This window comes from Aeromicrobium sp. 9AM (assembly GCF_902506105.1).
Classification (GTDB): domain Bacteria; phylum Actinomycetota; class Actinomycetes; order Propionibacteriales; family Nocardioidaceae; genus Aeromicrobium.
The window spans coordinates 167,036-224,526 of sequence record NZ_LR733303.1 but is presented as its reverse complement, the minus strand read 5'-3'; the positions used below and the strand labels follow the sequence as shown (position 1 = coordinate 224,526).

The 57,491-nt window shown below is 69.0% G+C and carries 49 protein-coding genes (2 of these 49 running past the window's edge); 22 read left to right on the top strand and 27 right to left on the bottom strand.

Annotated features, from left to right (window positions below; translation table 11 throughout):
• Window positions 1-212 carry the 3' end of a biotin carboxylase N-terminal domain-containing protein gene (locus BOSE46_RS01115; protein ID WP_236551574.1) on the top strand. 1,561 nt of this gene lie to the left of the window's left edge, so the window shows 212 of its 1,773 coding nt (coding positions 1,562-1,773); its start codon lies off the left edge, out of view; its stop codon occupies window positions 210-212.
• Window positions 213-215: 3 nt separating this feature from the next.
• On the opposite strand, the gene BOSE46_RS01110 is transcribed toward BOSE46_RS01115, so the two are convergent.
• From BOSE46_RS01110 to BOSE46_RS01095, 4 genes are all read right to left on the bottom strand, one after another.
• Window positions 216-587 (bottom strand): phage holin family protein, encoded by a 372-nt coding sequence (locus BOSE46_RS01110; protein WP_159537441.1) that lies wholly within the window; start codon window positions 585-587, stop codon window positions 216-218.
• 41 nt (window positions 588-628) lie between these two features.
• Window positions 629-2,275: an N-acetylmuramoyl-L-alanine amidase gene (locus BOSE46_RS01105; protein ID WP_159537439.1), complete on the bottom strand. Its 1,647-nt coding sequence runs from the start codon at window positions 2,273-2,275 to the stop codon at window positions 629-631.
• Window positions 2,276-2,500: 225 nt separating this feature from the next.
• On the bottom strand, window positions 2,501-5,596 hold the full coding sequence (locus tag BOSE46_RS01100; RefSeq protein ID WP_159537437.1) for a SpoIID/LytB domain-containing protein: 3,096 nt from the start codon (window positions 5,594-5,596) through the stop codon (window positions 2,501-2,503).
• Window positions 5,597-5,750: 154 nt separating this feature from the next.
• On the bottom strand, window positions 5,751-6,698 hold the full coding sequence (locus BOSE46_RS01095) for a YafY family protein (protein ID WP_159537435.1): 948 nt from the start codon (window positions 6,696-6,698) through the stop codon (window positions 5,751-5,753).
• An 82-nt stretch (window positions 6,699-6,780) separates the two neighbouring features.
• On the opposite strand from BOSE46_RS01095, the gene BOSE46_RS01090 reads away from it, so the two are divergent.
• A complete protein-coding gene (locus tag BOSE46_RS01090; RefSeq protein WP_159537433.1) occupies window positions 6,781-7,206 on the top strand; it encodes a VOC family protein in 426 nt (141 codons plus the stop codon).
• 7 nt (window positions 7,207-7,213) lie between these two features.
• On the opposite strand, the gene BOSE46_RS01085 is transcribed toward BOSE46_RS01090, so the two are convergent.
• A complete protein-coding gene (locus tag BOSE46_RS01085; RefSeq protein ID WP_159537431.1) occupies window positions 7,214-8,584 on the bottom strand; it encodes an NAD(P)H-quinone dehydrogenase in 1,371 nt (456 codons plus the stop codon).
• A gap of 74 nt (window positions 8,585-8,658) precedes the next feature.
• Here BOSE46_RS01085 and BOSE46_RS01080 point away from each other — a divergent pair, with 74 nt between their 5' ends.
• The 4 genes from BOSE46_RS01080 to BOSE46_RS01065 all read left to right on the top strand — a co-directional run bounded on the left by BOSE46_RS01080 (window position 8,659) and on the right by BOSE46_RS01065 (window position 12,580).
• Window positions 8,659-9,450, top strand: a complete 792-nt coding sequence (locus tag BOSE46_RS01080) for a purine-nucleoside phosphorylase (RefSeq protein WP_159537429.1) — start codon at window positions 8,659-8,661, stop codon at window positions 9,448-9,450.
• Window positions 9,450-10,229 carry an NAD(P)-dependent oxidoreductase gene (locus BOSE46_RS01075; RefSeq protein WP_159537427.1) on the top strand — a complete coding sequence of 260 codons (780 nt, stop codon included), beginning with the start codon at window positions 9,450-9,452 and terminating at the stop codon, window positions 10,227-10,229. Before BOSE46_RS01080 ends, BOSE46_RS01075 begins: the two co-directional genes overlap by 1 nt.
• Window positions 10,230-10,239: 10 nt before the next feature.
• Complete coding sequence (locus BOSE46_RS01070; RefSeq protein WP_159537425.1) at window positions 10,240-11,859, top strand: phospho-sugar mutase; 1,620 nt, start codon at window positions 10,240-10,242, stop codon at window positions 11,857-11,859.
• A 181-nt stretch (window positions 11,860-12,040) separates the two neighbouring features.
• On the top strand, window positions 12,041-12,580 hold the full coding sequence (locus tag BOSE46_RS01065) for a hypothetical protein (RefSeq protein ID WP_159537423.1): 540 nt from the start codon (window positions 12,041-12,043) through the stop codon (window positions 12,578-12,580).
• Window positions 12,581-12,598: 18 nt separating this feature from the next.
• Here BOSE46_RS01065 and BOSE46_RS01060 read toward each other — a convergent pair whose 3' ends face one another.
• Window positions 12,599-13,522 carry a LysR family transcriptional regulator gene (locus tag BOSE46_RS01060; protein WP_256366689.1) on the bottom strand — a complete coding sequence of 308 codons (924 nt, stop codon included), beginning with the start codon at window positions 13,520-13,522 and terminating at the stop codon, window positions 12,599-12,601.
• Between the two features lie 130 nt (window positions 13,523-13,652).
• Here BOSE46_RS01060 and BOSE46_RS01055 point away from each other — a divergent pair, with 130 nt between their 5' ends.
• Window positions 13,653-14,483 (top strand): NAD(P)H-binding protein, encoded by an 831-nt coding sequence (locus tag BOSE46_RS01055; RefSeq protein ID WP_159537419.1) that lies wholly within the window; start codon window positions 13,653-13,655, stop codon window positions 14,481-14,483.
• Window positions 14,484-14,502: 19 nt separating this feature from the next.
• Window positions 14,503-14,661 carry a hypothetical protein gene (locus BOSE46_RS01050; RefSeq protein ID WP_159537417.1) on the top strand — a complete coding sequence of 53 codons (159 nt, stop codon included), beginning with the start codon at window positions 14,503-14,505 and terminating at the stop codon, window positions 14,659-14,661.
• 17 nt (window positions 14,662-14,678) lie between these two features.
• On the opposite strand, the gene BOSE46_RS01045 is transcribed toward BOSE46_RS01050, so the two are convergent.
• Window positions 14,679-15,134: a DUF1772 domain-containing protein gene (locus tag BOSE46_RS01045; RefSeq protein WP_159537415.1), complete on the bottom strand. Its 456-nt coding sequence runs from the start codon at window positions 15,132-15,134 to the stop codon at window positions 14,679-14,681.
• Window positions 15,135-15,215: 81 nt separating this feature from the next.
• Here BOSE46_RS01045 and BOSE46_RS01040 point away from each other — a divergent pair, with 81 nt between their 5' ends.
• Entirely contained in the window at window positions 15,216-16,151 is a 936-nt protein-coding gene (locus BOSE46_RS01040; protein WP_159537413.1) for an AraC family transcriptional regulator, read from the top strand.
• A 12-nt stretch (window positions 16,152-16,163) separates the two neighbouring features.
• Here BOSE46_RS01040 and BOSE46_RS01035 read toward each other — a convergent pair whose 3' ends face one another.
• Entirely contained in the window at window positions 16,164-19,514 is a 3,351-nt protein-coding gene (locus tag BOSE46_RS01035) for an ExeM/NucH family extracellular endonuclease (RefSeq protein WP_159537411.1), read from the bottom strand.
• Between the two features lie 78 nt (window positions 19,515-19,592).
• Window positions 19,593-22,385 (bottom strand): 5'-nucleotidase C-terminal domain-containing protein, encoded by a 2,793-nt coding sequence (locus BOSE46_RS01030; RefSeq protein ID WP_159537409.1) that lies wholly within the window; start codon window positions 22,383-22,385, stop codon window positions 19,593-19,595.
• 271 nt (window positions 22,386-22,656) lie between these two features.
• Between BOSE46_RS01030 and deoC the strand changes: the two genes are divergently transcribed.
• Genes deoC through BOSE46_RS01005 form a run of 5 tightly spaced genes read left to right on the top strand, consistent with a single transcriptional unit; the run spans window position 22,657 to window position 27,319 of the window.
• A complete protein-coding gene (deoC, locus tag BOSE46_RS01025; protein WP_236551573.1) occupies window positions 22,657-23,589 on the top strand; it encodes a deoxyribose-phosphate aldolase in 933 nt (310 codons plus the stop codon).
• A 5-nt stretch (window positions 23,590-23,594) separates the two neighbouring features.
• Window positions 23,595-25,037, top strand: coding sequence for an aldehyde dehydrogenase family protein (locus BOSE46_RS01020; RefSeq protein ID WP_159537407.1), 1,443 nt, complete (start codon window positions 23,595-23,597; stop codon window positions 25,035-25,037).
• Complete coding sequence (locus tag BOSE46_RS01015) at window positions 25,034-25,897, top strand: aldehyde dehydrogenase family protein (RefSeq protein ID WP_159537405.1); 864 nt, start codon at window positions 25,034-25,036, stop codon at window positions 25,895-25,897. Before BOSE46_RS01020 ends, BOSE46_RS01015 begins: the two co-directional genes overlap by 4 nt.
• A 30-nt stretch (window positions 25,898-25,927) precedes the next feature.
• Window positions 25,928-26,500, top strand: a complete 573-nt coding sequence (locus BOSE46_RS01010) for a uridine kinase (protein WP_159537403.1) — start codon at window positions 25,928-25,930, stop codon at window positions 26,498-26,500.
• Window positions 26,501-26,545: 45 nt separating this feature from the next.
• Window positions 26,546-27,319 carry a class I SAM-dependent methyltransferase gene (locus tag BOSE46_RS01005; RefSeq protein ID WP_159537401.1) on the top strand — a complete coding sequence of 258 codons (774 nt, stop codon included), beginning with the start codon at window positions 26,546-26,548 and terminating at the stop codon, window positions 27,317-27,319.
• Here BOSE46_RS01005 and BOSE46_RS01000 read toward each other — a convergent pair.
• The gene (locus BOSE46_RS01000) at window positions 27,316-29,484 is read right to left on the bottom strand and encodes a thiamine pyrophosphate-dependent enzyme (protein WP_159537399.1); all 2,169 of its coding nucleotides are present in this window, start codon (window positions 29,482-29,484) and stop codon (window positions 27,316-27,318) included. The two genes, BOSE46_RS01005 and BOSE46_RS01000, sit on opposite strands and share 4 nt — an antisense overlap.
• 122 nt (window positions 29,485-29,606) lie before the next feature.
• Here BOSE46_RS01000 and lon point away from each other — a divergent pair, with 122 nt between their 5' ends.
• The 3 genes from lon to BOSE46_RS00985 all read left to right on the top strand — a co-directional run bounded on the left by lon (window position 29,607) and on the right by BOSE46_RS00985 (window position 34,960).
• Complete coding sequence (lon, locus tag BOSE46_RS00995) at window positions 29,607-31,937, top strand: endopeptidase La (protein WP_159537397.1); 2,331 nt, start codon at window positions 29,607-29,609, stop codon at window positions 31,935-31,937.
• Between the two features lie 114 nt (window positions 31,938-32,051).
• The gene (locus BOSE46_RS00990) at window positions 32,052-33,908 is read left to right on the top strand and encodes a 2-oxoacid:acceptor oxidoreductase subunit alpha (RefSeq protein ID WP_159537395.1); all 1,857 of its coding nucleotides are present in this window, start codon (window positions 32,052-32,054) and stop codon (window positions 33,906-33,908) included.
• Window positions 33,905-34,960: a 2-oxoacid:ferredoxin oxidoreductase subunit beta gene (locus BOSE46_RS00985; protein ID WP_159537393.1), complete on the top strand. Its 1,056-nt coding sequence runs from the start codon at window positions 33,905-33,907 to the stop codon at window positions 34,958-34,960. Before BOSE46_RS00990 ends, BOSE46_RS00985 begins: the two co-directional genes overlap by 4 nt.
• A gap of 163 nt (window positions 34,961-35,123) precedes the next feature.
• Here BOSE46_RS00985 and BOSE46_RS00980 read toward each other — a convergent pair whose 3' ends face one another.
• From BOSE46_RS00980 to BOSE46_RS00935, 10 genes are all read right to left on the bottom strand, one after another.
• Entirely contained in the window at window positions 35,124-36,206 is a 1,083-nt protein-coding gene (locus BOSE46_RS00980) for an adenosine deaminase (protein WP_159537391.1), read from the bottom strand.
• A 12-nt stretch (window positions 36,207-36,218) separates the two neighbouring features.
• Window positions 36,219-36,674 (bottom strand): MaoC family dehydratase, encoded by a 456-nt coding sequence (locus BOSE46_RS00975; RefSeq protein ID WP_159537389.1) that lies wholly within the window; start codon window positions 36,672-36,674, stop codon window positions 36,219-36,221.
• A gap of 8 nt (window positions 36,675-36,682) precedes the next feature.
• Window positions 36,683-37,966 (bottom strand): thymidine phosphorylase, encoded by a 1,284-nt coding sequence (locus tag BOSE46_RS00970; protein ID WP_159537387.1) that lies wholly within the window; start codon window positions 37,964-37,966, stop codon window positions 36,683-36,685.
• 90 nt (window positions 37,967-38,056) lie between these two features.
• Complete coding sequence (locus BOSE46_RS00965; RefSeq protein ID WP_159537385.1) at window positions 38,057-39,271, bottom strand: cytochrome P450; 1,215 nt, start codon at window positions 39,269-39,271, stop codon at window positions 38,057-38,059.
• Window positions 39,268-39,687 (bottom strand): cytidine deaminase, encoded by a 420-nt coding sequence (locus BOSE46_RS00960; protein ID WP_159537383.1) that lies wholly within the window; start codon window positions 39,685-39,687, stop codon window positions 39,268-39,270. Before BOSE46_RS00960 ends, BOSE46_RS00965 begins: the two co-directional genes overlap by 4 nt.
• A 2-nt stretch (window positions 39,688-39,689) precedes the next feature.
• Window positions 39,690-40,940, bottom strand: coding sequence for an ABC transporter permease (locus BOSE46_RS00955; protein WP_159537381.1), 1,251 nt, complete (start codon window positions 40,938-40,940; stop codon window positions 39,690-39,692).
• Entirely contained in the window at window positions 40,937-42,028 is a 1,092-nt protein-coding gene (locus BOSE46_RS00950) for an ABC transporter permease (RefSeq protein WP_159537379.1), read from the bottom strand. The genes BOSE46_RS00955 and BOSE46_RS00950 overlap by 4 nt, the downstream gene beginning before the upstream one ends.
• Window positions 42,025-43,536, bottom strand: coding sequence for an ABC transporter ATP-binding protein (locus BOSE46_RS00945; protein WP_201299465.1), 1,512 nt, complete (start codon window positions 43,534-43,536; stop codon window positions 42,025-42,027). Before BOSE46_RS00945 ends, BOSE46_RS00950 begins: the two co-directional genes overlap by 4 nt.
• 112 nt (window positions 43,537-43,648) lie before the next feature.
• A complete protein-coding gene (locus tag BOSE46_RS00940) occupies window positions 43,649-44,722 on the bottom strand; it encodes a BMP family protein (RefSeq protein WP_236551572.1) in 1,074 nt (357 codons plus the stop codon).
• A gap of 227 nt (window positions 44,723-44,949) precedes the next feature.
• Window positions 44,950-46,116 carry an amidohydrolase gene (locus BOSE46_RS00935; protein WP_159537373.1) on the bottom strand — a complete coding sequence of 389 codons (1,167 nt, stop codon included), beginning with the start codon at window positions 46,114-46,116 and terminating at the stop codon, window positions 44,950-44,952.
• Between the two features lie 49 nt (window positions 46,117-46,165).
• Between BOSE46_RS00935 and BOSE46_RS00930 the strand changes: the two genes are divergently transcribed.
• A complete protein-coding gene (locus tag BOSE46_RS00930) occupies window positions 46,166-46,537 on the top strand; it encodes a hypothetical protein (RefSeq protein ID WP_159537371.1) in 372 nt (123 codons plus the stop codon).
• A 6-nt stretch (window positions 46,538-46,543) separates the two neighbouring features.
• Here the strand turns inward: BOSE46_RS00930 and BOSE46_RS00925 are convergent, their stop codons facing one another.
• Together BOSE46_RS00925 and BOSE46_RS00920 are read right to left on the bottom strand one after the other, a co-directional pair.
• The gene (locus BOSE46_RS00925) at window positions 46,544-47,833 is read right to left on the bottom strand and encodes an MFS transporter (RefSeq protein ID WP_159537369.1); all 1,290 of its coding nucleotides are present in this window, start codon (window positions 47,831-47,833) and stop codon (window positions 46,544-46,546) included.
• 73 nt (window positions 47,834-47,906) lie between these two features.
• Window positions 47,907-48,317 carry a MarR family winged helix-turn-helix transcriptional regulator gene (locus BOSE46_RS00920; RefSeq protein ID WP_159537367.1) on the bottom strand — a complete coding sequence of 137 codons (411 nt, stop codon included), beginning with the start codon at window positions 48,315-48,317 and terminating at the stop codon, window positions 47,907-47,909.
• A gap of 102 nt (window positions 48,318-48,419) precedes the next feature.
• On the opposite strand from BOSE46_RS00920, the gene BOSE46_RS00915 reads away from it, so the two are divergent.
• The 4 genes from BOSE46_RS00915 (at window position 48,420) to BOSE46_RS00900 (ending at window position 51,845) form a co-directional block, all read left to right on the top strand.
• Window positions 48,420-49,643, top strand: a complete 1,224-nt coding sequence (locus BOSE46_RS00915) for a sensor histidine kinase (RefSeq protein ID WP_159537365.1) — start codon at window positions 48,420-48,422, stop codon at window positions 49,641-49,643.
• The gene (locus BOSE46_RS00910; RefSeq protein WP_159537363.1) at window positions 49,640-50,281 is read left to right on the top strand and encodes a response regulator transcription factor; all 642 of its coding nucleotides are present in this window, start codon (window positions 49,640-49,642) and stop codon (window positions 50,279-50,281) included. Before BOSE46_RS00915 ends, BOSE46_RS00910 begins: the two co-directional genes overlap by 4 nt.
• A gap of 74 nt (window positions 50,282-50,355) precedes the next feature.
• Window positions 50,356-51,354: a hypothetical protein gene (locus tag BOSE46_RS00905; RefSeq protein ID WP_159537361.1), complete on the top strand. Its 999-nt coding sequence runs from the start codon at window positions 50,356-50,358 to the stop codon at window positions 51,352-51,354.
• Window positions 51,351-51,845 (top strand): hypothetical protein, encoded by a 495-nt coding sequence (locus BOSE46_RS00900; protein ID WP_159537359.1) that lies wholly within the window; start codon window positions 51,351-51,353, stop codon window positions 51,843-51,845. Before BOSE46_RS00905 ends, BOSE46_RS00900 begins: the two co-directional genes overlap by 4 nt.
• A 63-nt stretch (window positions 51,846-51,908) precedes the next feature.
• Here BOSE46_RS00900 and BOSE46_RS00895 read toward each other — a convergent pair whose 3' ends face one another.
• The 5 genes from BOSE46_RS00895 to BOSE46_RS00875 form a co-directional block, all read right to left on the bottom strand.
• Complete coding sequence (locus BOSE46_RS00895; RefSeq protein WP_159537357.1) at window positions 51,909-52,655, bottom strand: succinate dehydrogenase/fumarate reductase iron-sulfur subunit; 747 nt, start codon at window positions 52,653-52,655, stop codon at window positions 51,909-51,911.
• Window positions 52,652-54,601: a fumarate reductase/succinate dehydrogenase flavoprotein subunit gene (locus tag BOSE46_RS00890; RefSeq protein ID WP_159537355.1), complete on the bottom strand. Its 1,950-nt coding sequence runs from the start codon at window positions 54,599-54,601 to the stop codon at window positions 52,652-52,654. The genes BOSE46_RS00895 and BOSE46_RS00890 overlap by 4 nt, the downstream gene beginning before the upstream one ends.
• A 1-nt stretch (window position 54,602) precedes the next feature.
• Window positions 54,603-55,325 carry a succinate dehydrogenase cytochrome b subunit gene (locus BOSE46_RS00885; RefSeq protein WP_159537353.1) on the bottom strand — a complete coding sequence of 241 codons (723 nt, stop codon included), beginning with the start codon at window positions 55,323-55,325 and terminating at the stop codon, window positions 54,603-54,605.
• A gap of 102 nt (window positions 55,326-55,427) precedes the next feature.
• Window positions 55,428-56,189: a succinate dehydrogenase/fumarate reductase iron-sulfur subunit gene (locus tag BOSE46_RS00880; protein ID WP_159537351.1), complete on the bottom strand. Its 762-nt coding sequence runs from the start codon at window positions 56,187-56,189 to the stop codon at window positions 55,428-55,430.
• A gap of 1 nt (window position 56,190) precedes the next feature.
• Window positions 56,191-57,491, bottom strand: partial view of a fumarate reductase/succinate dehydrogenase flavoprotein subunit gene (locus BOSE46_RS00875; RefSeq protein WP_159537349.1) — the 3' portion only. Its footprint extends 592 nt past the window's final position; only the last 1,301 of its 1,893 coding nucleotides appear in the window; its start codon lies beyond the right edge, outside the window — the gene reads right to left on this strand; the stop codon is at window positions 56,191-56,193.

The following is a 57,491-nucleotide window of genomic DNA, read 5'->3' as shown; positions in this document are numbered from 1 at the left end:
CCCCCATGCAGGGCACCGTCGTCAAGGTCACGGTCGAGGAGGGTCAGACCGTCGCAGCCGGCGACCAGATCGTCGTGGTCGAGGCCATGAAGATGGAGCAGCCGATCAACGCCCACAAGGACGGCGTCGTGACCGGCCTGTCGATCGAGGTCGGCGCCACCGTCACCTCTGGCGAGGTCATCGCGACGATCGAGGACGCCGCAGGCGAGTAGGTCTCAGCGGCGCGGCGGCGGGGCGGAGTCGACCTCGCCGAAGGCGATGCCGGCAGCCCAGACGATCAGGGTCACGCCGATCCACGTGCCGACGCCCTCGATCGCGAAGCCGCTCGCCGGCACCACCAGATCGGTCAGCAGCAGTCCCAACCACGTCAGCACGAGTCCGCCGGCGATCGTGTAGCCCCGGGCGAACCTGTTGACCGTGCTGACCACGACACCACGCAGCACCACGGTCAGGACCGTGAAGAGCACGACGGCGACGATGAACCACCCGAACCGGATGTTGAAGCGGTCGAAGATCCAGGCCGCCACTGCCAGCGCCGCGGCGTTGGCGGCAGCCGAGATTGCCACCGACTTGAGAAGAGCGGTCATGCGATGAGTATCCCAGACGACCTGTCGGCGATCCGCGCGCCTCAGTGCAGGTAGACACCCACCGTGCCGCTGGCGTTCATCGTCATGTGGCCGTGCTGGAAGTAGGCGCGGTAACGGCCGCCCGAGATCTTGACCATGCTGATGGTCGGAGCGCCGAGCGGGCTCGCCGCCTCGCCGATCTCGATGTACTTGTCCTCGATCTTGGAGTAGAGCAGCACCGGCTTGACCTTGCTCCCCAGCTGGACGCGGTAGACCGTGCCCTTGGAGAACCGCTGCAGCGAGACGGTGCTGACGGACGACTTCTGCGCGTCCGCGATCGGGACGCCCAGGACGCCGCCCTGCTCACCTCGTGACTTGTAGCCCTCGCGGTAGGTGCCACCGACCTTGAACGTGCCGACCGTCGTCGAGTACATGTCGACGCTCTGCAGCCGCGCCTTGCGGCCCCCGCCGGCCTGCGCGAACGGGTACTCGCCGATGTAGACCGGCCCGGTCACGTCGCGGCCCAGCTGCGCCACGCGGGTCTTGATCGCGGACGAGTAGTTGGCGATGTAGGCCGCGACCCGGTCACGCAGCCCACCACTCGCGCTGAGCCAGACGTACGCCGCTGCACCCGGGCACGCGGTGCTGACGACGTTGCGGTGCCCCGCGATGCGATTGAGCGAGTAGGGGCCGACCTTGTACTTCCCCGTGGCCGGGTGGAACGTCGTACCGAGGCGCCAGCCGATGAGCTTGACCATGGCGTCCTTGGTCGCGGCCGCGGGCTCCTTCGACGTGTAGGTGCCCATCATCGACACGCCCATCGTGTACGTGTTGACGGTCTTGTTGCCGGCGTGCGCCCCGCGGACGGCCCGGTCGACTCCGCCGACCCGGCCCTCGAAGATCTGGCCGTACTTGTCGACCAGGAAGTTGTAGCCGATGTCGCACCAGTCGCGACCCTTCATGTGGTACGCCTGCGTGGCACGGACGATGCCGGCGGACTGCGACTTGGAGTACGTGTTCGAGCCCGCCGTGTGATGGACGACGATGCCGCGCGTCTCGCTGCCGACGCGGGGCGAGTCGCAGTAGGTGTTCTTCTTCGCGCCCCACTTCGAACGCGAGATGATGGCCGGCTTCGGCGTGTAGTCCGGGGCTCCGTCGGCGACCTGAGTGACGGCGCTGTCGGCACTGCCCTCGTAGAGCGCCGGGCTCGCGGTGGTCGAGGTGGACGGCGTCGAGCCGGGATCGATCGTCGCGACCGACAGCCCACTGGGCCGCTCGCCGGTCGGGCTCGTGACGCGTACGGCCACGCCGTCGGCGGACCCGACCCAGAGGGGCTCGGTGCCGTCACGGCCACCCTCACCCTCGTCGCTCTCGACATCGAGCTGCTCCCAGGCGGCCCACGCTCCGTCCGTGCGCAGCCGCACCTGGACCGTCATGTCCTTGTCGTCGAAGCCGCGCGTCCACGTGACGCCGACCAGGCCGAAGTCGTCGGTGCGCCTGGCCGGGAGCTGCGCGACGAGGTCGGCCGCGTCGTCGTCGGCCTCCTCAGCGGCCTCGGCCACGGCATCGGTGACGGCCGGGACGCTCGTCGTGCTGACGTCGACGGGCTCCGCCTTGGGCTGGGTGGCAGTGTCTTCGGCCTGGGCCGGCAGGAACAACGAGGCCGTGGTCACCAGCGCTGCGATCGTTCCCGAGATGAAAGGACGCATGCGCTCGACCCTAACCCGAGGACGTGTCAGCGCCGAAACGTCAGAAAAGGCCCGTCCCCTAGCGACGAGCTCTGCGAGTCGCGGGAGGGAGCGAGGAACGAGCGACCGAAGGGGCGTACGACGAAAGGCTCGAGCGGGTCTGCAACCTCACGGCCCTTCGCTCGCAGAGCTCGCTCCCGGTCGGCCGCTAGCGGCCTCCCTAGGGAACGGGTTAGCGCCGAAACGTCAGAAGCGGAACCAGTTGGACTTGAGGCCAAAGGCCCAGCGCGCACTGTCGCCCGAGATCTCGACGGTCTTGGCCGAGCCCACCAGTCTGATCGTGCTGACCCGCCCACCCCAGTCACCGAAACCGTTGCGCTTGGTGACCTTGAGCTGCTTGAGCGTGCCGATCGCCGGGTAGGCCTTCTCGATCGTCGCCGCGGAGACCGTCGTGCTCCACGCGTGGTTGGCGTTGCCCGCCCAGTCGTCCCACGGGTCGCTCACGGCCTTGAGGTATGTCTGGCTGCCCGGTGCGCTGTAGCCGCCCGACGATGACGAGAACTGCGTGAACGCGGTCTTGCCGTCGTATCGGAGGATCTTGCTGTTGGTCGCGGCGACCGCGGCGTCGGTGCTCGCGGTCTCCCGGCTCGCCCCGCCGTAGACCTGGCACGCCGTCGTGCTGCAGATGTCGTAGTAGCGCGCGGTCGTGATGCTGCGCACCCCGTACGTGCGTGCCGCGACGGCCTGCGCCTTGAGCGCCTCCGGCATCCAGCTCGACGGCATCTCGGCAGCGATGACGCCACGGACGTAGTTCTCGATCGAGACGACGTTGACCGTGTTGCGGGTCGTGGAGCCCGAGGAGGGCACGGCCGAGCGGATCGCACCGCGATACTTCACGGCCGAGCTGTCGGGCATGATCAGCGAGATCGACGAAGGGCCCTCGAACTGCCCGTCGCCGGTCCACCTCGTCGACTTGTAGCTCGTGTAGTCGCCCGTCGTCTTGTACTGCAGCGTCGACCGCTTCCTGTCGCTCGTGACCTGGACGATGCGCCAGCGGGTCACGGTGTGGCCGCTGATCGTCGTAGGCAGGGTCAGCGTCTTGCCGGTTGCGACGTTGCGGAAGACCAGGCCCGACCGGCCGGCCACGAGGACGGAGTCGCTGGTGTCCTGGGAGATCAGCACCCTGATGTTGCCGGACCTGCCGCCCAACACGGTTCCGGGGTAGTAGCGCGACAGGATGCTGGCGTACTTCACGCCCTGCTTGGCCGCGCCCTGTGCACCGTACTGGCTCATCCCGATGCCGTGACCGTAGCCGTGTCCGGAGACCGTGATCTTGCGGGTGCTCGGCACGGTGACCGAGTCGCCGGTGGTCGCCGTGACGAGGTTGAACCCGCGCAGCGACGACCACGCGCCCTTGACGCCGTCGTCCAGCGCCCGCACCTTGACGTACCAGTCGGTGTCGGCGGTCGGCTTGAGGTCGGTCAGCTGCGACGTCAGGCCGGTCACTCCCGTGACGAGTCGTGTGCAGGAGGTCTGCGTCTTGTCGGCCATCAGGCACACGTCGTACGTCGAGGCGTTGGCGACGGCGGTCCAGTAGACGCGGGCCGAGTGCACGCCGGCCTTGACCGTCGGCAGCGCGACCGTCGCGGGTCGTGTGACGGTCGTGCCCGTCGAGAGGACCTTGCCGGTGCTCGAGTAGGCCACGGTCTTGCCGGTCGACTTGGTCAGCACGATGTAGCCGTGGGCGAAGTTCGATCGCAGGCCCGACGACACCGTCGTGGTCGATCCGGTCGGCAGGCCCAGCACCCCGGCGTACGCGCCGAGCTTCGTGTAGGTGGTCGCGAGGCTGCTGATGATGCTGTAGGCCTTGCTCTTGCCCTTGACGGCATAGATGAGCCCGTTGTCGAACGACTGGCGGGTCGTGCCCGAGCTGGTCGTGGGGTTGCCTCGCGGGTAGCCCAGCACACCACTGCGGCCGCTCTTGTGGTCGTACTCGCTGCGGACGAGGCCTGAGACGTACCGCGCCGTGGTGGCGCCCTTCTTGGCGTACAGGTCCATGAGCTTGGCGTCGAGCCGCCGGCCGGTCGAGGAGTCCGCCTCGCCGACGTAGATCGCACCGGTCTTCGTGCTGCCGAGCGACGTGTAGAGCTTCTTGATCGGCGACGAGTACTTCGAGATGTAGGCCTCGACGCGATCGCGCAGGCCGCCTTCGTCCGACAGCCACGCATACCCGTAGCGCCCCGGGCACTCGGTGCTGATGACGTTGCGGTGCCCCGCGATCATGTTGAGGGTCAGCCCGCCGAGCTTGTAGGTGCCCTTGGCCTTGAGGTAGTTGGTGCCGAGGCGCCAGCCGATGAGCTTGACCATCGCGGCCTTGAGCGCGGCCGACGGACGGGTCACGTCGTAGTTGCCCATCATGGAGACGCCCATGGTGTACGTGTTGACGGCCAGGTTGCCCGAGTGCGCCGCCCGGACCGCACGGTCGACCCCGCCGCGGCGGCCCTCGAAGATCTGGCCGTACTTGTCGACCAGGAAGTTGTAGCCGATGTCGCACCAGCCGCGGCCCTTGACGTGATAGGCCTGCGTCGCCCGGACGATCGCCTTGGAGTCCGCCTTGTCGTACGAGTTGGAGCCGGCCGTGTGGTGCACCACGACGCCGCGCGTACGGTCACCGGTCAGGGGCGAGTCGCACGAGGTGCCCGACGACGCACCCCACTGGCTGCGCGTGATGATCGTGGGCTTCGGGGTGTACGTCGGGTTGCCGTCGCCGAGGTCTGCCGCCGTCGTCGTGCGGGCGACGCCGTCGAGCGCCGTGTCGGAGGCCGTGGAGGCCGTGGCCTGCTCGCCATCGCTGCCGGGATCGATCGTGGTGATGCGTACGTCCTGCGGCGCGCCGACCTTGCTCGTGACGCGCGCGGCGACACCGTCGGCCTTGCCGACCCACAGCGGATCGGTGCCCGGGTTGCCGCCCTCGCCGTCGTCACCGTCGTAGTCGAGCGGGGTCCACGACGACCAGGTGCCGTTCGTCCGGGTGCGGACCTGGACCGTGATCCCGGAGGGCTTCCCCTGGTTCGACCAGGTGACGCCGATCATGCGGAACTTCGATGTCGACGTCTTCGGCAGCTGGGCGACCACGTCGTCGGTGCCGCCGCGAGCGACGGCGGGCACCTTGGTCCTGGCCACCTTGACCGGCGGTGGCTTGGGAGCCGCGACCTTGCCGGGCTCCCCACCCGTGACGTCGACGCCGGCCGCGTGCGCGGTCGACGGCATCAAGAGGCCGAGCATCAGCACGGCCGCGACGGAGAGGCCCGAGGTACGCCGAGCCGTACGCCAGGAAAGCATGGGGGAAGTCCGATCCTGTGTGACGGGTGTGACTCAAGTGACGGATGAGGTTTTCCGACCGATTATGCTCACAGTTTTGCCCGAAGTTCCACCGAAAATCGCCGATCGCGCGAACTACAACGGTGTCATTCCTGCCGTTGCAGGGGCTGCCTCGTCAGGGCGTTGCGTGCCGATCCACGAGCGCCCGGCCGATCCGCGCGAGCTCGGCACGCAGTGACGAGGGCGCGACGACCTCGACGTCGTCGCCCCACCCGGCAAGATGTCGCGCGATGATGCTCTCGGTCTGCGCGCTGAGCCGCAGCCGGGTGCGCTGGTCGTCGACCCGCTCCGCCTCCACGGCCTGCTCACCGAGCTGCGATCGCAGGTAGGGCACGATCGAGGCGTCGACGATGACGACGGCCGAGGCGCGGTGGCGTACGGCATCAATCTGCCGAACCGCTCGCTCCCATGCCTCCGCGACGTCGAAGTCGTCGGGCCGGTCGGCCGGCTCGTCGGTCACGACGACGTCGGCGATCCGCTGGACACGGAACGTACGCTCGGCGCCGCCGACCCCGGCGAGGAGATACCAGGTCCCGCTCTTGTCGACCAAGCCCCACGGGTCGACCGTCAGCTCCTCGGGGTCACGGTCCCAGCCGCGATAGGTGATGCGCACCTGCCGGCGCTGCGTGACGGCGTCCTGGAGCTGGCCGACCACCGGCGACTGCTCGCGTGGACGCCTCCCCCACGCCGATGGGTCGAGGACCACGGCGTCAGCCGCCGCCTCCGCCTCGGCGCGGAAGGTCGCGGGGAGGGCCTGCACGAGCTTGCGCAGGGCCGACTTCGCCTCAGGTGCGACCGCAGCCGCAGGCCCGACCAAGAGGAACAGCGCCCGGGCCTCGGACGACGTCAGCCCACTCAAGTCCGTACGCGCGCCGCCGACGAGCTGCCAGCCACCACCGCGGCCCGCCTGCGGATAGACCGGGATGCCCGCAGCGGACAGCGCCTCGAGGTCGCGGCGGGCCGTGGCGACCGAGGTCTCGAGCTCCTCGGCGAGCTCGGCGGCCGTCACCCGTCCGCGGGTCTGCATCAACAGGAGGGTGGCCACGAGGCGATCTGCACGCATACGGAGATGTTCTCAAACAAAGTGCTCAGAGGGTGAGCACTTTGTGCGGAAGACTGGGGAACACACCAACCAAGGAGCACTCATGTTGCGAGGATTCGCCACCGTCAACTACTTCGTCGCCGATCTCGATGCCGCCAAGGCCTGGTACACCGAGGTGCTGGGCACGCCGCCCTACTTCGACCAGGTTCCCGGCTACGTCGAGTTCCGCATCGGCGACTACCTCGACGAGCTGGGGCTGGTCGACGCGTCGTACGGTCCCGAGCCGACGGAGAAGCCGGCCGGCGCGACGATCTTCTGGCACGTGGAGGATCTCGACGCCTCGTTCGAGCGCCTGCTGTCCCTGGGCGCGACGGTCAACCAGCCGCGCATCGACTACGGCACGTTCAGCACGGCGTCGGTCGTCGACCCGTTCGGCAACGTCCTGGGCATCATGAACAACCCGCACTACGCCGCGATCCGCGACCGGGTCCGCCCTGACCTCGCGGAGCTCGACACCGTCGAGGTGTGACGTGCGGTCAGGCGAGGCGGTGCAGGCGACGCGCCGCCTCGGCGACCGAACCCGACAGCGACGGATAGACCGTGAACGCGTCGGCGACCTGGTCGACCGTGAGTGACGCCGAGACGGCGAGCGACAGCGCGTGGATCAGCTCGCTCGCCCGGGGCGCCACGACCACACCGCCGACCACGATGCCCATCCCCCGCCGCGCGAAGATCTTGACGAAGCCGTCGTGCACGCCCTGCATCTTCGCTCGGGGGTTGGAGGCCAGCGGAAGCATCGCGACGTCGATCTGGAGATCGGACTCGTCGACCTGCTTTTGCGACAGTCCCACCGTCGCGATCTCCGGCGAGGTGAACACGTTGCTCGCGACCTTGCCGAGGTCGAGCGGGTGCACGGCGTCGCCGAGCAGGTGAGACATGGCGATGCGGCCCTGCTGCGCCGCGACGGACGCCAGCATGAGGACACCCGTCACGTCGCCGGCGGCATAGATGCCGCGGACGTTGGTGCGCGAGACCCGGTCGACGCGGATGAAGCCGGCGTCGTTCAGCTCGACGCCGACCGCCTCGAGTCCCAGGCCCTCGGTGTTGGGGATCGAGCCGATCGCGAGCAGGCAGTGCGAGCCGGCGACCGTACGCCCGTCGGTCAGCGTCACCCGGACTCCGTCGCCCGTACGCTCGACGGACGCCATGCGCGAGTTGCCCATGACCGTCATGCCGCGACGCGTGAAGACGTTCTCGATGACGTTGGCGGCGTCGACGTCCTCGCCGGGAAGCACCCGGTCACGGCTCGACACGAGGGTCACGGCAGCGCCGAGTCCGTTGTAGGCGCTGGCGAACTCCGCGCCCGTGACACCGGAACCGACGACGATCATGTGCTCGGGCAGGTCCTGCAGGTCGTAGACCTGCTCCCACGTCAGGATGCGCTCGCCGTCGGGCTGGGCATCGGCACTCACGCGCGGGTGGGCGCCGGTCGCCAGCAGGATCGCATCGGTCTCGATGCGCACGTCTCCGTCGTCGGTGACCGCAGTGACGACGCCTGCGGACTCGATCGTGGCGGTGCCGTCGATCATCGTGATCTTGCTGGTCGTGAGCCGCTTGGCGATGTCGTCGGACTGCGCCTTGGCGAGGGAGAGGACGCGCGCGTTGACCGCCGCGATGTCTGCCCGGACGTCCTTGGGCAGCTGCACGCCGAGCTCCGCGGACGTGCCCACCTCGGTGAGCAGGTCGGAGGTCGCGATGAGGGTCTTGCTCGGCACGCAGTCGGTCAGGACGGTCGAGCCGCCGAGGCCGTCGCGCTCGATGAGGGTGACCTCCGCGCCGAGTCTCGAAGCCACGAGGGCCGCTTCGTATCCACCCGGTCCGCCGCCGACGATCGTCACATGGGTCACGGGATCAGTCTCCCATTGCCGCCGAGCGAGTCGCCACCGGTCGGTGCCCCGACGACTGTCGTAATGTACGGCAGGTGACTACTCAGGAACTGGCCCAACAGGCTGCCGACGCCCTGCGTGAGCGGACCGGCGGAGCAGACCACGACATCGCTCTCGTGATGGGCTCAGGCTGGCTCCCGGCCGCCGATGCCCTGGGCGCCGCCGAGCACGAGATCCCGCTCGCCGAGCTGCCCGGGTTCAGCGCCCCGGCGGTTGCCGGGCACGGCGGCACGGTGCGCTCGGTGACCCTCGGCGACCGTCGCCTGCTGATCTTCCTGGGCCGCACCCACTACTACGAGGGCAAGGGCGTCGCCGCCGTCGTGCACGGCGTACGCACGGCTGCCGCCGCCGGCGTCAAGACCCTCGTGCTGACCAACGGCTGCGGCGGGCTCAACCCGGCGTGGGCCCCCGGCACACCCGTCCTGATCAGCGACCACATCAACATGACCGCGACCTCGCCGCTCGAGGGCGCCAACTTCGTCGACCTGACCGACCTCTACTCCTCGCGGCTGCGGGCGCTCTGCAAGGAAGCAGATCCCAGCCTCGACGAGGGTGTCTACGTCCAGCTGCCCGGGCCGCACTACGAGACCCCTGCCGAGATCGGCATGGTCCGCGCGATCGGCGGCGACCTCGTCGGCATGTCGACGACGCTCGAGGCCATCGCGGCCAGGGCGGCCGGCATGGAGATCCTCGGCATCTCCCTGGTCACCAACGCGGCGGCCGGCATGACCGGCGAGCCGCTCAACCACGAAGAGGTCCTCGAGGCCGGCAAGGCAGCGGCCACTCGAATGGGCGCCCTGCTCGGCGACGTGCTGCCGAGGATCTGATGAAGGTCCTCGTCACAGGTGCTGCCGGCTCGATCGGCCGCACCCTCGTACGAGGACTGTCCGGGCTCGGGCACGAGCTGCGCGGTCTCGACCTCGTCGACGGTCCCGCCCTGCCGTTGGGCTGGCTCGTCGGTGACTGTCTCGACCCCGCTGTCGCGGACGAGGCGGTGGCCCGCGTCGACGCCGTGGTCCATCTCGCCGGTAACCCCAACGAGGCATCGCTGCCCGAGAGCCTCGAGTCGCACGTGCAGACCACCGGACGGCTGCTCGAGGCGATGCGGTCGCACGGGGTCAGCAGGATGGTCTACGCCAGCAGCAACCACGCCGTCGGTCATACGCCCAGCGGCGAGGTGCTGACCGTCGGGGCGCGGCCTCGCCCCGACACCTACTACGGAGTCGCCAAGGCCTCGGCCGAGGCGCTGCTCAGCCTCTATGCCGACCGCCGTGGCATCGGCTCGGTCGCCCTGCGGATCGGCTCGTTCGGCGATCGTCCCGGCAGCGTCCGCGAGCTGTCGACGTGGCTGTCGCCCGACGACGCCGTGCGGATGGTCGACGCCGCGCTCCGGTCCACCGAACCGGGCTTCCATGTCCTCTACGGCATCTCCGCCAACACCCGCGCGTGGTGGGACCTGGGTCCCGGACGCGCTTTGGGGTATGACCCACAGGACGACGCCGAGACGTACGCCGACGGCGTGACACCGGGACCGGACGACGAGGCCCAGAACGCGTACGTCGGTGGTCCGCACGTCAGCCAGCTCCAGCTACCGCCCGCCTTCTGAAGGGAATCTCATGACCGACGACCTCCTCGCCCGTGCAGGCGAATGGCTGAGCCAGGATCCCGATGAGGTGACCCGCGCCGAGCTCCAGGCGCTGATCGACGCCGAGGACCTCGCCGGACTCGAGGACCCCTTCCGGGCACGACTGCAGTTCGGCACGGCCGGACTGCGCGGTGCGCTCGGCGCCGGGCCCAACCGGATGAACCGGGTCATCGTCGCGCAGGCTGCCGCCGGCCTCGCGGCGTACCTGCTGGAGCACGGCTCGTCGCCCTCGGTTGTCGTCGGCTACGACGCGCGGCACAACTCTGAGATCTTCGCCCGTGACACCGCCGAGATCATGGAGGGCGCCGGCGTCCACGCCTTCCTGCTGCCCACGCACCTGCCGACACCGGTCCTGGCGTTCGCGATCCGCCACCTCGGCTGCAGCGCCGGGGTCATGGTCACGGCTTCGCACAACCCGCCGCAGGACAACGGCTACAAGGTCTATCTCGAGGACTCCAGCCAGATCGTCCCGCCCGCGGACGCCGAGATCTCGGCGGCGATCGATGCCGTCGGCCGGGTCGACGAGATGCCGCGCAGTGATGCGTACGAGCTGCTGGGTCCCGAGGTCGCCGAGGCGTACGTCGAGGCCGTCGTCGCGCTGCCGTCCGACGGGGCCCGCGACATCGTCGCGGTCTACACCCCCATGCACGGAGTCGGCCGGGACACCCTCGTCGAGGCCGTGTCGCGCGCCGGTTTCCCGCCGCTGCACGTCGTACGCGATCAGGCCGAGCCCGATCCCGACTTCCCCACCGTCGCGTTTCCCAACCCCGAGGAGCCCGGCGCGATGGACCTCGCGCTCAAGCTGTCGTCCGAGGTCGGCGCCGACATCATCGTGGCCAACGACCCCGACGCCGACCGCTGCGCCGTGGGCGTGCGAGACGGCGAGGCGTACCGGATGCTGACCGGCGACCAGGTCGGCGTCCTGCTCGGCGACTTCCTGCTGCGCAAGGGCGTGCAGGGCACGTACGCCGCCTCGATCGTGTCGTCCGACCTGCTCGGCCGGCAGGCTGCTGCGCACGGGCAGCCGTGGGAGCAGACGCTGACGGGGTTCAAGTGGCTCGGCAAGATCCCGACGCTCGTCTTCGGCTACGAGGAGGCGCTGGGCTACAGCGTCGCGCCGGACATCGCCCGCGACAAGGACGGCGTCTCGGCGATCATCACGGTGCTCGAACTGGCCGCCGCGCTCAAGGCCGAAGGGCGGTCTTTGATCGACCAGCTCGACGACATCTACCGCCAGCACGGACTGCACGCGACCGCTCAGCTGTCGGTACGCGTCGAGGACCTGTCGATCATCGCGCGTGCGATGGAGACCCTGCGGACCTCTCCCCCGTCGTCGCTGGGCGGTCTCGCGGTGACGTCGGTCGACGACCTCGCCGACGGCTATCACGGCCTCCCGCCGACCGACGGCATCCGGCTCGGCCTCGAGGGTGCGACGCGCATCATCTGCCGGCCGTCCGGCACCGAGCCCAAGCTCAAGTGCTACATCGAGGTCGTGGTGCCCGTCGACGACTCGATCGAGGCCTCGCGCGAGACGGCAGATGCCGCGATCGCGGGCATCAAGAAGGACCTGGCAGAAGCGCTGGGCATCTAGGTCGGCAGGCCCAGGCTCGTGGCGGTGACTTGCTCGCCCATCAGTTGACGCGGCGGTGAGCCAGTCGTGCATAGGGTGGTCTGATGGGCGACCACCTCACCGCCCACCGGGGCCTCGTCGCGCTCAAGCAGCCTCACCGGTTTCCCGGCGCCGCCCGTCCCTGCGCCCCTAGGCTCGGCGGATGACGACTCCGATCTCTCCCGCCACACGACCAGGCCGCGGTTGGTACGCCGTCGCTGCCGTCCTGGCGGTCGCCGCCGTCGTGACCTTGGTGGTCCTGGCCGTGTGGATCGGCAAGGCCATCGCCGGCTACGCCGTGACACCGTTCGAGGACGGCAGCTCCACGACGATCACCGTCGGCGACCGGGGCGTCGCGATCTGGGTCGCACCCCAGGACACGGCGACCAGCTGCGTCGCCAAGGACGTCGACACCAACGAGTCGTCGCTGGCGCGCGGCTCGGCGTCGAAGGTCACCATCACCGACGGCGGTGACAGCTGGAGCCGGGTCGGGATCGTCAAGGGTGAGCCGGGGTCGAAGCACTTCGTGGAGTGCGACGCGCTCGGAGGTGCACAATTCGGCTACGCCGAAAACCCTCGCATCAGCCGCTATGTGGCGTACGGAGTGACCGGCGGCGTGCTGGCCGGGCTCGCCGGCATCGCGGCGTTCGTGATCATGCTGATCGTCGCGATCAAGCGCAATCGCAAGCCCAGACCCACGTGACATGAGCCCCGCGAGCGATCACGTTTGCTCAGCGGTTGCCTCGGCGATGACGGACGCGGCGGTGCGCACGAAGGCCTGGATTGCCGGATGACCGTCGCGTTCGACCTGCCAGACGAGCGCGGTCTCGGACGGTGGCAGGTCACGGATCGGCACCCCGATGATGTTGGGGTGGTTGAGGTGGTCCAGGTAGGAGCGGACGGTGGGATGCACGATCTTGCCGGCGGCGACGAGGGCCGTGTGCTCGAAGAAGGTGTTGATGACCTGTCGCCGGATCAACCGTCCGGACGGTGTCCGCGGGGGCACGAAGTTCTGGAACATCTCGCTGGGTAGTCCGGGTGCGTCGGAAAGCACGAAGTCGCCCAGCTCCTCGTACTCGATCGACTCCCGTTCGGCCAGTGGGTGGTGGCGGGCAACGATCGCGATCCGCTCGTCGTTGCGTGACAGCCGCGGCCCGACGACCAGGTCCGGGTCCGAGACGGGCAGTCGTTGGGCCAGCAGGTCGGTTTCACCGGCGCGCAGCGCGTCGAGGGTGTTGCGCGAGATGCCCAGGTCGACCACCTCCACGCTTGCTGCCGGGTAGGCGTTGACGAAGGCTTCGGTGATGGCGGCGAAGTGCGGGCCGCCGCTGATGGGCAGGTACATGCCGACGCGCAGGGCGCCGGAAACCCCATTGGCCTCGCCGAGCGCGGTCTCCACCGCCGAGTCGAACTGAGCATAGGCGGGCGCCAGTGCGACCCGGAGCCGCTCACCGCGCGCGGTGAGCTCGACCTTGCGGCTGGTGCGCAGGAAGAGAGGCCCGCCGGCCCGCCGTTCCCAAGCAGCGATGATCTGGCTGACCCGTGGCTGGGTGAGCCGTACGCGCTCGGCGGTCTGGCCGAAGTGCAGCACCTCGGCCAGCACCAGGAACACCCGGATGTCACGTAGCTCAACAGATTCACGCATCGATTACTCATACTAATCACTGCCATATCGAATCGGGCGTTGATGGCCGTACGACACAGAACCAGACTTTGGTGCGTCAGCGAAGCGAGCCAACGGAGCAGCTTCCGACGGACGGCGAAGGTGGACGATCATGATCTTGGTGACGGGCGCGACCGGCAACGTGGGGTCCGAGGTGGCCGCGAACCTGGCCGGCAAGGGGCGCCCGGTCCGCGCACTGGTTCGAGACACGGACGAGCAGGGTCTCCCGGCCGGTGTCGAGCCAGTTGTGGGAGACCTCAACCGTCCCGAGACGATGCGCGCGGCGCTCGATGGCGCAGAGGGCGTGTTCGTACTGCCCGGCTATGCCGACATGCCGGGGCTCATGCGCGAGATCGAACGGGCCGGCGCCCGCAAGGTTGTGCAGCTCTCCGGCGGCTCGGCCGGGAACAGCGACCTGAGCAACGCCGTGACGCGGATGATGGCCGAGTCCGAGACCGCGGCTCGCGAGTCAGGTTTGGCCTGGACCATCCTGCGACCGGCCTCGTTCACGGCGAACGCCCTGCGCTGGCTGCCGCAGCTGCAGGCCGGTGATGTCGTGCGGGCCCCGTTCGCCACCGTGCGGAACACTTCGATCGACCCCTACGACGTCGGCGCCGTCGCCGCGGTCTCCTTGACCGAGGAGGGACACGACGGCGAGGTCTACACCCTGACGGGCCCGGACTCCATGCTGCCCGAGGAACAGGTCGCCATCCTGGCCGACGTGCTCGGCCGAGCCCTTCGCTTCGAAGCGCAACCCGACGACGAGGCGCGCGAGGAGATGCTGAAGACCACTCCTGCCCAGTACGTCGACGCGTTCTTCGACTTCTACGTCACCGGTTCCCTCGACGAGTCCCAGGTCAGGCCAACGGTCCAGACAGTCACCGGTCGCCCGCCGCGAACGTTCCGCCAGTGGGCCACCGCACACGCGGAAGCCTTCCGGTGAGCGGAGGGGGGTGAAGGCCATGGGAATCCGCAGCTTCCGTCTGGGCCGCAAGCGCGCCTGGGACGAGATGTCTGAGACCGAACGCGACGAGCTCCGGGAGACCGTGCGACAGCGCCGCGAGGTGCAGAAGCAGAACATCGCGACCCAGAACGAGATCGGGCTCCGCAACCTGCGCTGAACCCAGCCGGCCTCAGGTCAGATTTTCAGCACGCCGACGACCAGGCACACGAATCCGCCGGTGGTCAGCAGCGCGCGGGCGTGGTTCCACATCGTCCACTTGTCCTCGAACGTCTCACGCAGCGACGCTGCGCTGCCCTTGCCGGCCTCGAGCGCGTCGTTCATCGGGACGTTGACGGCGAACGTGATGACGTACGCCCCGAGGACGTACAGCACCAACCCGGCGACGACCCAGGGCCGCGACGCGTCGCCCCAACCCAGCACCAGCGCCGCCACGCCGACGAAGAACGCGCCGCCGAAGGTCAGGGCGAAGACGGGGTTGAGGATCGCGATGTTGATGCCGCGCATCGCGTCGACGAACGCGGCATCTGAGGCGCGCTTGAGGCCCGGCATGATCACGTAGGAGAAGGTGGCGAACAGTCCCGCCGACAGGCCCGTGAGGGCGGTCGCGGTGACGAGTGCAGTCTTGGTCATGATTCCATCTCATCAGCGCAGGATGAGACTTTCCATAGTCGAAACACCCATCTGCATACGTGAGCGTCTAGCATGAGGGCCATGGACACCCTCAGCGGCTTGCTCGAAGGCCCGCGCGCCAACGGCGCGTTCCTCATGCGATCGGTGCTGACGAGCCCGTGGTCGCTGCGCATCCAGGACGAGGCGCCACTGTCGATCGCGGTCGTCGTACGCGGCGAGGCGTGGGTCGTGCCGGCCGGCGGGGAGCCCGTACGTCTGGGTCCTGGCGACGTCATGGTGGCGCGCGGCCCCGAGCCCTACACGGTCGCCGACCAGCCCGACTCCGAGCCGCAGATCTTCATCAACCCTGGCCAGCACTGCACCGACGCCGATGGCAACAGCCTCGAGGATGTCATGGACCTCGGCACCAGGTCGTGGGGCAACGATCCCGAGGGCGAGACCATGATCGTGACCGGTACGTACGAGAGCACCCGAGCGATCAGTGCCCGGCTGCTGCGGAGCCTCCCCCAGCTCTTCGTGCTGCGCGACGGCGAGTGGAACGGCGAGCTGGTGACGGTGCTGTGTGCCGAGATGCAGCGCGACGAGCTCGGCCAGGAGGTGTTCCTCGACCGCCTCCTCGACCTCGTGGTCATCGCGGCCGTACGCGACTGGTTCGGCCGCGATGCCTCACGCGCGCCGGCCTGGCACCGGGCGGCTGCCGACCCCGTCCTCGGTCCGGCGCTGCGCCTGCTCGAGGACGACCTCGCCCGGCCCTGGACCCTGGCCGTCCTGGCCGCCGAGGTCGGCGTCTCCAGGGCAGCGCTGGCCCGCCGCTTCTCGACGGTGCTCGGCGAACCGGCGATGTCCTATCTCACGACCCTGCGACTCGACCTCGCCGCCGACCTGCTGCGCGAGCCCGACCTGACCATCGCTGCTGTGGCGCGACAGGTCGGCTACGGCAGCCCGTTCGCGCTGAGTGCCGCCTTCAAGCGCGTACGCGGGGTCAGCCCAGCCCACCATCGCGCGATGGTGGGCTGAGCCGAGCCGGACCTACTTCTTGACCACCGTGATCGTGAACGCCACCTGCGACGCCTCGGCCTCGGCGTTGCCGGAGTACTTGGCGACGAGCGCCTTGTTGCCAGAGGTCGTGAACGGCACGAGCCGGACGGTGACCTTGCCGTTGACGACGGTTCCGGTGCCGACCTGCGTGCTGCCGCGGAAGACCTTCACCGTGCCGCCGTTGACCGTGAAGCCGGAGGCCGAGACGGTGAACGGCACCTGAGCCTTGGTCACGTTCTTGACGACCTTGGTGGTGAAGGTGCCCTTCTTGGTCGTCGTCGCGCCCTTGGCGATCGTCAGGCTCGCCGTCGCGGTGTCCGACTTGTACGACTCGCTGCCGCCGTAGGCGACCGTCAGGTCGTACGTGCCGGGCTTGAACGCGGTCTTGCCCAAGGTGACCTTGCCGACGCCGTCGACCAGGAAGCCCAGCCCGGCGAACGCGCCGTCGTGCGTCACGGTGACGAGTCCGGAGACCCCGGCATCGGCCGTGACGTTGACGACCGGCGCCTTGCCGTACTGCGTCGTCGGCACCGTCGACGCCAGACCAGGATCGGCCTTGACGACCTCGACCTTGACCGTCGTCGACGAAGCCTCGTGCCCGGCGTCACCCGCGTAGGCCACGGTCAGGGTGTGATCGCCGATCGAAAGGTCACCGGCATCGACCGGCAGCGTGACCGCACCGTCGGTGAGCTGTCCGGTCGCGAGGACGGTCGCGCCGTCCTTGACCGTGACGGTGCCGGTGGGCTTGGCGTCATCAGCAGCCTCGACCTTGGCCTCGACGTCGAACGTCGACCCGTACGCTGCCTTGGCGGGTGCGGTCGCGGTCGTCGTCGACGCCACCGGACCCGGCGCCTCGGCCGAGTCGAACCCGACGATCTCCGGGTCGTGATCGCTCGCGCGATAGGGGCCCGGCTTGTAGAAGTCGGTGACGTTGTAGTTGTAGCGGCTGTACTCGCGGGCCACCGACTCGTACGAGTTGATGTTCCAGATGTCGGCACCCGTCACGTTCTCGTACGCCGCCGCCGACGCGAAGACGTGGTCGAGCGAGCCGACCGCACCGTCGAACTGGTAGGTCTCCTTGTCGGTCAGCTCACGCGGCACGTTGACGAAGCCGGCGCCCTCGATGATGCCGATCGGGTCCTCCTCGTTGTACGCGTTGAAGTCGCCGGTCAGGAAGACCTTGTCGGTGCCGGCAGCGGTCTCGCGGGCCGCGGCGAAGTCGATCAGCGCCTGCGCCTGCAGCGTGCGGGCGTGGTTGGACGCGCCCTGACCGTCACCCTGGTCAGCATCCACGCCGGAGCCGGAGCCCTTGGACTTGAAGTGGTTGACGATGACCAGGAAGTCCTCGTACGCCGCGCCGCCCGCCGGGCGGAACTCCTGCGCCAGCGGCGCCCGGGCATTCGCGAACGCGGGGTTGTCGAGCGCCACCGAGGTGCCGACGGTCTCGACCTTGGCCGGCTTGTAGATCAGTGCCGTACGGATGACGTCCTCACCGTTGACCGGAATGGTCGCCGGCGATGGCACCGCCGCCCACGTGCCGGCGCCCGCTGCGGTGTTGAGCGCGGCGACGAGGTTGTGCAGCGCGTCGTCGCGGTCGAGGCCGAACGTCGCCGAGTTCTCGATCTCCTCGAGCGACACGACATCGGCATTGAGCGTGTTGATCGCCGAGACGATCTTGGCCTGCTGCCGTGCGAGGTTGGCATCGTCGGCCGCACCGCGCGGACCATCGGGCGCGCAGGTGTTGGCCGTGATGTGGTTGCCCGCGCGGTCGTTGTAGTACGAGCACGTGCGACCGCCGCCGAGGGCGACGAAGTCGTCTGCCGTGGTGGTGAAGTAGTTGAGCACGTTGAACGTGCCGAGCTTCAGCTCACCGCCGACGGGCTCGGGCGCTGCCTTGCGCGTGTTGCCGATCTCCACCGGCTCGTTGCCGCCGGCGAGGAGCTGCTGCGTGGGCTGCAGCTTCCAGAGGCTGTTGCGGTAGTCGAGCACGACCGGGTCGTCGAACGTGACCGGCGCTCCCGCGCGTACTTCGTTGTCCGCGGTGAGCCACGGCAGTGCCGTGCCCTGGTTGGCGGCCGAGAAGAAGTTGGTCGACGCGCCGTCGTCGAGCGTCACCAGCCGCTCGTCGTTCTGCGCCTGCAGAGCCAGCGCCGGAGCGCCGGGGGCAACCACGTTGGTCGGGGTGTCGAACGGCTTGGTCCCCGGAGCCAGGCCGATCTCGGCGTACTGGTTGGTCGCGTAGTTGTTGGTGATCGTGAAGTCGCCCTGGGGCGCCAGCAGCATGCCCTCGAGCGACTCCTTTTGCGCCGTGGTCAGCGGGAACGACACGGCCGCCGGGTCGACGCCCTCGGCGGGCCCGGCCAGCTTCGTGAAGTTGCCGGCCTGCGTGGACAGCTCGGTGAGGTCGTTGAACTCGCTCACGGTGCCGGTGACCTCGACCAGGTCGCCCTTGTCGACGGCCGCGGCGAACGCCGAGGAGAACACGAAGACACCGTCCGATGCCGTGTGGGTCGCCAGGTCGATGGCGCCGCCGGTGCCGTCGGTCTGGATGTACGCCCCGGAGAACCCGCCGGTCTTGTAGACCGCGGTCACGACTCCCTGCGTCGTCACGGCCTTGCCCGCAAGGGGGCTGGCCGGGCCGGTCCCCTGGATCTCGGCGATCGTCTTCTCGACCGGCGGATCGACGGGCGCTCCTCCGCCGTCACACGCCTCACCGCACGCAACGGGCGTGGGTGCACCAGTGACGAAGTCGTCGGCGTTGACGTCAGTGTCGGTGCCACCCGTCCGGTTCAACGATGCGGTCAAGGAGTAGCCGTTCGGCTTGACCGAGCCTTCGTACGTGGTGGATGCGCCGTAGCCGACGAGATCCACGAGGTTGGCGTTGCTCAGGACGGCTGCCCGGTCTCCGGTCAGCGCGGCAGTGGTCTTGGACAGGGCGATCGTCCCGCCGTTGGCGTTGCCCGACAGCGAGTACGAGGTGTCGCTGACATCGGGCGTCGGCAGTGGCGTGCCGTTCGTCGAATTGGCGTTGCCACCGATCAGGAACGATCCGCCGGGCTCGATGTGGTGATCACCGAGTGCGGTGATGCCGGTGAAGTTGCCTGTCGCGGAGAACGACCGATACTGGACCGACCAGCCGTTGAGGTCGATGGGCTGGTCCGTCGGGTTGGACAGCTCGATGAACTTGTTGAGATAGGTGGCGCCGACGCTGCCACCGTTGACGTAGATCTCGTTGATCACGACGTGGTTGGCGGGCGCTGCATCGGCTGTGCTGGGCAAGGCGAGGGTCGAGGCAGCGAGTGCCAGGCCGGCACCCAACCGGGCGACGAAGGACTTCTTCATGAGGGCTTCTTTCGGAGATGGAGCCGGCATCGTCCGGGGACGGCGCGAAGCCGTCCCCGGACGATCACTGGGTGGTGGCTACTTGACGACCTTGATCGTGAACGACCCGTTGGACGGCAGGGCGACGGAGTTGCCGGCGAACTTCGCCGTCATCGCCTTGTTGCCGGACGTGGGGAACGCCTTGAGCTTGACCGTCGCGAGACCGTCCTTGACCGACGCGTACCCGTAGAGCGTGCTGCCCTGGTAGATCCGTACGGTGCCCGACTCCACGGTGAAGCCGGTGCCGGTCACCTTGACCTTGACGGTCGCCTTGGTCGTCTTGCGGACGACCTTGCTGGTCACGGACGACTTGGTCGTCTTGGTCGCGCCCTTCGTGACCGTCAGGCTGGCGGTCGTGCTCGTCGGGTCGAACTTCTCGTCGCCGCCGTAGAACACCTTGAGGTCGTAGGCGCCCGGAACGAACCCGGTCTTGTCCAGCTTGACCGTGCCCTGGCCGTCGGTCAGGAAGCCCATGCCGACCAGCTCGCCGCCACTCGTCACGTAGACCAGGCCGGATGCCTCCGGGTCAGCCGTCAGCTGGACGAGTGCCTGAGTGCCGTAGGGCGTCGACCCGACGACCGCGCCGAAGCCCGAGCCGCCCTTGACGATCTCGATCGGCTCCGTCGTGCCCGACGAGGCCTGGTGCAGGCTGTCGCCGGAGTAGGACACCGTGAGCTCGTGGTCGTCGGCGCTGAGCTTGCTCGCGTTGACCTCCACCGAGGCCGAACCGTTGACGAGCGGACCCGTCGCGAGCTCGGTCGTGCCGTCCTTGACCGTGACGGTGCCGGTCGGCGTGACGCCCGACTCCGACGCGACCGTGGCCTCGACCGTGAACGTCGAGCCGGTCTTGGCCTTGGCCGGAGCCGTGGCCGTCGTGGTCGACGTCGCCTTGTCGATCGCCAGCGGGATGCTGGCCTTGGTGCCCGTCGGTGCCGCCTCGACCTCGAGGGTCGCAGCACCGATCAGCCCGGCCGGCAGGTCGAACGCCACGGTCGCCGAGCCGGCGGTGACCGGGAAGCTGCCCAGGTCGGTCGTGGTGTCGCCCGCCTTGAGCTTCGCCGTCACCGACGTGTTGGCCGGGCTGCCCAGCGACGTCAGGTCGAGCTTCGGCAGCGTCACCGCGACCGAGCTGCCGGCCTCGTACGAGCTCTTGACACCCGTGACCGCCAGCGAGCGACGCGCGAAGTCCGGGGACACCGGCTTGTTGGCCTTGAGGTAGTCGATCCAGGCCTCGTAGTCCACGAGACCGGTGTCGACGGACGTGCCCTCGGTGAACGCCCGGAAGTTGTCGCCACCCGTGGCGAGGAACGAGAACGTCGCGACCTTGTAGCTCTTGGCCGGATCCAGCGGCTCACCGTTGATCGTCACGGACGTGATGCGGTCGCCCTCGGGACGGGTGGCGTCGTACGTGTAGGTGACGTTCTTCGACGTGCTCAGCTGCAGGTAGGCCCGCGTCGGCACGTTGCCGCCCGCGTCGCGCTGCCACTGCTGCTCGAAGACCTTCTTGAGCGAAGCGCCCGTCAACGTCACGCTGCTGACGTTGTTGACGAACGGCAGGACCGCGTTGGCCTCGGCGTTCGTGATGACGCCGTCGGTGTTGGCGGGGTTGGAGCTCGTGTCGCCCGCATAGCGCAGCTCGTCGCGCATGCCGCCGGGGTTGAGGATGCCGAGGTCCGCGCCAGGGGCGGTGTCCTTGACCTTCGAGAGCAGAGCGTCGGCCACCAGGTGCCCGAGCGTCGACTCACTCGCCCGGTCGTCGCGGGTGTTGCCGGTGAACGCGGTCGTGATGTCCGCGGTCACCGAGCCGACCGGCTGGTTGCCGATCGTCGCCGCGAACGCGATGGCCGCGTCGACGTCGGTCTTGACGGCCGCGACGCGCGGGAACGTCTGGGTCAGGGTGCTGTCCGCGGTGGTGGTGCGAGCCACGTTCTTCTGCACGTACGACTTGACGTCGCCCGTCTCGCCGTCGACGGTGAGCTTGATCTGGCCGACGTTGGAGCCGTAGTTGCCGGTCTGGATCAGCGGGCGCGTCTTGCCCGGCTCGCCGGGGATCGGGGCGTCGTACGCGTAGGCCTGGTGGGTGTGGCCCATGAAGATCGCGTCGACGGCCGGATCGGTCTGCTCGGCGATCTTCTTGAACACCGCGCTGTGCTCGACGTTCTGCGCGTATGTCTGGGTGCCGTCGGGCGCGCCCTCGTGGATCGAGGCGATGATGACCTTCGGCGGGTCCGGCAGTGCCTTGAGGTCATCCACGGTGTCGTTGATCGCATCGGTCGGGTCGGTGAACGTGATGTCCTGGATGCCGCCGGGGCTGACCAGCGAGCCGGTCTCCTCGGTGACCGCGCCGATCACGGCCACGGAGACGCCGTCGATCGTGAAGATCTTGTAGGGGTCGAGGGCCGGGCTGTTGTCGGACTTCTTGAACACGTTGGCGCCGAGGAACGGGAAGTCGGCGGCCGGGGCGAGCCGGTTGATCAGGTCGTCGTAGCCCTTGTCGAACTCGTGGTTGCCGACCGCCGAGGCGTCGAGCTCGAGGTCGTTGAGCACGTCGATCGTCGGGATGTCGCCCTGCACGGCCGAGGCGAACAGGGAGGCACTGACGTTGTCGCCGGCCGAGACCAGCAGCGAGTTGGCGTCGCCGCCGTCCTGGCGGACCTGCTCGACGGTGCCGGCGAACTTGACGGTGTTGGCGTCGATGCGGCCGTGGAAGTCGTTGATGCCGATCAGGTTGAGCGTCACGTCGTCTGCCGCATCGGCGGGGGTGACCGCCAGCATGGGGGCAGCAAGCAGCACCGCGGTGGCGGCGACGAGCGAGCGTGGGGTGAACTTCACGAAGGTTCCTCTCGGGACGGCGAGGAACGCGACGCGATGTACATCGTCCCCCGATGCGGTCGACGGCCCTGAGAAACTCTCAGGAAACCGTCGATGGTCTAGGAGACATCGGCACCGAAACCCTGTCAACAGAGTTTCTGGGCTGGTTTGGTGACAACTCGGTGAACCTCGGGCCAACCGGAGCCCGGCCATTTCGTGGTGCTCGCCTGAGGGCCTAATCTTGATCGATGCGGCCCCGACGACGTGGCCGCGCCGATTCAGGAGGTCATTCGTGACTGGCGCCACCGCGTCCCTGCGCAAGACCCTCGGCGGACTGCCGGGCGTCGACCAGGTCGGGCTCGAGGCTCGAGCCGCCGGACTGGGAACCCGTTCGATCAAGACCACGGCCAAGGCCTGGGCGATCGACCTGGCCATCTCGATGGTCGACCTCACGACGCTCGAGGGCGCCGACACCCCCGGCAAGGTCCGCGCCCTGGCCAACAAGGCCATGCGTCCCGATCCGACCGATCCGACCTGCCCGTCTGCCGCGGCGGTCTGCGTCTACCCCGACATGGTCAAGATCGCCAAGGACACCCTCGGCGACTCGGGTCTCAACGTGGCCAGCGTCGCCACCGCGTTCCCGTCCGGCCGCGCCGCGCTCGACATCAAGCTCGCCGACACCCGCGACGCGGTCGAGGCCGGCGCCGACGAGATCGACATGGTCATTGACCGTGGCGCGTTCCTCACCGGCAACTATGAGCTGGTCTTCGACGAGATCGTGGCGACCAAGGAGGCGTGCGCCCGTCCCGACGGCTCACACGCGCACCTCAAGGTCATCTTCGAGACCGGTGAGCTCCAGACGTACGACAACGTGCGCAAGGCGTCGTGGCTCGCCATGATGGCCGGCGCCGACTTCATCAAGACCAGCACCGGCAAGGTCCAGCCCGCCGCGACCCTGCCCGTCACGCTCGTGATGCTCGAGGCCGTACGCGACTTCCGCTCCGAGACCGGGCGCCAGGTCGGGGTCAAGCCCGCCGGCGGCATCCGTACGTCGAAGGATGCAATCAAGTACCTCGTGATGGTCAACGAGATCGCCGGCGAGGACTGGCTCGACCCCGACTGGTTCCGCTTCGGCGCATCGAGCCTGCTCAACGACCTGCTGCTGCAGCGCCAGAAGATTGCCACCGGCCACTACTCCGGCCCCGACTACGTGACGTTGGACTGATTGCCATGACCAAGTTCGAATACGCACCGGCGCCCGAGTCCCGGGCGATCGTCGACATCAAGAGCTCGTACGGGCTGTTCATCGGCGGCGAGTTCGTCGACGGCAAGGGCGGATCGTTCAAGTCGATCAGCCCGTCGTCGGAGGAGGTGCTCGCCGAGGTCACCGAGGCGACCGCCGACGACGTCGACCAGGCGGTCAAGGCCGCGCGGCAGGCATACGACAAGGTCTGGTCCAAGCTGCCGGGCAGCGAGCGGGCCAAGTACCTCTACCGCATCGCCCGCATCATGGCCGAGCGCAGCCGCGAGTTCGCCGTGCTGGAGTCGCTCGACAACGGCAAGCCGATCAAGGAGTCGCGCGACGTCGACCTGCCGCTGGTCTCGCAGTGGTTCTTCTACTACGCCGGCTGGGCCGACAAGCTGGGCCATGCCGGCCTGGGCCCGGACCCCAAGGCGCTCGGCGTCGCGGGCCAGGTCATCCCGTGGAACTTCCCCATCATGATGCTGGCCTGGAAGATCGCCCCGGCGCTCGCCGCCGGGAACACCGTCGTGCTCAAGCCCGCCGAGACCACACCCCTGACGGCGCTGCTGTTCGCCGAGGTGTGCCAGCAGGCCGAGCTCCCGCCGGGCGTCGTCAACATCATCACCGGCGCCGGCGCGACCGGTCAGGCCCTCGTCGAGCACCCCGACGTCGACAAGGTCGCGTTCACCGGCTCGACCGCGGTCGGCAAGGCCATCGCCCGCTCGGTCGCCGGCACGTCCAAGAAGGTCACCCTCGAGCTCGGCGGCAAGGCTGCCAACATCGTGTTCGACGATGCCCCGCTCGACCAGGCGGTCGAGGGCATCGTCGGCGGCATCTTCTTCAACCAGGGCCATGTGTGCTGCGCCGGCTCGCGCCTCCTCGTCCAGGAGAGCGTCTACGACGAGGTCATCGACAAGCTCAAGCGCCGCATGTCGACGCTGCGCCTGGGTGACCCGCTCGACAAGAACACCGACATCGGCGCGATCAACTCCGCCGAGCAGCTCGCCCGCATCAAGGAGCTGTCCGACGTCGGCGACGCCGAGGGCGCCGAGCGCTGGTCGGCACCGTGCGACATACCCGACAGCGGCTTCTGGTTCGCGCCGACGATCTTCACCGGCGTCACGCAGGCCCACCGCATCGCGCGCGAGGAGATCTTCGGCCCCGTGCTGTCGATCCTGACGTTCCGCACGCCCGCCGAGGCGATCGAGAAGGCCAACAACACGCCCTACGGCCTGTCGGCCGGCGTCTGGACCGAGAAGGGCTCGCGGATCCTGTCGATGGCCAACCAGCTGCGCGCCGGCGTCGTCTGGGCCAACACGTTCAACAAGTTCGACCCCGCGTCGCCGTTCGGCGGCTACAAGGAGTCGGGCTACGGCCGCGAGGGCGGGCGCCACGGCCTCGCCGCCTACCTGCAGGGAGCATCCGCATGACGAGGTTGGACGTGCGCAAGACGCACAAGCTCTACATAGGCGGCGCCTTCCCGCGCTCGGAGTCCGGCCGTACGTTCGAGGCCGTCGACGCCAAGGGCGGCTTCCTCGGCAACATGGCTCTCGCCTCGCGCAAGGACGCCCGCGACGCGGTGCTCGCCGCGCGCAAGGCGTTCGGCGGCTGGTCCACGCGTACGCCCTACAACCGCGGCCAGGTCATCTATCGCCTCGCCGAGGTCATGGAGGGTCGCCGTGACCAGTTCATCGAGCAGCTCCGCGCCGCGGAGGGACTCAACGACAAGAAGGCCACGACCTACGTGGACGCCGCGATCGACCGCGTCGTCTGGTACGCCGGCTGGGCCGACAAGTTCGTCCAGGCGCTCGGCAACGGCAACCCGGTTTCCGGCCCCTTCTTCAACCTGTCGACCCCCGAGCCGACCGGTGTCGTCGCGACCGTCGCACCCAGCGGCCCGCTGCTCGGGCTGGTCTCGGTCATCGCACCGGCGATCGTCACGGGCAACACCGTCGTCGTGATCGCCAGCGAGAAGTACCCCGTGCCGGCCGTGACCCTCTCGGAGTGCATGGCGACCTCGGACCTGCCCGGCGGCGTCGTCAACATCCTGACCGGCAAGCCCGCCGAGATCGCCCCGTGGCTGGCGTCGCACATGGACGTCAACGCGCTCGACCTGGCCGGTGTCAACGACCCCGACCTCGCGGCCTCGCTCGAGGTCGCGGCAGCCGAGAACCTCAAGCGCGTCCTTCGGGCCCCCACGGCACCGGTCGACTGGCTCGCCGAGCCGTCGCTTGGCCGCCTCGAGGCGTTCGTCGAGACCAAGACCGTCTGGCACCCGATCGGTGTGTGACCGAGGCCGCCCGCGCGACCACCAAGTCTGATGGGCGTCGTGATCCTCGCCGGGCCTTCGGGGTCCGGCAAGTCTCACCTGGCCGAGCGACTCGGCTGGCCCGTCCTGCGCCTCGACGACTTCTACCGTGACGCCGACGAGCCCGACATGCCGCGCTCGAGCCTCGGCATCGTCGACTGGGACGACCCCGCATCGTGGAGCTCGGTCGACGCGGTCGGGACGATCGCCGAGCTCTGCGCGTCCGGCACGGTCGAGGTCCCGGTCTATGACATCGCGGCAAGCCGGCGTACCGGCACCCAGACGCTGTCCGCTCCCGCCAGCCGGTTCATCGCCGAGGGACTGTTCGCCCCGGTCATCGTCGACGCCTGCCGCGAGGCCGGCATCCTCGACGCGGCGATCTGCCTGCGTCGCCATCGAGTCATCACCTTCCTGCTCCGGCTGACCCGCGACCTGCGCGAGGGCCGCAAGTCGCCGTGGGTGCTCGTACGACGGGGCTGGCGACTGCTCAAGGACGAGCCCCGCATCGTCGCCGAGGCGGTCGCCCACGGCTGCGAGCCGATGACGCCTCGCGAGGCACGCAGCCTGCTCAGCAAGCTTTCCTAGCGGCCGGGGCTTGACCGAGGCGTGCCCCGGTGCGTCAATGCAGCCATGAGCTTCGACGCCAGCCGGAGTGCGTACGACCGCTACATGGGGCGCTACTCCAACCAGCTCGCGGCCGCGTTCTTGTCGTTCGTCGGCGGCGAGCCGGGCCAGCGGGCGCTCGACGTCGGCTGCGGGCCGGGCGCGCTCACCGAGGTGCTCGCCACCGGGCTCGGCGGAGAGCACGTCGCCGCCGCCGACCCGTCGGAGTCGTTCGTCGTGGCCTGCTCAGCCCGTGTGCCAGAGGCCGACGTACGCCGGGTGGCCGCCGCCGACCTCCCCTGGGACGACATGACGTTCGACCTGGTCGTGTCCCAGCTCGTGCTCAACTTCCTGCCCGACGCCGAGGCCGGCGCCGCCGAGATGCTCCGCGTCACCCGGCCCGGCGGGACGATCGCGGCGTGCACATGGGACTACGCCGATGGCATGACGATGCTGCGGACGTTCTGGGACGCCGCCCGCGACATCGATGCGGGCGCGACGGACGAGGCGCGGACCATGCGGTTCACGACGGAGCGCGAGCTGGCCGAGCTGTGGGAGAGCGCCGGGCTGACGGACGTACGCACCAGGTCGCTCGAGGTGAGCACCACGTACGTGGACTTCGACGACTACTGGCAGCCGTTCCTGCTCGGCATCGGGCCGGGCGGCGCGTACGCCACGTCGCTCGACGTGGAACGGCTGGCGCAGCTCCGCGCCGCGTGCTTCGAGCGCCTCGGACGTCCCGGGGACTCCTTCACCCTCGCGGCACGCGCGGTGGCCGTGAGCGGCCAGCGGGCCGGCTAACCGACGATCCGGCGCACAGCCTCGGCGATGTCGACCTCCGAGAGCAGCACGTGGTCGGCAGCCGGGCCCAGCGGGATGAAGCTGTCGGCACTCGCGACCCGGCTGATGCGCCCGGCATACCCGCCGTCGACGAGCGCGGTGACGACCGACTCGGACACACCGCCGCTCCGCCTCGTCTCGTCGACGACCACGACGCGGTCGAAGCCGGCCGCAGCACGCAGCAGCTCCTCCTGCGGCAGCGGCGAGAGCCACTGCAGGTCGAGCACCGTGCACCCGATGCCGTCCAACGCCGCGGCTGCGCGCAGGCTCATCCGGACGCCGTTGCCGAACGTGACGAGCAGGACGTCGCGACCGTCGCCGTACGTGCGTACGCGGCCGAGCTCGGCACCGGACTCCGCCGGCCATGCTGCCGGCGCACGATAGGTCGCGGTCCACGCCGCATCGCCGTCGAGCAGGTCACGCTGGTGGTAGAGCGCGATCGGCTCGAGGAACACGCAGACCCGCCCCTCCCCTGCCAGCGCCAGGCACTCCCGCAGCAGCTGCGGCGCGTTGGCAGGATGGCTCGGCACCGCGAGCACGACGCCGGGTATGTCGCGCAGCACCGCGACCGAGTTGTCGTTGTGGAAGTGGCCGCCGAACCCCTTCTGGTAGGCGAGCCCGGCGACCCGGACAACCATCCCGTTCTGGTACTGCCCGCCGGAGAAGAAGCGCAGCGTCGCGGCTTCGCCACGCAGCTGGTCCTCGGCGTTGTGCAGGTAGGCGAGGTACTGGATCTCGGGGATCGGCAGGAACCCGGCCAGCGCCGCGCCGAGGGCCGTGCCGAGGATCGTCTGCTCGTCGAGCAGCGTGTCGAAGACGCGGCCCGCCCCGTACGCCTTGCGGAGCCCCCGTGTGACGCCGTAGACCCCGCCCTTGCGGCCGATGTCCTCGCCGAAGACCCACGCCTCCGGGTGGGCTGCGAGCGCATCCTTGAGCGCTGCGTTGATGTTCTGCGCCAGTGTCATCGGGCCCTCGTCCTCGGGCAGGCGACCGCCGAATCCGGCCGCCCGTTGGGACGGGGTCGCCAGCACCTCGTCGCGGCGCACGCGCGCGGTGATCGGCTCGATGATCGCGTCGGCGGTGTCGAGTCGCTGCGCGCCGGCCAGGTCCTTGGCACGCTCCATGACCCTCGCCCGGGCGTCCTCGTACCTCGACAGCGCGGACTCCGGCGTCAGCACACCGGCATCGATCAACGCTCCGGCGGTGGCCAGCAACGGGTCGCGGGCGTAGTCGTCCTCGATCTCCCGGCGGGACCGATAGGCGATCTCGGCGTCCGAGCCGGCGTGACCCATGAACCGCACGGTGCGCAGGTGCAGGATCGCCGGCCGTCGCTCGGCCCTGACCCGATCCGCCAGGCGTTCGGCCGTTGCGAGCAGCTCCGCCGGACGCGTGCCGTCGGCGGTGGCGTACTCGATGCTCGGCCACGACGTCAGCGAGCGCTCGACCCAGCCGGCCGGCGACTTGGTGCTGATGCCGATGCCGTTGTCCTCACAGACGTACAGGATCGGGAGCGGCGCACCCTGGTGTGCGCAGTAGGCCGAGGCGTTGAGCGCCCCGACCGCGGTCGAGTGATTGGCCGAGGCGTCGCCGAAGCTGCACACGACGACCGAGTCGAGCGGCCAGGCCGGCGTGACCGTGGACCGGGACGCCCGGCCCAGAGCGAACGCGAGGCCAAAGGCTCGCGGCAGGTGCGAGCCGATCGTCGAGGTCTGCGGTATGACGCTGAGCCCGGCATGCCCGAACACCTTGTGCCGGCCGCCGGAGATCGGGTCGCTCGTCGAGGCGATCGCCCCGTTGAGGACGTCGTCGATCCCGGTGGAGCCGGGCACCTGGTCGGCGCGGGCGGCGTAGAACCCGCCCGAGCGATAGTGCAGGAGCGCCGGATCGGTGGGTCGAAGCGCCATCGCGACCGCTGCATTGCTCTCGTGGCCCGCCGAGCCGATCGTGTAGAACGCCTCGCCCTGGGACTGGAGCCAACGGATCGCCAGGTCGAGGTGGCGGCTCTGCAGCTGGGCGTCGAAGTAGGCCAGCAGGCGTTCGGGGTCGGGCACGGACGCGCGTACGTCGGTAGGAGCGGGCCATTCATTCAACCGGCGGACGACATGATCGTCGATCGACTCGGGCATGGAGCCAAGGTATCGCGCGGCCGGACCACCGAGTCCGCCCTCAGCGAACACGGGTCACCCAGCGGAATGCCGACCCCTCGCCGACAGTTGAGCCCATCAGACTCAACTCTGAGGAGAGACCCGTGAGTGAACTGAAAGCCTTCCCCGTGCTGGCGCTCGAGGACGTCGTCGTCCTGCCCGGCATGGTCGTTCCCATCGAGCTCGACGACGCCGCCCGCGCCGCCGTCGACGCCGCCCGCACCAGCAATGACGACCAACTCCTGGTCGCCCCGCGGCTCGAGGACCGTTACGCCACCCACGGCGTGATCGCCTCCATCCAGCAGGTCGGCCGCCTCCCCGGCGGTGGGCCCGGCGCCGTGATCCAGGCCGAGCAGCGCGCCCACATCCAGGGCGGCGTGACCGGCCCCGGCGCCGCGCTCTGGGTCGAGGCCGAGCTGATCGACGACGAGCCGGTCACCGAGTACGCCCGCGAGCTGGCCGGCGACTACAAGGGCCTGCTCGTGACGATCCTGCAGAAGCGCAACGCATGGCAGGTCATCGACTCCGTGCAGCGCCTGACCGACCCGAGCGCCCTCGCTGACACCGCGGGCTACGCGTCGTACCTCGACCTCGAGCAGAAGCGCGAGCTCCTCGAGACCCCTGAGGTCGAGCTGCGGCTGACCCTGCTGATCGAGTGGGCGCGCTCCTACCTCGCCGAGAGCGAGGTCAACGAGAAGATCTCCGAGTCGGTGCAGGAGAGCATCGACAAGAACCAGCGCGAGTTCGTGCTGCGCCAGCAGCTCGCCGCGATCCGCAAGGAGCTCGGTGACGACGAGCCCGAAGGCACCCAGGACTACCGCGCCCGGGTCGAGGAGGCGGACCTCCCGGAGGACGTCCGCAAGGCCGCCCTGCGCGAGGTCGGCAAGCTCGAGCGTGGCAGCGACCAGAACCCCGAGTCCGGCTACATCCGCACGTGGCTCGACACCGTGCTGGAGCTCCCATGGGGTGTCAAGACCGAGGACAACGCCGACATCGCCGCCGCGCGCGAGGTGCTCGACGCCGACCACCACGGCCTCGACGACGTCAAGGACCGCATCGTGGAGTACCTCGCGGTGCGCGCCCGTCGCAGCGAGCGCGGTCTCGAGGTCGTCGGCGGACGCGGGTCCGGCGCCGTCATGGCGCTCGTCGGCCCTCCCGGCGTCGGCAAGACGTCGCTGGGCGAGAGCGTGGCCCGCGCACTGGGCCGCAACTTCGTCCGCGTGGCCCTCGGCGGCGTACGTGACGAGGCCGAGATCCGCGGGCACCGTCGTACGTACGTCGGTGCGCTGCCGGGCCGCCTGGTCCGTGCGATCGGCGAGGCCGGATCGATGAACCCCGTCGTCCTGCTCGACGAGATCGACAAGGTCGGCGCCGACTACCGCGGCGATCCCGCGGCGGCGCTGCTCGAGGTGCTCGACCCGGCGCAGAACCACACGTTCCGCGACCACTACCTCGACCTCGACCTGGACCTGTCGGACGTGCTGTTCCTGGCGACCGCCAACGTCATCGAGCAGATCCCGCAGCCGTTGCTCGACCGCATGGAGCTCGTGCAGCTCGACGGCTACACCGAGGACGACAAGGTCGCGATCGCGCGTACGTACCTCGCTCCGCGTCAGCTCGAGCGTGCTGCGCTGACCACCGACGAGGTCGAGGTCACCGACGAGGCTCTGCGCGAGATCGCGGCGTCCTACACGCGTGAGGCCGGCGTCCGCCAGATGGAGCGGCTGCTCGCCAAGGTCTTCCGCAAGGTCACGACGAAGCTGACTGATCCGGACGTGGCGAAGCCCGTCGTCGTCGACGAGAAGACCCTCGTCGACTACGTCGGCCGGCCCCGGTTCACCCCGGAGTCGGAGGAGCGCACAGCGGTGCCCGGCGTCTCGACCGGACTTGCGGTGACCGGGCTCGGCGGCGACGTGCTGTTCATCGAGGCCAGCGCGTACGACGGCGATCGCAGCCTCGCGATCACCGGCCAGCTGGGCGACGTCATGAAGGAGTCGGCGCAGATCGCGCTGTCATACGTACGCTCGCACGCCGACGCGATCGGCATCGACCCGGCGACGCTCGAGCGGGCGATCCACCTGCACGTGCCGGCCGGCGCGGTGCCCAAGGACGGTCCGTCCGCAGGCGTCACGATGGTCACGGCGCTGACGTCGCTGGCCCTTGGCCGCAACGTCCGGGCCGATGTCGGGATGACCGGCGAGGTCACCCTCAATGGTCGCGTGCTGCCGATCGGTGGCGTCAAGCAGAAGCTCATGGCCGCGCAGCGGGCCGGTCTCAAGACCGTCTTCATCCCGGCGCGCAACGAGGTGGACCTCGTCGACGTGCCCGAGGACGTGCTGGCCGAGCTCGACGTACGCCCCGTGGCCGACGTCGCCGAGATCCTGGCGCTGGCGCTCGAGCCGGTTGCCGAGGTCGGCGCCACACTGGCTGCCTAGCCGCGTCGCCGTTGGGCCCATGTAGAACACGTTCTCGTTTTACTGGGCCCAACGCCGATGTGCTGCCCCGCATGTGGGTACGGTGTGTTGTAGAGCACACGAAGGCAGGTGGCGATGACGACGTCCAGGTCGACGGAAGAGCTCACCCGTGTCGTCATACGTTTTGCCGGTGACTCCGGCGACGGCATGCAGCTGACGGGTGACCGGTTCACGCAGGAGACGGCGGACTTCGGCAACGACCTGTCGACGCTGCCCAACTTCCCCGCTGAGATCCGCGCGCCGGCCGGCACCCTGCCGGGCGTCTCGTCGTTCCAGATCCACTTCGCCGACTACGACATCCTCACGCCGGGCGACCATCCCGACGTCCTGGTCGCGATGAACCCTGCCGCGCTCAAGGCCAACATCGGCGACCTGCAGGCCGGTGGCACCGCGATCGTCGACGCCCACGAGTTCACCACCCGCAACCTCAAGCGGGTCGGCTACGACTCCAACCCGCTCGAGGACGGATCGCTCAGCGACTACCAGCTGCACGCGATCGACCTGACCGGCCTGACGGTCGGCGCCGTCGAGGAGTTCGGCCTCTCACGCAAGGACGCGTCGCGGGCCAAGAACATGTTCGCCCTGGGTCTTGTCAGCTGGATGTTCGGCCGGCCGATCGACGGCAGCATCGCGTTCCTCGACAAGAAGTTCGCCGGTGCGCCCGCCATCCGCGACGCCAACGTGGCGGCCCTGCGCACGGGCTACAACTACGGCGAGACGACCGAGTCGTTCGCCGTCAGGTATGTCGTCAAGCCCGCCGTGATCCCGTCCGGGCGCTATCGCAACATCACCGGCAACACCGCGCTGTCGTACGGCGTCGTCGCCGCCGGCCAGCTGTCGGGCCTGCAGGTGTTCCTCGGCGCCTACCCCATCACCCCGGCGTCCGACATCCTTCACGAGCTGTCGAAGCACAAGGCGTTCGGCGTCACCACGTTCCAGGCCGAGGACGAGATCGCCGGCATCGGCGCGACCCTCGGCGCGAGCTTCGGTGGCGCGCTCGGTGTCACCACGACCTCGGGGCCGGGGCTCGCGCTCAAGGGCGAGACGATCGGCCTCGCGGTGATGCTCGAGCTGCCTCTCGTCATCATCGACGTGCAGCGTGGTGGCCCGTCGACCGGCCTGCCGACCAAGACCGAGCAGTCCGACCTGTTGCAGGCGATGAACGGCCGCAACGGCGAGGCGCCCGTGCCGGTCGTCGCGGCGCAGTCCCCCGCCGACTGCTTCGACGCGGCTCTCGAGGCCGCGCGGATCGCGATCACCTACCGGACCCCGGTCATCCTGCTGTCCGACGGCTACCTCGCCAACGGCTCCGAGCCGTGGAGCCTGCCGGATGTCGCATCGCTGCCGCGGATCGAGCCCGGCTTCGCGACGGCCGACCCCGACGTCGCGTTCATGCCGTACGACCGCGACCCGCAGACCCTCGCCCGGCCGTGGGCCCCGCCGGGCGTCGCCGGCCTCGAGCACCGCATCGGCGGGTTGGAGAAGGCCGACGGCACGGGCGACATCTCGTACGACCCGGCCAACCACGACCACATGGTCCGGCTGCGTCAGGCCAAGATCGACGGCATCGCCAACACGATCCCCGAGATCGAGGTCGACGACCCTGACGGCCACGCCAAGATCCTCGTGATCGGCTGGGGCTCGACCTACGGCCCGATCGGCGCGGGCTGCCGCCGGGCGCGCGTCGCAGGGCACCGCATCGCGCAAGCGCACCTTCGGCACCTCAACCCGTTCCCGGCCAATCTCGGCGAGGTGCTCGCGGCGTACGACCGGGTCATCGTGCCGGAGATGAACCTCGGCCAGCTCCGCGGCCTGCTGCGCGCCAAGTACCTCGTCGACGCCGAGGGCTACAACGCCGTGCGCGGCATGCCCTTCGGCGCCGCCGAGCTCGGCCAGCACTTCATCGAGCTGTGCATCAAGGAGGGCGAATGAGCATCGATCTTGGCATGCCCGGGCACGGGCTCGAGGGCGTACCCACGACCGACGAGCCACAGACCCGCAAGGAGTTCTCCTCCGACCAGGAGGTCCGCTGGTGCCCCGGGTGCGGCGACTACGCGATCCTCGCCGCCGTGCAGGGCTTCATGCCCGAGCTGGGGCTGCGCCGCGAGAACATCGTGTTCATCTCCGGCATCGGCTGCGCCGCCCGCTTCCCCTACTACCTCGACACCTACGGCATGCACTCGATCCACGGGCGCGCACCCGCGATCGCGACCGGGATCGCGACGACCCGCGGTGACCTCAGCGTGTGGGTCGTGACGGGCGACGGCGATGCGCTGTCGATCGGCGGCAACCACCTGATCCACGCGCTGCGTCGCAACGTCAACATGACGATCCTGCTGTTCAACAACCGCATCTACGGGCTCACCAAGGGCCAGTACTCCCCCACCTCCGAGCCCGGCAAGGTCACCAAGTCCACTCCGTATGGCTCGATCGACGCACCCCTCAACCCCCTGTCGCTCGCGCTCGGTGCCGAGGCCACGTTCGTGGCCCGCACGATCGACTCCGACCGCAAGCACCTCACGGCGGTGCTCTCGGCAGCGGCGCGGCACCGCGGCACGTCGCTGGTCGAGATCTACCAGAACTGCCCGATCTTCAACGATGGCGCATTCGATGCCGTCAAGGATCCGGAGACCCGGGACGACGCGATCATCCCGCTCGTGCACGGTGAGCCGATCCGGTTCGGCGCCGACGGCCACCTCGGCGTCGTCCGTACGGCCGGGGGTGGTGTCGAGGTGGTCGAGGTCGACGACTCCAACGCCGGCGACGTGCTGGTCCACGACGCCCACGCGCCGGATGCCACCACGGCGTTCGCGCTGTCCCGCATCACCGACGCCGGCGTCGTCCACCGGGCGCCGATCGGCATCTTCCGACAGGTCGACCGTCCGGCGTACGACGACCTCAGCCGCGAGCAGGCCACCCTCGCCGGCGACACCCCGTCGTTGCAGGACCTGCTCGACGGCCCCGACGCCTGGACCGTGGCGTAACAACGTCCCCTAGCGACGAGCTCTGCGAGGAGCGGGAGGGAGCGAGGAACGAGCGACCGAAGGGACGTACGCCGAAAGTCTCGAGCGAGCATGACACCTCACCACCCTTCGCTCGCAGAGCTCGCTCCCAGTCGGCCGTGGACGGCCTCCTTAGGGAACGGATCTACAACGCGGCGTACTGGGGCTTGATGACGTCGTTGATGATCGCGAGGCGCTGGTCGAACGGCAGGAACGCACTCTTCATCGCGTTGATCGTGAACCAGCGCAGGTCGCTGAGCTCGTAGCTGAACGCGTCGACCAGGAGCTGGAACTCCCGGCTCATCGACGTACCGCTCATGAGCCGGTTGTCGCAGTTGACCGTGACACGGAAGCCGAGGTCCTTGAGCTTGCCGATCGGGTGATCCGCGATCGAGCTCATGTCGGGCACGGCGTTGGTCTGCAGGTTGGACGACGGGCACATCTCGAGCGGGATGCGACGATCGCGGATGTAGGCCGCGAGGCGACCGAGGACGGGACCGCCCGGGGCGTCGAAGTCGATGTCGTCGACGATGCGCACCCCGTGACCGAGACGCTCGGCACCGCATCGCTGGATGGCCTGCCAGATCGACGGCAGGCCGAACGCCTCGCCGGCGTGGATCGTGAAATGGGCGTTCTCGCGGCGGAGGTACTCGAACGCCTCGAGGTGCAGGATCGGCGGGAAGCCGTCCTCGGCGCCGGCGATGTCGAAGCCCGCGACGCCGCGATCGCGGTACTGGACGGCCACCTCGGCGATCTCGAGCCCGCGCTTGGCGTGCCGCATCGCCGTGAGCAGCTGACCAACGACGATCGGGTGGCCGAGTCCGGCCGCCTCCTCCTGACCCTTGACGATGCCCTCCTGCACGGCCTCGACGGTCTCGGTGAGCGAGAGTCCGGCCGACAGGTGCTGCTCGGGCGCCCACCGCAGCTCGGCGTAGACGACGCCGTCGGTGGCAAGATCGACGACGGCTTCGCGGGCGACGCGGGCCAGGTCCTCTGGCCGCTGCATCACCGCGACGGTGTGGATGAAGGTCTCGAGGTATCGCTCGAGCGAACCCGAGCTCGACGCCTCCTCGAACCAGACGCCGAGAGACTCCGCGTCACCGGCCGGCAGGTCGTGGCCGATCTCGTCGGCGATCTCGACGATCGTGGCCGGGCGTACACCTCCGTCGAGGTGCTCGTGGAGGGCGACCTTGGGGGCCTTGGCGATCTGTTCGGAAGTGGCACTCACAGGGTCATCGTGTCATGACGCCATGAGCAGCACGACGGTCTCCGCCACGCAGGCCGGCTTGTCCTTGCCCTTGATCTCGACGGTGTGCTGCAACGTCGCCCGCTGACCCTTCTCGATCTCCTCGACCTCGAGCAGCTCGACGCGGTTGCGCACCTTGGAGCCAACGAGCACGGGCGAGACGAATCGCACCTTGTTGAGGCCGTAGTTGACCCGTGCGACGTCACCTGCGAACGCGTAGACCTGCGCTCCGAGGAACGGCAGCATCGACAGCGTGAGATAGCCGTGCGCGACCGTGGCACCGAACGGCCCGTCCGCGGCACGCTCTGGGTCGACGTGGATCCACTGGCGGTCACCCGTCGCATCCGCGAACAGGTCGATCCGCTCCTGCGTGATCGCCACCCACTCGCTGACACCGAGCTCTTCTCCGGCGGCCGCCGCGATCTCTTTGCTGTTGTTCAAGATGCGCATACCTCAACCTAACGAATGCGGTCGATCACGACGGACGGTACGTCCGGCGACCCCGTGCCGATGTCGTACCCCTCGTCGAGCGCTGCAACCGCGCGCTCGAACCGCTCCGGGGTGTCGGTCTGCAGCGTCAGCAGGGGCTGACCTGCGGTGACCTGGTCGCCGGGCTTGGCATGCATCACGACGCCCGCTGCGGCCTGCACCTGCTCGCCCGGGCGGGATCGCCCGGCGCCGAGGCGCCAGGCCGCCACGCCCACGCTCAGGGCGTCGAGACGGGTCAGTGTGCCCGACGTGGGTGCGGTGATCACGTGCGTCTCCTTGGGGGTGGGGAGTGCCGCGTCAGGGTCGCCGCCTTGAGCGGAGATCATGCGCTTCCACACGTCCATCGCGGCGCCTGAGGCGAGTACGTCCGCAGGATCGACGTCGCCCTTGCCAGCAGCGGTGAGCATCTCGCGGGCCAGCTCGACGGTCAGCTCGACGACATCGGCGGGGCCGCCGCCGGCGAGCACCTCGACGGACTCGGCGACCTCGCAGGCGTTGCCGGCGGTCAGGCCCAGCGGGGTCGACATGTCGGTGAGCAGCGCGACGGTCGTGACGCCCGCATCATTGCCGAGGGCGACCATGGTCTCCGCGAGCTCCCGCGCCATGGGCTCGGTTTTCATGAAGGCTCCGGAGCCGACCTTGACGTCGAGCACCAGGGCGCCGGTGCCCTCGGCGATCTTCTTGCTCATGATCGAGCTGGCGATCAGCGGGATCGCCTCGACCGTGCCGGTGACGTCCCGCAGCGCGTAGAGCTTCTTGTCGGCCGGTGCCAGGCCCGGGCCCGCCGCACAGATCACGGCACCGACGTCCTCCAGCTGCGCCATCATCTCGTCGTTGGTCAGCGCCGCCCGCCAGCCGGGGATCGCCTCGAGCTTGTCGAGCGTTCCGCCGGTGTGGCCCAGGCCCCGACCCGACAGCTGCGGCACCGCGACACCGCAGGCCGCGACCAGCGGTGCGAGCGGGAGCGTGATCTTGTCGCCGACGCCCCCCGTGGAGTGCTTGTCGGCGGTGCCCCACGACAGCGACGAGAAGTCCATGCGCTCACCGCTGGCGATCATCGCGCCGGTCCACCTGCTGATCTCGCGCCGGTTCATGCCGTTGAGCAAGATGGCCATCGCGAGCGCCGACATCTGCTCGTCGGCGACGACCCCGCGGGTGTAGGCGTCGACGACCCAGTCGATCTGGGCGTCGTCGAGCTCGTGCTTGTCGCGCTTGGCCGCGATCACTTCAACGGCATCGAACGGTTCGGTCATGCGGTGTCTCCTGGTCGTGGTGGTTTCGAGTCCCCCACTCGCTGGCGCTCGCGGGAGGTGCCCCCATCGGCCGCGGGCGGCCTTCGCACCTCAACCACCGGATGTGACGGGGATGCGCTCGAAGCCGCGCAGCACCCAGGTCGGGCGGCGCGGCGCCTCCCCAGCCAAGGCGAGGCGGGGGAAGCGGTCGAGCAGGGTCTTGAGGCTGATCTGCAGCTCGAGCCGCGCGAGCGGCGCGCCGAGGCAGAAGTGCAGGCCCATGCCGAAGCCGACATGGGGGTTGGGATCACGGCCGACGTCGAACGTGTCCGCGTCGTCGAACGCGTCGGCATCACGGTTGGCCGACCCCATCAGGCAGGCGATCTTCTGGCCGGCCTTGATCGTCTCGCCACACACCTTGACGTCCTTGGTGGCCGTACGCTCGAACAGCTGCAACGGCGCGTCGAACCGGATGAGCTCCTCGAGCGCGACGTCGATCGGCACCTCGCCGGACGTCACGCGGGCGAGCTGCTCAGGGTGGCTCAGCAGGGCGTGGATGCCGTTGCCGAACACGTTGACCGATGCCTCGTGCCCCGCGTTGAGCAGCAGCACGACGGAGGCCACGAGCTCGTCGTCGCTGAGCTTGGCGCCGCGGCCGCGCTCGGTGATCAGGTCGCTGATCAGGTCGTCGCCGAGGTCAGTACGCCGCTCGGCGACGACCGCGCGTACGTAGTCGGAGAACGCCGTGCTGGCCTCGATCGCCGCGGCCCTGGTGGCGGCATCGACGTTGGGCTCGTACATGTGCACGATGGCCTGCGACCACGCGCGCAGGCGTACGTGGTCCTCACGGGGTACGCCCAGCAGGTCGGCGATGACATAGACCGGCATCGGCTCGGCATAGCGACTGAGGATGTCCACCGTCTGGGGTGATCGTCCGTCGTCGCCAGGCTCGAACAACCCATCCACCATCTCCGTGGCCAGGTCTTGGATTCGAGATCTCATGCGCTCGACGTGTCCTCGCCCGAACGCGCCGGCCACGAGCCTGCGCAGTCGCGTGTGCTCGGGCGGCTCGTTCTCCATCATCTGGTTGCGGTGCAGCGCGTTGAACGGCTCCATCTCGGCGGCCGGCTCCCAGTCGGTCCAGAGCCGGCCGAACGCGCGAGTGCGCAAGACCTGGCTGACCGACTCGTGCGTCGTCGCCAGCCACACGCCCATCGGCTCGTGCCAGAGCACTGGGCCGTTGGCCCGCAGTGCAGCGAGGACCGGGTAGGGATCGCGCAGGAAGTCAGGATTGCCGGGATCGAGCTGGACCGCGTAACGGGTCAACGCTGGTCCAGGTCGTCGGCCCCGAACGCGTCAGGCAGCACCTCGGTCATCGTCTTGACCCCGCTGGGGGTCATGAGCTGCATGTCGGGCCCGCCGTTCTCCCACAACAGCTGGCGGCACCGGCCGCACGGCATCAAGGGAGCACCCTTGGCGTCGACACAGGCGACCGCGATCAGGCGGCCGCCGCCGGTCGCGTGCAGCGCCGAGACCATGCCGCACTCGGCGCACAACCCGACGCCGTAGGCGGCGTTCTCGACGTTGCAGCCCAGCACGACGCGGCCGTCGTCGACGAGACCCGCGACACCCACCTTGAACTCCGAGTAGGGCGCGTACGCCCGACCCATGACCTCGGTCGCATACTTCGCCAGCGACTCCCAGTCGATCGGGTCGTCCGGACCTGAGATTCCCAGTGCCATGGCTAACCCGCGCTGCCTTTTCGATACTGCTGGCCGTCGGCCGCGGGCATTCGCAGGCGTTGAGCGCCGAGCGCCAGGACGAACAGCGTCGTGACGTACGGCGTCATGACCGTGAACTCACGCGGGACCGAGTCGGTCAGCAGGAACCAGGCCAGGACCAGCGCGCCGGCGACACCCATGACGATCGCGCCGTTGATCTGCCCGCGGACCGCCCGCAGCGCCGCGATCAGGAGCAGCGCCAGCGCGACGAGCAGCAGCAGGGCGTGGACGGCGTCGGTGTCGCGCAGGCGCAGCGAGTCCGTGTAGCCGAACGTCAGCGCGCCCATCAGCAACCCGCCGGGCCGCCAGTTGCCGAAGATCATCGCGGCCAGGCCGATGTAGCCACGGCCGCCGGTCTGGCCGGCCCCGTAACCGCTTGACGAGACCAAGGCGAGGAATCCGCCACCGATCCCGGCGAGCGCGCCCGAGACGAGGACCGCGATGTACTTGTAGAGGTAGACGTTGACGCCCAGCGTCTCGGCGGCCTGCGGGTTCTCACCGCATGAGCGCAGCCGGAGGCCGAACGACGTACGCCACAGGATCCACGCCGAAGCCACGACGAGCCCGAAGATGATGAAGGTCAACGTGGAGATGTTGGTCGTGAGAGCAGCCACCACCGAGGCGACGTCCGACACGAAGAACCAGTGCTTGTCGGCGAGGTCGAGCGCTGCCTCGGAGATGACCGGGGTCTTGGTGATGATCGTCGGCGGATCGAGCCCGATGAGCTGGCGCGGGCCACCGCCCTCGTAGTCGGAGAACACCGCTTCGGCGAGGTAGGTCGCCGCCCCCGCGCCGATGAGGTTGATCGCGACGCCCGACACGATGTGGTCCACGCCGAACGTCACCGTCGCGACGGCGTGCAGCAGACCGCCGATCATGCCCAGCAGCGCGGCTCCGAGGATGCCCACCCACGGCCCGTAGTGATAGGTGAAGAACGCCGCACCCCACGTACCGAGGATCATCTGTCCCTCGAGGCCGATGTTGACGACGCCCGCGCGCTCGGCCCAGAGGCCGCCGAGCGCGGCCATGAGGATCGGGCAGGTCGAGATGATCGCCGCGCGAAGCGTGCCGGCCGAGTCGAGGTCGTTGGTGTCGGTGACGATGCGCACGAGCGACACCACGGCGATGCCGACCAGCGTCAGGTAGAACCAGTTCTTCGTCAGCCTCTGGACGAGCCCCGGCGATGCGTTCTTCGTGGTGGTCGAGGTGCTCATGCCGTCGCCTCCGTCGCTGCGGGAACCTCATCGGCCACGACGCGGCGTTCGAGCCTCGTGCGCCATCGGCGTACGACCTCGTAGGCCACGACGACCGCGAGCACCGCCACGCCCTGGGTGATCTGGACGATGCTCGGCGAGACGTCGGTGCCGAACGTCAGGGTGTTGGACTGTGCCGACAGGAACGCGAACAGCACGGCGCCGAACAGCATCCCGAGCGGCCGGTTGCGGCCCAGCAGTGCGACCGCGATGCCCAGGAAGCCGAGCTGCGACTGGTAGGAGGTGCCGTACGAGCCGGCGTCACCGAACAACGCGGGCAGCCAGACCAGGCCGGCGACGCCACCGGACAGCATCATCGCGATCACGATCATGCGCTTGGGGTTGACGCCGGAGGCGAGCGCGGCCGACTGCGACTGGCCGCTGGCCCGCAGGTCGAAGCCGAAGCGGGTCTTGTTGAGCAGGACCCAGAAGCCGACGCCCACGAGCACGGCGAGGATCGACAGGGCCCAGACCTGCCCGTCCCTGGGCTCGTAGGGCGTGAAGCCCTTGACCATGCTGCCGCTCTTGATCGTCTTGGTGTGCACCGAGTTGCCCTCGTGCACGCCGTGCCGGTCGACCAGGTAGCCGACGAGCGTGACGGCGATCGCGTTGAGCATGATCGTGGAGATCACCTCGCTGACACCTCGCGTCGTGCGCAGGATGCCGGCGATGCCGGCCCATGCGGCGCCGACCGCGACCGCGATGATGATCGACACCGCGACGTTGAGGAAGCCGCCGAGGTACGCCGCTCCGGCGAACGACGCGGCCGCGAACGAGGCCATGAGGTACTGGCCCTCGATGCCGATGTTGAACAGCCCCATGCGGAAGCCGATCGCGGCGGCCACGGCCGCCGTGTAGATCATCGCGGTCTGGTTGATGATGTTGACCCGCAGCCGTGGCGACGGGTCGCTGAACATTGCGGACCAGAAGTCGCCCGGCGAGCTGCCGACGGCGGCGATGACGATCGTGGTGACCAGCACCGAGACGACGATCGCGATGGCGGGCGCGAGCAACGCCATCCCGACCCTGCGCAAGCGCACGCTGTTCATACGGTCTGCCCTCCGGTCATGGCGGCGCCGAGATCCTGCGGCGTGACGGTGGACGGCTCGAACGTGCCGACGAAGCGGCCGCGCAGGATCACCTGGATCGTGTCGGACAGGCCGATCAGCTCGTCGAGGTCGGCCGAGATCAGCAGGACTGCGAGGCCGGCCTTGCGTGCGCGCTTGATGTGCCCCCAGATCGCGGCCTGGGCGCCGACATCGACGCCGCGCGTCGGGTGCGAGGCGATCAGCAGCTTGGGGTCACCGCTCATCTCGCGGCCCACGATGAGCTTCTGCTGGTTGCCACCGGACAGGGCACGGGCGAGCGTGTCGATGCCGGGCGCGCGTACGTCGTACTCCTCGACGATGCGGGTCGTGTCCTTGCGGGCACCGGAGCGGTTGATCCACGGTCCCTTGACGTTGGGCGCCTCGGTCTGGTGGCCGAGGATGCGGTTCTCCCACAGGGGCGAGTCGAGCAGCAGGCCGTGGCGGTGACGGTCCTCGGGGATGTAGCCGATCCCCGCCTCGCGGAGCTTGCGGGTGTGCCAGCGCGTGACGTCCTCACCGCTCAGCGTGATCCGCCCGCTCGTCGGGATGTGCATGCCCATGATGGCCTCGACGAGCTCGGACTGGCCGTTGCCCTCGACGCCGGCGATGCCGAGGATCTCGCCGCGGTGGATCGCGAGCGAGATGTCGCTCAGCAGGTTGCGGCCGAACTCGTCGGTCAGCGTGACGTCGTGCAGCTCGAGCTCGACGACGTCCGTCACGGTCGACTCGCCGGTCTCCGGCGACGGCAGTTCGGAGCCGACCATCAGCTCGGCGAGCTCGTGCTTGGTCGCGGTCTTGGGATCGGCAGTGCCGACGGTCGTGCCGCGTCGCATGACCGTGATGTCGTCGGCGATCGCGAGGACCTCGTCGAGCTTGTGCGAGATGAACAGCACGGAGTTGCCGGCGCTGCGGAGCTCGCGCAGGTTGGCGAACAGCGCGTCGACCTCCTGCGGCACGAGGACGGCGGTCGGCTCGTCGAGGATGATGATCTTGGCGCCGCGGTAGAGCACCTTGGCGATCTCGAGCCGCTGGCGGGCCGCGACACCGAGCCGCTCGACCAGCACGTCGGGCTCCAGCTCGAAGCCGAAGCGGTCGGAGATGCGGCGGATCTCGGCGCGGGCGTTGTCGCCGATGCCGTGCAGCTTCTCGGCGCCGAGCACCATGTTCTCGAGCACAGTGAGGTTGTCGGCCAGCATGAAGTGCTGGAACACCATGCCCACGCCGTTGTCGATCGCGTCGGTCGGCGACTTGAGGACGACCTCGTTGCCGTTGATCTCGATCGTGCCGTCATCGGGCTTCTGCACGCCGTAGAGGATCTTCATCAGCGTCGACTTGCCGGCGCCGTTCTCGCCGATCAAGGCATGCACCGTGCCTGAGCGGATGGTCACATCCACGTCATGGTTGGCGATCACACCGGGGAACCGTTTGCCGATCCCTCGCAGCCTCACCGCATCCACTTCTGATGGCACGGACACTCCTCCCGCAACAAGTCACACGCTGATTCGTGACACAAAAAGGTACGAACCTGGGCTGAACGCTACCGCGCCCAGCCCAGGCTCGTCTGTACTGGTCGAACACTCCCTACGGAGTGGTCGGGACCTTGATCTCGCCGCTGATGATCTTGGCCTTGTAGCCGTCGATGTCAGAGGCGATGTCGTCCACGAAGCCACCGGACGTCGCGTAGCCGACGCCGTCAGCCTTGAGGTCGTAGACCTGGTAGCTGGTCAGCGCCTTGTCGTCGTTGACCGACTTCACGAAGTCGTACGTCGCGGTATCGACGCGCTTGAGCATCGACGTCAGGATGTGCGGCTTCTGGGCGGCGGTCGCCGTCAGGTACTGGTCGGAGTCGACACCGATGGCCCACTTGCCGTCGCCGGCATCGACCGCGGCGTCGAAGACACCGGAGCCCGAGCCACCAGCAGCGTGGTAGACGACGTCAGCACCCTTGTCGAACTCGCCCGTCGCGGCAGCCTTGCCACCGGCCGGATCGCCGAAGCCCTTGAGGTCGGACTCCTGGATGTAGGCGACCTCGACCTTGATGTCGGGCTTGGCAGCCTTGGCACCCGCGGTGTAGCCGGCCTCGAACTTCTTGATGAGGTCGTTGTGGACGCCACCGACGAAGCCGATCGTGCCGGACTTGCTCTTCTCGGCAGCGGCGACGCCGACGAGGAAGGAGCCCTGCTCCTCGGCGAAGCCGAGGTAGGCGACGTTCTTGTTGACGTCCTTGTCGGGATCGAAACCGTCGATCACGCCGAAGTGGACGTCCGGGAAGTCGGGCGCGACCTTGTTGACCGAGTCGCTGTAGGCGAAGCCGACACCGATGATGGTCGTGGCGCCGTTCTCGGCGAAGTTGCGCAGACGGTCCTCGCGAGCGGACTCGGCCTCACCATCGGCCGCCTCACCCTCGACACAGGTCGCGTCGAACTCCTCGACGGCCTTCTTGAGGCCGACGTACGCCGAGTCGTTGAACGACTGGTCGCCGCGTCCGCCGACGTCGTAGGCGAGACCGATCTTCGGTCCATCGCCCTTGGCGGTCTTGCAGACGTCCTTGCTGGCGGCGGGCTTGTTCCCACCGTCACTGCCGCCACTGTCGCTGCTTCCGCAGCCCGCAAGAGCGAGCGCGGCAACGGCAGCTACGGCGGAAAGCTTGGTCAATCGACGCAAAATTCCTCCTCGGTAGAGCCGGGGAGCCCGGCACGTCCTCAGACCCTAGTTGTCACACGGGCCATGCGGGAGCGGCACAGGGACATTCAACGCAGTTGATACCGATTCGTAACCTCTCCCCACGTTGGGGAGTCACCTCACCACGCTTCGCATCTGACGCCTTCGGCGTGAGCGCTCCCACTTCGTTAGCGCGCAGTGAGGCAGACTCGCTGCGCTCGCTAGCTCACTGCGGCGCAGGCCAGCACCTTGGCGCCGATCGCGATGGCGCGCTCGTCGATCCGCAGGTTGCCCTGGTGCAGGTCGTACGTCGGACCGTCGGGCGTACGGGTGCCCAGCCGGCCCATCGCACCCGGCACGGCCTCGACGTACCAGGCGAAGTCCTCCCCGCCGAGGCTCTGCGCGGTCGATGCGACGCCACTGGGGCCGATCGCCTGGGTCACCGCGCGGCGCATGATCTCGGTCGCGCCGAAGTCGTTGACGACAGGCGGGACGCCACGCGTGTAGGTCACGTCGGCACTGACGCCGAACGGCTCGATGATGTCGCTGATCAGGCCGCGCACGAGGTGCTCGGCCTGGTGCCACGCCGCGGCATCGAGCATGCGGAGCGTGCCGCTGAGCTCGCCCGTCGACGGGATGACGTTGGCCGCGTTGCCGGAGTGGATCTGGCCCCAGACCATGCTGGCGCCCGCGCGCGGGTCGAACCGCCGGGACAGCACGGCCGGCAGCTGGGTCAGCAGGCTGCCGAGGGCGTAGGTGAGGTCCTCGGTGAGGTGCGGGCGCGAGGTGTGTCCGCCGCGGCCGCTGAGCTGCACGTGGATGTGGTCGGAGGCACCGGTGATCGGGCCTTCTCGCAGGCCCACGTGGCCGACGTCGAGCGACGGGTCGCAGTGCAGCGCGAAGATGCGCGAGACGCCGCGCAGCGCGCCAGCGGCCAGCAGCTTGAGCGCGCCGCCGGGCATGACCTCCTCGGCGGGCTGGAAGATCAGGCGCACGCGCACCGGCAGCTTCTCGTCGGCGTCGGCCTGGGCCAGTGCCACGGCAGCGCCCAACAGGGCAGCGACGTGGACGTCGTGACCGCAGGAGTGCGAGACGCCGGGGACGCTCGACTTCCACGGGTCCTGGGACGTGTCGACCACCGGCAGGCCGTCGAGGTCGGCCCGCAGTGCCACGATCGGGCCGCCGTCGGGGCCGATCTCGGCCGCCAGGCCCGTGCCCTCGAAGCGTTCGTAGGAGATGCCGCTCTTGTCCATCCACGTCGCGACCAGGTCGGTCGTACGCTCCTCGTGCCACGAGAGCTCGGGATAGGCGTGCAGCTCGCGGCGCACCTCGATGAGGTCGGGAGTGACCACGTCGACGGAACGCGCGAGGGCATCGGACAAGGACATTCACTCAGGATATCGCTGATTCGCCGGCGTCCGGCACTACTGTCTGGGCATGGACGTCTGGGATGTGCTCGACCACCCGGTGCTGGTCACGGTGGCGTTCTTCGTGCTGGCGGTCGTCCTCTCGCTCGCCTGGGCGGTGCTGCGGCTCTTGTGCGTACGCGCGAAGGGTGGGCCCTCTTCGGGTGTCGACCTGCGAGCCGTCGCGGCGGCCTGGCGTCAGCGACCCAAGGCGTCGGACGTCGTCGACGTCGGCCAGCTCCAGGCGATGATCCACCAGGCCCTCGTCTCGGCCCCGGGCGCAGAACCCACCGCCGACACCAAGGAGTCCCGCATCGCGACCCTCGAGGCCCTGCACGCCGAGGGCCGGATCACCGCGGAGAAGCTCGCCGAGCTCAAGGCCGCGATCGCCGCCGAAGGCTGAGCAGCCCTAGGGAAGAGACGTCGTCCTGACCGGTCGGCCGGGCCAGCGCATGTCCCGGGCGACGGTCTGCAGCTCGGGGCGGTGGATGTCCTGCTTGTGCAGGTACCAGAGCGTGCCGGCGGTGATGCCGAGCAACGAGACCGCTCCGCCGCCGATCAGCATCCAGCGTGCGCCGAACTCCTCGCCGACCCAGCCGATCAGCGGCGCGCCGAACGGGGTGCCGCCCATGAAGATCATCAGGTAGAGCGCCGCGACCCGGCCGCGCATCATCGGGCTCGTCGTCATCTGGATCATGGCATTGGCCGACGTGACCATCGTCAGCGCACACAGGCCAAGCAGCGGCAGGATCGCGGCGAAGGTCGCGTAGCCCGGCATCAGGCCCGAGATGATCTCGACGACTGCGAAGGCGGCGCCGGCGAGCACGACGAAAATGAGCCGGGGACGCGCCCGCCGAGCTGCGAGCAGGGCTCCTGCCAGCGAGCCGACGGCCATGATCGAAGCGAGGATGCCGTACTCGCCCGCACCCTTGTGGAACACCTCGGTAGCCATCAGGGCGCTCGTCATCTGGAAGTTCATGCCGAACGTGCCGACGAAGAAGACACAGGTCAGGATCAGGATGAGGTCGGGCCGCGAGCGTACGTACCGGACGCCGTCTCGCACGGCGCCCTTGCGGGTGCCGGTGACCGGCGACGGGCGCAGGCGGCTGCCGTCGAGGAGCTGGAGCGACACGAACACCGCGACGTAGCTGATCGCGTTGGCCAAAATGACCCACCCGGTGGCGCGTACGCCCGAGCCGAGGGCCGCGATCAGGACACCGGCGACCGCCGGACCGATCATGCGGGCGGAGTTGAACGAGGCGGAGTTGAGGCCCACCGCGTTGGCCAGGTCGTCCCGGCCGACCATCTCCACGACGAACGACTGCCGCGCCGGGGCGTCGAACGCCGTGCCGATGCCGAACACGAACGCCAGGGCGTACACGTGCCACGCCTGGACGACGCCCGTGATCGCGAGGATGCCGAGGAGCGCAGCGGGGATCGCCATGGCGGCCTGCGTGAACCGCAGCACGGTGCGCTTGGGCACCCGGTCGGCCACGACGCCGGCGATCGGCGAGAACAGCAGGACCGGCAGCAGCTGGAGGCCGGTCGTGATGCCGAGCGCCGTGCCGCTGTGGGTCAGCTGCAGGATCAGCCAGTCCTGCGCGACGCGCTGCATCCACGTGCCGATGTTGGAGACAAAGGCGCCGATCGCGTAGATGCGATAGTTGCGGATCGACAGCGCCCTGAACGTGGGGCTCATCCGGGGTCCCCGCGAAAGCGTGAGCCCGTGGAAGCGATCACGTCGGAACTCCGCGAGCGGTTTCGTGGGGTGGTCAACTTGCAGCCAACCGTTCCAGCAGTGCGGTCGCCTCCCTCAACGTCTTGCGCTCGGCGGTCGTGAGCTCGGCGAGGCGCTGCGCGAGCCACTCGTCGCGGCGTACGCGCTCCTCGGCCAGCACGGCGTCGCCCTTGTCGGACACCGAGATGAGCACCTGGCGGCCGTCGTCGGGGTGCGGCTCGCGGATCGCGAGGCCCTCGTCGACGAGGCACGTGAGGGTGCGGGTGATGGAGGGCGGCTGGACCCTCTCGTGTGCGGCGATCGCGCTCGGCGTGGACGGGCCGAGCTTGAGGATCGAACCGAGGACGGAGAGCTGCGTCGGGGTCAGGTCCGTCTGGCGCTCCTGCCGGAGGCGACGGTTGAGACGGGCCACCGACCGAGCGAGCTGGTGCGAGTCAGTGGGCATATCCTTAGCATACCTCATTACCTATGCTAATCAAGTGTGGTCGATGGCCATCTCCCCCGTGCAGGGGATCTGCCGCCGCCGCGATCGTGGCAACATCGAGATGTGAATCCGGGACGTGCCCTGCTCCAGGTACTGGCGCCCGCCACGTGGCGGCGGTGGGTCTACCTCGTGCTGGGTGGCGCGGTGTTCACGCCCTACCTCCTGGTCGGCGTCTACCCCGTCGTCGCGGCGTGGGGCGGGCGCACCGCTGCCGTCACGGCGGCCGCCGCCGGTGGCGTCGTCCTCGTGCTCGCAGCCATCGCACTGACGGCGATGCTCGAGGCCGTGCGGCAGCTGGAGGTCGTGGCCGCGAAGCTGCTGCTGCGTGGGCCGCTGACCTCCGAGCTGATCCCGTCGTCCGTCAGCGGCGCCGACCGGGTACGCGCGGGGGCGTTCTTCGCGCTGCACCTGCTCTGTGGCGGGCTCGTCGGCTTCGCGACGATCATCGTCCTGCCCTCGGGCATCACGTTCCTGCTCGCCGCAGTCGGCGTGGTCGACCTGAGCGGCGACAGCGCGTGGCAGGGCCGGTCGCAACCTGTCATGGCGCTCGTCGGCGCCGGCTGCCTGGTCGTGTTCGCGTACGGCACGGTGCTCCTCGGCGCGCTGATGTCGTGGGCGGCGCCTCGGCTCCTCGGCCGCTCGTCGACGTCCAGGCTCGCCGAGATGGAGCGGGTCACGGGCGAGCTGTCGGAGCGCAACCGGCTGGCTCGCGAGCTGCACGACTCGGTCGGCCATGCGCTCAGCATCGTCACGATCCAGGCCGGCGCCGCCCGCAAGCTGCTCGATGCCGATCCGGAGTTCGCCCGCGAGTCGCTCGCGGCTGTCGAGCAAGCGGCGAGCCAGGCGCTGGCCGACCTCGACGGTGCGCTCGCCACGCTGCGTGACGACGGCCCGCCCGGTCATCGGCGGACGCTCGACGACATCGACGCGCTGATCGGCCAGAGTCAGGCGGCCGGCCTCGTGATCGAGGCCGAGCTCGCCGGGCCGATCGCCGCGTTGCCTGAGCCTGTCTCCCGCGACGCGTTCCTCGCAACCCAGGAGGGTCTCAGCAACGTGTTGCGGCACGCCGGACCGGTGCCGGTCGCGCTGCGGCTCGCGGCCGACGACGACTCCATACGCATCCACGTGTCGAACCCGATGCCGGCCCGTCCGCTCCCGGCGCGGCCGTCGGGCGGACGAGGACTCCGGTGGATGAGCGAGCGCATCCAGAGCCGCGGCGGCACGGTCGCCGCCCGCGAGGTCGACGGCCGCTGGCGCCTCGACGTGACGATCCCGGTCGAGCCGTGACGAGGGTCCTGATCGTCGACGACGAGCCGTTGATCCGCCGAGGCCTCAGGGCCGTCGTCGATGCCGAGGACGACCTCGAGGTCGTCGGTGAGGCGGTCGACGGCACCGAGGTCGTGCCGCTCATCCGGCGCGAGCGACCCGACGTCGTGCTGATGGACGTACGCATGCCCCGCATCGACGGCATCCGGGCAACGGAGCTGCTGCTCGCGGCGTTCGACGAGCCGCCCCACGTCATCGTCGTCACGACGTTCGAGAACGACGAGTACGTCTACGACGCCCTGCGTGCCGGCGCGAGCGGATTCCTGCTCAAGCGCGCCGGACCCGAGCAGGTCGTCGACGCGATCCGCATCGTGGCCCGCGGCGAGTCGCTGCTGTTCCCTGCGGCGATCCGCTCGATGGCCGGCAGCCACCTCGGCACGCCGCCTCGAGCTCGGCGGTGGTCCCTGACCGAGCGCGAGGAGCAGGTGCTCCGCCTCGTCGCGCAGGGCGCGAGCAACTCCGAGATCGCCCAGGAGCTCTTCGTCACGGTGGAGACCGTCAAGACCCATGTCAGCAACGTGCTGGCCAAGCTCGGTGTCCGAGACCGGCTGCAGGCCGTCATCGAGGCGTACGAGACCGGGTTCATCACGACCCGCTGACCTCCCCCGAGTGCGCCAGCGCACTCCCCCGCACGAGCGATGCCGGGCAACGCGGGCTCGACGACGGTGGAGGCATGTCACCCTCCGAACAGCACCACGTCCTGGCCCGCACCGCACTGGTGTGGGCGCTGACCTATGGCGCCATGCGTACCTACTGGCAGCTCCACGGCTCGCCCTCCCACCTCTCCGCGATCGGGACCGACCTGGTCGTGTTCACCGGCTGGTGGGGCATCGCGCTGTGCGGCGCAGCGGCCGTGCTGGCGGCGGCCATGCTGCGGCCCAGTCGCCGATTCGCGTTGCCCGTCCTGATCGGCGCCACGGCAGTCGCCCTCGCACTGGTCGCCGCGTCCGTGATGCTCGTGCTCGACCTGATCGGCAACGTGTTCCCCGGCATGGGCATCGACCGCTACCCCCTGGGAGCGGCCAGCCGCGTCGCCTGCGCGGTTGGCGGGGTGCTGCTCGCACTCGCGGCGCGGTCGTTCCGGCAGCAGTCGGGCATCCGCCTGCGCGTCCTCGACCGCTTGCAGATCGTCCTGACGCCGCTGGATCGCACGCCACGCTGGGCGTACGTCGCAGCGTACGTCTCGATGGCCGGCTGCCTCACCCGGATCGCGGCCCAGGCGGTCGTGGGGTTCGACGAGTCGCCGCTGTCGGGCATCGCGTTCGAGGGCTGCTTCGTCCTCGCCGGGACACTGCTGCCGCTCGCGCTGGTGCATTCCTGGGGCATGGTGTGGCCGCGGTGGGTCGTGGGTCTCGCCGGCCGGCGGGTGCCGCGCCGGCTCGTGCTCTGGCCGGGCGTCGGCGTCTCCGTCATGATCGTCACCTACTTCGGCGTCATGCTCGGCCAGATGGTCGTCGAGCGGCTCCACGGCCGCAACCCGTTCCCGCCGGACGCCCGGATGGACCTGCCCGAGACCTTCTTCTGGGTCGCCGTCCCCGCGTACGTCGTGTGGGGCGCCGCCCTGGGCGTCACCGCACTCTCGTACCACCGCCGGACCCGCTCACCCGAGGGAGTGGAATCGCTCGCCGGAGGGATGGGCAGGGCGTCGTCCTCGAGCAGGCTGGACGCATGACAACTCTCGACGCCAGGCCCCTCGAGGCCTCTCCGCAGATCCGGCGCATCGCGCACCTCGTTCCGCTGCTCACGTTGCCCTCCGGCTTGTGGCGGATCGGCCTCGTGGTCGGGCTGCCCCTGACCAATGCCGAGGTCGGCGGCTTCTGGATGCGGGTCTACATCGTCTCGCTGTCGCTCGTGTCGGAGGGCGCAGCGTTGATGACGCTCGGGCTCGTCCAGCCATGGGGCGAGGTCGTGCCGCGGTGGATCCCGCTGATCGGCCGGCGACCCGTACGTCCGCTCGCCGCCTTCGTCCCGGCCATCGCCGGGGCCACGTTCCTCACGGCGCTCTGGACCTGGGTGTTCTGGGGCATGGCCGGCAGCGAGTTCTACGACTACTTCAACGGGGTTCAGTCCGTGATCGTGACGGCCTGCTACCTGCCGCTGCTCCTGTGGGGGCCGCTGCTGACCGCCGTCGCCGTGGCGTACCTGCGCCGCCGGCGCCCCTGACTGCGCACCCCGGGCGAGCCTGTCGAAAGGGCGTCCTTTCGACAGGCTCAAGGACCGGTGAGGTCAGGCCTTGCCGTGCGCCAGGGCGCCGAGCAGGTCGCGGTTGAGCTGCGCGATCGTGTCGAGCGGAATGCCCTTGGGGCACGCCGACGTGCACTCGCCGATGTTGGTGCAGCCACCAAAGCCCTCATGGTCGTGCTGCTCGACCATGCCGATGACCCGCGACTCGCGCTCGGGCTGACCCTGTGGGAGCAGGCCGAGGTGGGTGATCTTGGCAGCCGTGAACAGCATGCCCGAACCGTTGGGGCAGGCCGCGACACAGGCGCCACAACCGATGCAGGTCGCGGCGTCGAAGGCGTGGTCGGCGTCGTCCTTGGGCACCGGCACGGCGTGCGCGTCGGGGGCCGATCCGGTCGGCGCGCTGATGTAGCCGCCGGCCTGGATGATCCGGTCGAACGACGAGCGGTCGACGACGAGGTCCTTGACGACCGGGAAGGCTCCCGCGCGCCACGGCTCGACGTCGATGACGGCGCCGTCCTCGAAGCTGCGCATGTGCAGCTGGCAGGTCGTGGTGACCTCCGGGCCGTGCGCGATGCCGTTGATCACGACGCCGCACATGCCGCAGATGCCCTCACGGCAGTCGTGGTCGAACGCGATGGGGTCGTCGCCGGACAGCGTGAGCTGCTCGTTGAGGACGTCCAGCATCTCGAGGAACGACATGTGCTCGCTGACGTTCTCGACGCCGTACGTGACCATCCGGCCCTTGTCGTCGGCGTTCTTCTGACGCCACACCCTGACGGTGATGTTCACTTGTAGCTCCTGGACTTCATCTCGACGTACTCGTACTCCAGCGGTTCCTTGCGAAGCGTCGGCTGCTCGTCGCCGAACTCCCACGCCGAGACGTAGGCGAACTCGTCGTCGTGGCGCAGCGCCTCGCCGTCCTCGGTCTGGCTCTCGGCGCGGAAGTGACCGCCGCACGACTCGCGACGGTTGAGCGCGTCGATGCACATGAGCTCGCCGAGCTCGAAGAAGTCGGCGACGCGGCCGGCGCGTTCGAGGGTCTGGTTCAGCTCCTCGTTGACGCCGGTGACCTTGACGTTGGCCCAGAAGTCGGCCTTGAGGTCGCGGATCATGCTGATGGCCTTGATCAGGCCCTCCTCGGTGCGCTCCATGCCGCAGTAGTCCCACATGATCTGGCCCAGCTCCTTGTGAAACGAGTCCACGGTGCGGGTGCCGTTGATCGACAGGAACTTCTCGATCCGCTCCTCGACCGCCGTACGCGCGGCGACGACCTCGGGGTGCGAGTCGTCGATCTTCTCGTACGGTCCGTCGGCCAGGTAGTTGGCGATCGTGTAGGGCAGGACGAAGTAGCCGTCGGCCAGGCCCTGCATCAGCGCCGAGGCGCCGAGCCGGTTGGCGCCGTGCTCGGAGAAGTTGGCCTCACCGGCGACGAACAGGCCCTCGAGGTTGCTCTGCAGGTCGTAGTCGACCCACAGCCCGCCCATCGTGTAGTGGACGGCGGGGTAGATGCGCATCGGCTGCTCGTACGGGTTCTCGCCGGTGATCTGCGCATACATGTCGAAGAGGTTGCCGTACTTGGCCTCGACCTCGTGGCGGCCGAGGCGCGCGATGGCGTCGGCGAAGTCGAGGTAGACGCCGAGCCCGCCCGGTCCGACACCCTTGCCGGCGTCGCACTGGTACTTGGCGGCGCGGGAGGCGATGTCACGCGGCACGAGGTTGCCGAACGCCGGGTAGATGCGCTCGAGGTAGTAGTCGCGCTCGTCCTCGGGGATGTCGCTCGGGGCCCGGTCGTCGCCGGCCTTCTTGGGCACCCAGATGCGGCCGTCGTTGCGCAGCGACTCCGACATCAGGGTCAGCTTGGACTGGTAGTCGCCGCTCACCGGGATGCAGGTCGGGTGGATCTGCGTGTAGCAGGGGTTGGCGAAGAACGCGCCCTTGCGGTGTGCGCGCCACGTCGCGGTGACGTTGCAGCCCATCGCGTTGGTCGACAGGAAGAAGACGTTGCCGTAGCCGCCGGTCGCCAGCACGACGGCGTCGGCCGTGTGCGTCTCGATCTCGCCGGAGACCATGTCGCGGACGATGATGCCGCGGGCCTTGCCGTCGATCATGATGAGCTCGAGCATCTCGTGCCGGGTGTTCATCTCGACCGTGCCGGCGGCGATCTGGCGCTCCAGGGCCTGGTAGGCGCCAATCAGGAGCTGCTGGCCGGTCTGGCCGCGGGCGTAGAACGTACGGGAGACCTGCACGCCACCGAACGAGCGGTTGTCGAGCAGTCCGCCGTACTCACGGGCGAACGGGACGCCCTGCGCGACGCACTGGTCGATGATGTTCACCGACACCTGGGCGAGGCGGTAGACGTTGGACTCGCGGGCGCGGAAGTCGCCGCCCTTGACCGTGTCGTAGAACAGCCGGTAGATGCTGTCGCCGTCGTTGCGGTAGTTCTTGGCGGCGTTGATGCCGCCCTGCGCCGCGATCGAGTGGGCGCGGCGCGGGCTGTCCTGGTAGCAGAAGCTCTTGACCTGGTAGCCGGCCTCGCCGAGGGTCGCGGCCGCGGAGGCGCCGGCGAGACCCGTGCCGACGACGATGACGCTGAGCTTGCGGCGGTTGGCCGGGTTGACGAGCTTGGTGCTGAACTTGCGCTCGTCCCAACGACGCTCGATCGGGCCCGAGGGCGCCTTGGTGTCGTGGATGTCCTCGCCTACGGCGTGGAACTGTTCGGAGACGTTCGTGGGCATGTCAGCCTCCCAAGCCGAAGAAGTAGATGGCGAACGGCGGCGCGAGGAAGCCGGCGGTGATGACCACCGCGACGACGATCGCAGCGGAGTTCCAGAACGAGTCGCGGCGCTTGGCGCTGTAGTTCTGGCCCAACGTCGTGAACGCGCTCCAGAAGCCGTGCCAGAGGTGGAAGCCGACCGCGATCAACGCGACGGTGTAGGCCAGCAGCACCCAGAAGTGCTCGAAGCTGTTGTGCAGCTTGCCGTAGGCCGTGTCGGACGCACCGCCCGGATGGATGTCGTTGGTCGTCAGGTTGAGGATGTGGAAGACGATGAACAGCGCGATCGTCACTCCACCCCAGCGCATCGTGAACGACGCGTAGCTGCGCTGGATGCCGGTGCGGTTCTGCTTGGTCTGGTAGCGCTTGCCACCGACGTAGCCGGCCGCCTTCTTGTTGCGCCGCCACAGCGTGATCGCCGCGTACGCGTGCAGGAGGACCGCGCCCAGCAGCACGACCCGGACGATCCAGAGCAGTCCCTCGTGGGGCAGCATCGGCTCGCCGAACGTGCGCAGGTGGTGCGCGTACTCGTTGAAGGCATCGGGGCCGGAGAAGGCCCGCAGGTTGCCGTACATGTGCAGGATCAGGTAGCCCACCATGATGAGCCCCGACACCGCCATCGCATATTTCAGCGCAACGGTCGACGTACGCGCCGACGGTCGCTTGCTCAGTTGGGTAGTCGCCACAACTCGCCAGCCTAAGACCGGTGGGGCACTTCCGCAAAGGCATTGTGAGGTAAGGGTTCATAGCCTCTGGCTATGAACCCTGCATCCACGATGCCCTGCAGGTCAGGAGCGTGAAGCGCGCTTCTTCCGCCGGATCATCGGGTCGAACTTGAGGTCGACGACGCGCTCCTTGAGCGGGATCAGCGCGTTGTCGGTGATCTTGATGTGCTCGGGGCAGACCTCGGTGCAGCACTTCGTGATGTTGCAGAAGCCCAGACCGTGCTCGTCCTGCGCCGCCTCCTTGCGGTTGACGCCCTGCTCCTCAGCGGCGTCGAGCGGGTGCATGTCGAGCTCGGCGACCCGCATCAGGAAGCGCGGACCGGCGAACGCCGGCTTGTTCTCCTCGTGGTCCCGCAGCACGTGGCAGGTGTCCTGGCACAGGAAGCACTCGATGCATTTCCGGAACTCCTGCGAGCGCTCGACGTCGACCTGCTGCATGCGGTAGTCGCCGGGCTCGACCCCTTCGGGCGGCACGAACGCGCGCACCTCGCGCGCCTTGTCGTAGTTGAACGACACGTCGGTCACGAGGTCGCGGATCACCGGGAACGTCCGCATGGGGGTCACGACGATCGGCTCACCCGGCGGCAGCGTCGACATCCGGGTCATGCACAGCAGCCGCGGACGACCGTTGATCTCGGCGCTGCACGAGCCGCACTTGCCGGCCTTGCAGTTCCAGCGGACCGCGAGGTCCGGGGCCTGCGTCGCCTGGATGCGGTGGATGATGTCGAGCACGACCTCGCCCTCGTTGACCTCGACGTCGTAGTCCGCGAAGTCACCGCCCTCGTCGTCGCCGCGCCAGACACGGAAGTGCTCCTGGTTGCCCATCTCAGTTCCTTCCGGAGAGCTCTGCGGAGGTGAAGTACTTGCCGAGCTCGTCGCTCTCGAACAGGTCGAGCAGGTCCTCGCGTACGGGGATCTGCTCCTTGCGCTCGACGTCGACCGTGCCGTCGTCGGCCAGCGTGCAGACCAGCAGGACGTGGCGCCACTCGGCGTCCATCGTGGGGTAGTCGTCGCGGGTGTGTCCGCCGCGACTCTCGGTGCGCAGGATCGCCGCCTTGGCGACGCACTCGCTGACCAGCAGCATGTTGCGGAGATCGAGCGCGAGGTGCCAGCCGGGGTTGAACTGCCGGTGCCCCTCGACCACGACCTGCTCACCGCGTGCCTTGAGACCCTCGAGCCTGTCGAGCGCCTCCTGGATCTCCTCCTGCTTGCGGATGATCCCGACCAGGTCGTTCATGGTCTGCTGGAGCTCCTGGTGCAGCGTGTAGGGGTTCTCCGAGCCCTCCTGCCCACCGTCACCGAACGCCGCAACCGACCGCCGCGCGGCGATCTGGACGTCGTCGTCGCTGATCGAGGGCCTCTGGTCGCCGAGCGAGTCGATGTAGGCCGCGGCGCCGGCGCCGGACCTGCGGCCGAACACCAGCAGGTCTGACAGCGAGTTGCCGCCGAGCCGATTGGAGCCGTGCATGCCGCCCGAGCACTCACCTGCGGCGAACAGGCCTGCGACCGAGGCGGCACCGGTGTCGGGGTCCACCTCGACGCCACCCATGACGTAGTGGCAGGTCGGGCCGACCTCCATCGGCTCCTTGGTGATGTCGACGTCGGCCAGCTCCTTGAACTGGTGATGCATCGACGGCAGCTTCTTGATGATGACCTCGGGCTTGAGCCGGCTCGAGACGTCGAGATAGACCCCGCCGTGCGGAGTGCCGCGGCCGGCCTTGACCTCGGAGTTGATCGCGCGCGCGACCTCGTCGCGGGGCAGCAGCTCGGGAGGACGCTTATTGTTGTCGGCGTCGGTGTACCAGCGGTCCGCCTCCTCCTCGGTCGTCGCGTACTGACCCTTGAAGACGTCCGGGATGTAGTCGAACATGAACCGCTTGCCCTCGGAGTTGGTCAGCACGCCACCGTCACCGCGTACGGACTCGGTGACGAGGATGCCCTTGACCGAAGGTGGCCAGACCATGCCTGTGGGGTGGAACTGGATGAACTCCATGTTGATCAGCGATGCACCGGCCCGCAGGGCGAGCGCGTGGCCGTCGCCGGTGTACTCCCACGAGTTGCTGGTGACCTTGAACGACTTGCCGATGCCGCCGGTCGCGAGGATGACCGCCGGCGCCTCGAAGACGA

Bases quoted from the DNA above. Each gene is read 5' to 3' on its own strand.
- BOSE46_RS01110 (WP_159537441.1), bottom strand. From the start codon at position 587: ATGACCGCTCTTCTCAAGTCGGTGGCAATCTCGGCTGCCGCCAACGCC.
- BOSE46_RS01105 (WP_159537439.1), bottom strand. From the start codon at position 2,275: ATGCGTCCTTTCATCTCGGGAACGATCGCAGCGCTGGTGACCACGGCC.
- BOSE46_RS01100 (WP_159537437.1), bottom strand. From the start codon at position 5,596: ATGCTTTCCTGGCGTACGGCTCGGCGTACCTCGGGCCTCTCCGTCGCG.
- BOSE46_RS01095 (WP_159537435.1), bottom strand. From the start codon at position 6,698: ATGCGTGCAGATCGCCTCGTGGCCACCCTCCTGTTGATGCAGACCCGC.
- BOSE46_RS01090 (WP_159537433.1), top strand. From the start codon at position 6,781: ATGTTGCGAGGATTCGCCACCGTCAACTACTTCGTCGCCGATCTCGAT.
- BOSE46_RS01075 (WP_159537427.1), top strand. From the start codon at position 9,450: ATGAAGGTCCTCGTCACAGGTGCTGCCGGCTCGATCGGCCGCACCCTC.
- BOSE46_RS01070 (WP_159537425.1), top strand. From the start codon at position 10,240: ATGACCGACGACCTCCTCGCCCGTGCAGGCGAATGGCTGAGCCAGGAT.
- BOSE46_RS01065 (WP_159537423.1), top strand. From the start codon at position 12,041: ATGACGACTCCGATCTCTCCCGCCACACGACCAGGCCGCGGTTGGTAC.
- BOSE46_RS01060 (WP_256366689.1), bottom strand. From the start codon at position 13,522: ATGCGTGAATCTGTTGAGCTACGTGACATCCGGGTGTTCCTGGTGCTG.
- BOSE46_RS01055 (WP_159537419.1), top strand. From the start codon at position 13,653: ATGATCTTGGTGACGGGCGCGACCGGCAACGTGGGGTCCGAGGTGGCC.
- BOSE46_RS01050 (WP_159537417.1), top strand. From the start codon at position 14,503: ATGGGAATCCGCAGCTTCCGTCTGGGCCGCAAGCGCGCCTGGGACGAG.
- BOSE46_RS01045 (WP_159537415.1), bottom strand. From the start codon at position 15,134: ATGACCAAGACTGCACTCGTCACCGCGACCGCCCTCACGGGCCTGTCG.
- BOSE46_RS01040 (WP_159537413.1), top strand. From the start codon at position 15,216: ATGGACACCCTCAGCGGCTTGCTCGAAGGCCCGCGCGCCAACGGCGCG.
- BOSE46_RS01035 (WP_159537411.1), bottom strand. From the start codon at position 19,514: ATGAAGAAGTCCTTCGTCGCCCGGTTGGGTGCCGGCCTGGCACTCGCT.
- BOSE46_RS01020 (WP_159537407.1), top strand. From the start codon at position 23,595: ATGACCAAGTTCGAATACGCACCGGCGCCCGAGTCCCGGGCGATCGTC.
- BOSE46_RS01015 (WP_159537405.1), top strand. From the start codon at position 25,034: ATGACGAGGTTGGACGTGCGCAAGACGCACAAGCTCTACATAGGCGGC.
- BOSE46_RS01010 (WP_159537403.1), top strand. From the start codon at position 25,928: ATGGGCGTCGTGATCCTCGCCGGGCCTTCGGGGTCCGGCAAGTCTCAC.
- BOSE46_RS01005 (WP_159537401.1), top strand. From the start codon at position 26,546: ATGAGCTTCGACGCCAGCCGGAGTGCGTACGACCGCTACATGGGGCGC.
- BOSE46_RS01000 (WP_159537399.1), bottom strand. From the start codon at position 29,484: ATGCCCGAGTCGATCGACGATCATGTCGTCCGCCGGTTGAATGAATGG.
- BOSE46_RS00990 (WP_159537395.1), top strand. From the start codon at position 32,052: ATGACGACGTCCAGGTCGACGGAAGAGCTCACCCGTGTCGTCATACGT.
- BOSE46_RS00985 (WP_159537393.1), top strand. From the start codon at position 33,905: ATGAGCATCGATCTTGGCATGCCCGGGCACGGGCTCGAGGGCGTACCC.
- BOSE46_RS00975 (WP_159537389.1), bottom strand. From the start codon at position 36,674: ATGCGCATCTTGAACAACAGCAAAGAGATCGCGGCGGCCGCCGGAGAA.
- BOSE46_RS00970 (WP_159537387.1), bottom strand. From the start codon at position 37,966: ATGACCGAACCGTTCGATGCCGTTGAAGTGATCGCGGCCAAGCGCGAC.
- BOSE46_RS00960 (WP_159537383.1), bottom strand. From the start codon at position 39,687: ATGGCACTGGGAATCTCAGGTCCGGACGACCCGATCGACTGGGAGTCG.
- BOSE46_RS00955 (WP_159537381.1), bottom strand. From the start codon at position 40,940: ATGAGCACCTCGACCACCACGAAGAACGCATCGCCGGGGCTCGTCCAG.
- BOSE46_RS00950 (WP_159537379.1), bottom strand. From the start codon at position 42,028: ATGAACAGCGTGCGCTTGCGCAGGGTCGGGATGGCGTTGCTCGCGCCC.
- BOSE46_RS00935 (WP_159537373.1), bottom strand. From the start codon at position 46,116: ATGTCCTTGTCCGATGCCCTCGCGCGTTCCGTCGACGTGGTCACTCCC.
- BOSE46_RS00930 (WP_159537371.1), top strand. From the start codon at position 46,166: ATGGACGTCTGGGATGTGCTCGACCACCCGGTGCTGGTCACGGTGGCG.
- BOSE46_RS00925 (WP_159537369.1), bottom strand. From the start codon at position 47,833: ATGAGCCCCACGTTCAGGGCGCTGTCGATCCGCAACTATCGCATCTAC.
- BOSE46_RS00920 (WP_159537367.1), bottom strand. From the start codon at position 48,317: ATGCCCACTGACTCGCACCAGCTCGCTCGGTCGGTGGCCCGTCTCAAC.
- BOSE46_RS00905 (WP_159537361.1), top strand. From the start codon at position 50,356: ATGTCACCCTCCGAACAGCACCACGTCCTGGCCCGCACCGCACTGGTG.
- BOSE46_RS00900 (WP_159537359.1), top strand. From the start codon at position 51,351: ATGACAACTCTCGACGCCAGGCCCCTCGAGGCCTCTCCGCAGATCCGG.
- BOSE46_RS00890 (WP_159537355.1), bottom strand. From the start codon at position 54,601: ATGCCCACGAACGTCTCCGAACAGTTCCACGCCGTAGGCGAGGACATC.
- BOSE46_RS00880 (WP_159537351.1), bottom strand. From the start codon at position 56,189: ATGGGCAACCAGGAGCACTTCCGTGTCTGGCGCGGCGACGACGAGGGC.